At 72.4% G+C, this 57,671-nt stretch carries 49 protein-coding genes, 1 tRNA gene, 1 pseudogene and 2 riboswitches (1 of these 53 running past the window's edge); of the genes and pseudogenes, 26 read left to right on the plus strand and 25 right to left on the minus strand.

From position 1 onward, the window contains the following. The 12 genes from F5972_RS32655 to hutI all read right to left on the minus strand — a co-directional run. A partial coding sequence (locus tag F5972_RS32655) for a DUF742 domain-containing protein (RefSeq protein ID WP_404803096.1) occupies nt 1-337 on the minus strand: 337 nt, incomplete at its 3' end. Nucleotides 338-517: 180 nt separating this feature from the next. After that, nucleotides 518-940 carry a roadblock/LC7 domain-containing protein gene (locus F5972_RS32660; RefSeq protein ID WP_138462164.1) on the minus strand — a complete coding sequence of 141 codons (423 nt, stop codon included), beginning with the start codon at nt 938-940 and terminating at the stop codon, nt 518-520. Then, entirely contained in the window at nt 940-4,269 is a 3,330-nt protein-coding gene (locus F5972_RS32665; protein ID WP_150939300.1) for a sensor histidine kinase, read from the minus strand. Before F5972_RS32665 ends, F5972_RS32660 begins: the two co-directional genes overlap by 1 nt. 378 nt (nt 4,270-4,647) lie before the next feature. Beyond that, nucleotides 4,648-5,184, minus strand: coding sequence for a GTP-binding protein (locus F5972_RS32670; protein WP_204288656.1), 537 nt, complete (start codon nt 5,182-5,184; stop codon nt 4,648-4,650). 28 nt (nt 5,185-5,212) lie between these two features. Next, nucleotides 5,213-5,572 carry a DUF742 domain-containing protein gene (locus F5972_RS32675; protein ID WP_150939304.1) on the minus strand — a complete coding sequence of 120 codons (360 nt, stop codon included), beginning with the start codon at nt 5,570-5,572 and terminating at the stop codon, nt 5,213-5,215. 15 nt (nt 5,573-5,587) lie between these two features. Continuing rightward, complete coding sequence (locus tag F5972_RS32680) at nt 5,588-6,007, minus strand: roadblock/LC7 domain-containing protein (protein ID WP_150939306.1); 420 nt, start codon at nt 6,005-6,007, stop codon at nt 5,588-5,590. Continuing rightward, nucleotides 6,004-9,525 (minus strand): sensor histidine kinase, encoded by a 3,522-nt coding sequence (locus F5972_RS32685; RefSeq protein WP_191910428.1) that lies wholly within the window; start codon nt 9,523-9,525, stop codon nt 6,004-6,006. The genes F5972_RS32680 and F5972_RS32685 overlap by 4 nt, the downstream gene beginning before the upstream one ends. Before the next feature lie 131 nt (nt 9,526-9,656). Continuing rightward, nucleotides 9,657-11,963, minus strand: coding sequence for a [protein-PII] uridylyltransferase (locus tag F5972_RS32690; protein ID WP_225312098.1), 2,307 nt, complete (start codon nt 11,961-11,963; stop codon nt 9,657-9,659). A 4-nt stretch (nt 11,964-11,967) separates the two neighbouring features. After that, a complete protein-coding gene (locus F5972_RS32695) occupies nt 11,968-12,306 on the minus strand; it encodes a P-II family nitrogen regulator (RefSeq protein ID WP_111699519.1) in 339 nt (112 codons plus the stop codon). Further along, complete coding sequence (locus F5972_RS32700) at nt 12,303-13,592, minus strand: ammonium transporter (protein ID WP_204288654.1); 1,290 nt, start codon at nt 13,590-13,592, stop codon at nt 12,303-12,305. Before F5972_RS32700 ends, F5972_RS32695 begins: the two co-directional genes overlap by 4 nt. 286 nt (nt 13,593-13,878) lie before the next feature. After that, nucleotides 13,879-14,811, minus strand: coding sequence for a sigma-70 family RNA polymerase sigma factor (locus tag F5972_RS32705; RefSeq protein ID WP_150939312.1), 933 nt, complete (start codon nt 14,809-14,811; stop codon nt 13,879-13,881). A gap of 225 nt (nt 14,812-15,036) precedes the next feature. After that, a complete protein-coding gene (gene hutI, locus F5972_RS32710) occupies nt 15,037-16,200 on the minus strand; it encodes an imidazolonepropionase (protein ID WP_150939314.1) in 1,164 nt (387 codons plus the stop codon). A gap of 239 nt (nt 16,201-16,439) precedes the next feature. On the opposite strand from hutI, the gene lanL reads away from it, so the two are divergent. The 7 genes from lanL to F5972_RS32735 all read left to right on the plus strand — a co-directional run bounded on the left by lanL (nt 16,440) and on the right by F5972_RS32735 (nt 26,366). Continuing rightward, nucleotides 16,440-19,223 (plus strand): class IV lanthionine synthetase LanL, encoded by a 2,784-nt coding sequence (gene lanL / locus F5972_RS32715; RefSeq protein WP_150939316.1) that lies wholly within the window; start codon nt 16,440-16,442, stop codon nt 19,221-19,223. Next, on the plus strand, nt 19,220-21,013 hold the full coding sequence (locus F5972_RS32720; protein ID WP_150939318.1) for a S9 family peptidase: 1,794 nt from the start codon (nt 19,220-19,222) through the stop codon (nt 21,011-21,013). Before lanL ends, F5972_RS32720 begins: the two co-directional genes overlap by 4 nt. A gap of 137 nt (nt 21,014-21,150) precedes the next feature. After that, nucleotides 21,151-21,279 carry an ALQxL family class IV lanthipeptide gene (locus F5972_RS37610; protein ID WP_191910429.1) on the plus strand — a complete coding sequence of 43 codons (129 nt, stop codon included), beginning with the start codon at nt 21,151-21,153 and terminating at the stop codon, nt 21,277-21,279. A 60-nt stretch (nt 21,280-21,339) separates the two neighbouring features. Further along, on the plus strand, nt 21,340-21,468 hold the full coding sequence (locus F5972_RS37615) for an ALQxL family class IV lanthipeptide (RefSeq protein WP_191910430.1): 129 nt from the start codon (nt 21,340-21,342) through the stop codon (nt 21,466-21,468). A 208-nt stretch (nt 21,469-21,676) separates the two neighbouring features. Then, entirely contained in the window at nt 21,677-23,476 is a 1,800-nt protein-coding gene (locus F5972_RS32725; RefSeq protein ID WP_150939320.1) for an ABC transporter ATP-binding protein, read from the plus strand. Beyond that, nucleotides 23,464-25,278, plus strand: coding sequence for an ATP-binding cassette domain-containing protein (locus F5972_RS32730; RefSeq protein ID WP_225312099.1), 1,815 nt, complete (start codon nt 23,464-23,466; stop codon nt 25,276-25,278). The genes F5972_RS32725 and F5972_RS32730 overlap by 13 nt, the downstream gene beginning before the upstream one ends. Nucleotides 25,279-25,328: 50 nt before the next feature. Beyond that, nucleotides 25,329-26,366 carry a radical SAM protein gene (locus F5972_RS32735; RefSeq protein WP_150939322.1) on the plus strand — a complete coding sequence of 346 codons (1,038 nt, stop codon included), beginning with the start codon at nt 25,329-25,331 and terminating at the stop codon, nt 26,364-26,366. A 30-nt stretch (nt 26,367-26,396) separates the two neighbouring features. On the opposite strand, the gene F5972_RS32740 is transcribed toward F5972_RS32735, so the two are convergent. From F5972_RS32740 to F5972_RS32760, 6 genes are all read right to left on the minus strand, one after another. Continuing rightward, nucleotides 26,397-27,740, minus strand: a complete 1,344-nt coding sequence (locus F5972_RS32740; protein ID WP_150939324.1) for a formimidoylglutamate deiminase — start codon at nt 27,738-27,740, stop codon at nt 26,397-26,399. A gap of 64 nt (nt 27,741-27,804) precedes the next feature. Continuing rightward, on the minus strand, nt 27,805-28,491 hold the full coding sequence (locus F5972_RS32745; RefSeq protein WP_150939326.1) for an SDR family oxidoreductase: 687 nt from the start codon (nt 28,489-28,491) through the stop codon (nt 27,805-27,807). Nucleotides 28,492-28,831: 340 nt separating this feature from the next. Continuing rightward, complete coding sequence (locus F5972_RS32750) at nt 28,832-30,625, minus strand: ABC transporter ATP-binding protein (protein WP_225312100.1); 1,794 nt, start codon at nt 30,623-30,625, stop codon at nt 28,832-28,834. A gap of 143 nt (nt 30,626-30,768) precedes the next feature. Beyond that, the gene (locus F5972_RS37620; RefSeq protein ID WP_191910431.1) at nt 30,769-30,930 is read right to left on the minus strand and encodes a hypothetical protein; all 162 of its coding nucleotides are present in this window, start codon (nt 30,928-30,930) and stop codon (nt 30,769-30,771) included. 191 nt (nt 30,931-31,121) lie between these two features. Then, nucleotides 31,122-32,003 (minus strand): hypothetical protein, encoded by an 882-nt coding sequence (locus F5972_RS32755; protein WP_225312101.1) that lies wholly within the window; start codon nt 32,001-32,003, stop codon nt 31,122-31,124. A 60-nt stretch (nt 32,004-32,063) separates the two neighbouring features. Then, nucleotides 32,064-32,807 carry a FadR/GntR family transcriptional regulator gene (locus F5972_RS32760; protein WP_225312102.1) on the minus strand — a complete coding sequence of 248 codons (744 nt, stop codon included), beginning with the start codon at nt 32,805-32,807 and terminating at the stop codon, nt 32,064-32,066. Between the two features lie 234 nt (nt 32,808-33,041). Here F5972_RS32760 and F5972_RS32765 point away from each other — a divergent pair, with 234 nt between their 5' ends. The 4 genes from F5972_RS32765 to F5972_RS32780 are packed head-to-tail and all read left to right on the plus strand — an operon-like array spanning nt 33,042 to nt 37,233. Next, nucleotides 33,042-34,379 carry a glutamine synthetase family protein gene (locus F5972_RS32765; protein WP_191910437.1) on the plus strand — a complete coding sequence of 446 codons (1,338 nt, stop codon included), beginning with the start codon at nt 33,042-33,044 and terminating at the stop codon, nt 34,377-34,379. Then, nucleotides 34,346-35,731, plus strand: a complete 1,386-nt coding sequence (locus tag F5972_RS32770; RefSeq protein ID WP_449843641.1) for an aldehyde dehydrogenase family protein — start codon at nt 34,346-34,348, stop codon at nt 35,729-35,731. The genes F5972_RS32765 and F5972_RS32770 overlap by 34 nt, the downstream gene beginning before the upstream one ends. A 4-nt stretch (nt 35,732-35,735) precedes the next feature. After that, nucleotides 35,736-36,500 (plus strand): 3-oxoacyl-ACP reductase, encoded by a 765-nt coding sequence (locus tag F5972_RS32775; protein ID WP_150939330.1) that lies wholly within the window; start codon nt 35,736-35,738, stop codon nt 36,498-36,500. Between the two features lie 37 nt (nt 36,501-36,537). Next, nucleotides 36,538-37,233 carry a gamma-glutamyl-gamma-aminobutyrate hydrolase family protein gene (locus F5972_RS32780; protein ID WP_150939333.1) on the plus strand — a complete coding sequence of 232 codons (696 nt, stop codon included), beginning with the start codon at nt 36,538-36,540 and terminating at the stop codon, nt 37,231-37,233. A gap of 283 nt (nt 37,234-37,516) precedes the next feature. On the opposite strand, the gene F5972_RS32785 is transcribed toward F5972_RS32780, so the two are convergent. Together F5972_RS32785 and F5972_RS32790 are read right to left on the minus strand one after the other, a co-directional pair. Continuing rightward, nucleotides 37,517-38,035: a hypothetical protein gene (locus F5972_RS32785; RefSeq protein WP_150939334.1), complete on the minus strand. Its 519-nt coding sequence runs from the start codon at nt 38,033-38,035 to the stop codon at nt 37,517-37,519. 1,012 nt (nt 38,036-39,047) lie between these two features. After that, nucleotides 39,048-39,407 carry a hypothetical protein gene (locus F5972_RS32790; protein ID WP_150939335.1) on the minus strand — a complete coding sequence of 120 codons (360 nt, stop codon included), beginning with the start codon at nt 39,405-39,407 and terminating at the stop codon, nt 39,048-39,050. A gap of 396 nt (nt 39,408-39,803) precedes the next feature. Between F5972_RS32790 and F5972_RS32795 the strand changes: the two genes are divergently transcribed. From F5972_RS32795 to F5972_RS32815, 5 genes are all read left to right on the plus strand, one after another. Further along, nucleotides 39,804-40,580 (plus strand): AfsR/SARP family transcriptional regulator, encoded by a 777-nt coding sequence (locus F5972_RS32795; protein ID WP_150939337.1) that lies wholly within the window; start codon nt 39,804-39,806, stop codon nt 40,578-40,580. A 256-nt stretch (nt 40,581-40,836) separates the two neighbouring features. Further along, nucleotides 40,837-40,934: riboswitch (glycine riboswitch) on the plus strand. Continuing rightward, a riboswitch (glycine riboswitch) is annotated at nt 40,935-41,030 on the plus strand. A gap of 43 nt (nt 41,031-41,073) precedes the next feature. After that, complete coding sequence (gcvT, locus tag F5972_RS32800) at nt 41,074-42,165, plus strand: glycine cleavage system aminomethyltransferase GcvT (RefSeq protein ID WP_150939339.1); 1,092 nt, start codon at nt 41,074-41,076, stop codon at nt 42,163-42,165. Further along, on the plus strand, nt 42,162-42,551 hold the full coding sequence (gene gcvH / locus F5972_RS32805) for a glycine cleavage system protein GcvH (RefSeq protein WP_150939341.1): 390 nt from the start codon (nt 42,162-42,164) through the stop codon (nt 42,549-42,551). Before gcvT ends, gcvH begins: the two co-directional genes overlap by 4 nt. 34 nt (nt 42,552-42,585) lie before the next feature. Next, nucleotides 42,586-43,959 carry an L-serine ammonia-lyase gene (locus tag F5972_RS32810; RefSeq protein ID WP_150939343.1) on the plus strand — a complete coding sequence of 458 codons (1,374 nt, stop codon included), beginning with the start codon at nt 42,586-42,588 and terminating at the stop codon, nt 43,957-43,959. Nucleotides 43,960-44,032: 73 nt separating this feature from the next. Beyond that, the gene (locus F5972_RS32815; RefSeq protein ID WP_150939345.1) at nt 44,033-45,478 is read left to right on the plus strand and encodes a hypothetical protein; all 1,446 of its coding nucleotides are present in this window, start codon (nt 44,033-44,035) and stop codon (nt 45,476-45,478) included. On the opposite strand, the gene F5972_RS32820 is transcribed toward F5972_RS32815, so the two are convergent. Continuing rightward, a complete protein-coding gene (locus F5972_RS32820; RefSeq protein ID WP_150939347.1) occupies nt 45,407-45,880 on the minus strand; it encodes a hypothetical protein in 474 nt (157 codons plus the stop codon). The genes F5972_RS32815 and F5972_RS32820 overlap by 72 nt on opposite strands. A 1-nt stretch (nt 45,881) precedes the next feature. Beyond that, nucleotides 45,882-46,685 carry a DUF6286 domain-containing protein gene (locus F5972_RS32825; RefSeq protein ID WP_150939348.1) on the minus strand — a complete coding sequence of 268 codons (804 nt, stop codon included), beginning with the start codon at nt 46,683-46,685 and terminating at the stop codon, nt 45,882-45,884. A 190-nt stretch (nt 46,686-46,875) separates the two neighbouring features. Here F5972_RS32825 and F5972_RS32830 point away from each other — a divergent pair, with 190 nt between their 5' ends. Next, a complete protein-coding gene (locus tag F5972_RS32830; RefSeq protein ID WP_150939349.1) occupies nt 46,876-48,051 on the plus strand; it encodes an amino acid deaminase/aldolase in 1,176 nt (391 codons plus the stop codon). 38 nt (nt 48,052-48,089) lie between these two features. Here F5972_RS32830 and F5972_RS32835 read toward each other — a convergent pair whose 3' ends face one another. Beyond that, complete coding sequence (locus tag F5972_RS32835) at nt 48,090-48,425, minus strand: DUF3618 domain-containing protein (protein ID WP_150939351.1); 336 nt, start codon at nt 48,423-48,425, stop codon at nt 48,090-48,092. Between the two features lie 134 nt (nt 48,426-48,559). Here F5972_RS32835 and bcp point away from each other — a divergent pair, with 134 nt between their 5' ends. The 5 genes and pseudogenes from bcp to F5972_RS32855 all read left to right on the plus strand — a co-directional run bounded on the left by bcp (nt 48,560) and on the right by F5972_RS32855 (nt 51,134). Continuing rightward, nucleotides 48,560-49,027, plus strand: a complete 468-nt coding sequence (gene bcp, locus F5972_RS32840; protein WP_150939353.1) for a thioredoxin-dependent thiol peroxidase — start codon at nt 48,560-48,562, stop codon at nt 49,025-49,027. Between the two features lie 57 nt (nt 49,028-49,084). Continuing rightward, nucleotides 49,085-49,519: pseudogene (locus tag F5972_RS39540) on the plus strand (HNH endonuclease signature motif containing protein); the annotation flags it as partial. Between the two features lie 36 nt (nt 49,520-49,555). Then, nucleotides 49,556-49,632: transfer RNA gene (locus F5972_RS32850), tRNA-Leu, on the plus strand. An 82-nt stretch (nt 49,633-49,714) separates the two neighbouring features. After that, nucleotides 49,715-49,837: a hypothetical protein gene (locus F5972_RS39070; protein WP_263641880.1), complete on the plus strand. Its 123-nt coding sequence runs from the start codon at nt 49,715-49,717 to the stop codon at nt 49,835-49,837. A 103-nt stretch (nt 49,838-49,940) separates the two neighbouring features. Next, nucleotides 49,941-51,134, plus strand: coding sequence for an esterase-like activity of phytase family protein (locus F5972_RS32855; RefSeq protein WP_150939355.1), 1,194 nt, complete (start codon nt 49,941-49,943; stop codon nt 51,132-51,134). Nucleotides 51,135-51,261: 127 nt separating this feature from the next. Here F5972_RS32855 and F5972_RS32860 read toward each other — a convergent pair whose 3' ends face one another. After that, on the minus strand, nt 51,262-51,477 hold the full coding sequence (locus tag F5972_RS32860) for a hypothetical protein (protein ID WP_150939357.1): 216 nt from the start codon (nt 51,475-51,477) through the stop codon (nt 51,262-51,264). A gap of 699 nt (nt 51,478-52,176) precedes the next feature. Here F5972_RS32860 and F5972_RS32865 point away from each other — a divergent pair. From F5972_RS32865 to F5972_RS32880, 4 genes are all read left to right on the plus strand, one after another. After that, a complete protein-coding gene (locus F5972_RS32865; protein ID WP_225312104.1) occupies nt 52,177-53,361 on the plus strand; it encodes a sensor histidine kinase in 1,185 nt (394 codons plus the stop codon). A 141-nt stretch (nt 53,362-53,502) separates the two neighbouring features. Beyond that, nucleotides 53,503-54,168, plus strand: a complete 666-nt coding sequence (locus F5972_RS32870; protein WP_225312122.1) for a response regulator transcription factor — start codon at nt 53,503-53,505, stop codon at nt 54,166-54,168. Nucleotides 54,169-54,281: 113 nt separating this feature from the next. Next, a complete protein-coding gene (locus F5972_RS32875; RefSeq protein WP_150939359.1) occupies nt 54,282-55,025 on the plus strand; it encodes an ABC transporter ATP-binding protein in 744 nt (247 codons plus the stop codon). A gap of 3 nt (nt 55,026-55,028) precedes the next feature. Then, the gene (locus F5972_RS32880) at nt 55,029-57,527 is read left to right on the plus strand and encodes an ABC transporter permease (protein WP_150939361.1); all 2,499 of its coding nucleotides are present in this window, start codon (nt 55,029-55,031) and stop codon (nt 57,525-57,527) included. 131 nt (nt 57,528-57,658) lie between these two features. Here F5972_RS32880 and F5972_RS38545 read toward each other — a convergent pair whose 3' ends face one another. After that, nucleotides 57,659-57,671 carry the 3' end of a toxin glutamine deamidase domain-containing protein gene (locus tag F5972_RS38545; protein WP_225312105.1) on the minus strand. It continues 1,586 nt past the right edge of the window, so 13 of the gene's 1,599 nt are visible here — the last part of the coding sequence; the start codon falls outside the window, past its right edge; it ends in the stop codon at nt 57,659-57,661.

The following is a 57,671-nucleotide window of genomic DNA, read 5'->3' on the forward strand; positions in this document are numbered from 1 at the left end:
CCAACTGCGGCTGATGCACATGCACCAACCCCTCCGCCGCCATGTCCGCGATCACCACACGAACCACACCCAGCGGAATCCGCAGCAACGCCGACACCTCCGCCACCGACCGCACCTGACGGCACAGCGTGCTGATCGCCTGGCGCTCCGGGGTGAACGTGGAAAGGTCCTGCTGCACCGAGGTGGCGGAGGACACGAGCGCCTCCATCGCCAGCTGGACGCGTGGCGCCGTGCGTCCTCCCGTCACCGCGTAGGGGCGTACGAGGGAGCTCTGCTCCGTCTGCGCCGGCCTCGGGTTGGGGGTCGCACCGCCGTACTGCCGGTGGGCGTCGGCCACCGGCGAGTAGGGCTCGTTGTTCCAGCCGCCGCCTGCCACAACGTCCTCCTGACGTTCTTGTTATCGCTCGGACGCCTGGTGGCCGCGCTCCGGAATCCCGGTGGCCACCCGGTGCGCCCCGCTCCCGGGGCGCGTCTCCCGACCTGTCGTCCCGCGGGTCTCACCTCGCGGAACGGCGGGTCACCTCGGGTGGGAGGACTGCAGCTCGGCCCGGACCGCGGGGGTCAGCACCTGCCCCGCACGCTCCACCAGCAACGTCATCTGATAGGCCACCAGACCGAGATCGGAGTCGGCCGCCGCCAGCACCGCCAGACACGACCCGTCACTGATCGACATGATCAGCAACAACCCCCGCTGCATCTCCACCACGGTCTGCGTGACGGGGCCGCCCTCGAACACCCGGGAGGCCCCCTGCGTCAGACTGATCAACCCCGCGGCCACCGCCGCCAGCTGATCCGCCCGATCCTTGGGAAATCCGTCCGAGAACGCCAGAGGCAACCCGTCGGCCGACACCACCACAGTGTGCGCCACACCGGGCACGTTGTTCACGAAGTCCGTGATCAACCAGTTGATGCCGCGTGCGGCCTGACTCATCTCCCTCATCAGTCCTCCTTCTCACTGTCCTGGGCATCAGGCATGCCCAGGGACGCCGCCCCGGGGTATCCCTGGTCCTCTCCGGCCTCCCCGCGCGCGACCGCACGGCCCTGCCGTACGCCCTGCTGGAAGCTGGAGAGCCTGCTGCGCACCCGCTCGGGCGAGAGCACGGGCGGGGGTGGCGGCGGGGTGACCGCCGCCGCGGGGGCGGGTTCCGCGGAGGGCGCCGGAGCGGTGGCCGAACCCGGCACGAGGTTGGCCTTGGGCACCCGCTTGGGCAGACCCGACGAGGTGACCCCGCCGAGAGCCGGTTCGCTGGCCGCCTGGGCCGCCTGCCAGCCGACGTCGGCCGGGGACGACCAGGCCCTGCTCTCCGCGCCGTCCTCGTCGGAGTCGCTCTTCTCCTCTGGGCCGTCGGCCTTCTTGAACCAGTCCGACTCGACCGCGGCGAAGATGGGGAGGTACTCCTCCTCCGACTCCAGCGGCGAGCTTCGCACCACCGGAAGCGGGCCGGTGTTGTCCTCGCCTTCGAAGGGACCGCGTCCGGCCCACCCGGGCCAGCCCCCGCCGCCGTCCTCCTGCCCTGCCGGCCAGGAGGTGCTCCCCGGCGGCGGCAGGTGGCCGGGCCAGGGCGTGTCGACGGGCGCCTCACCCACGCGGCCGCGGCTGAAGGGATTGGTGTCGAAGGGGCTGGACTCGAACGCGCCAGAATCGAACCCGCCCGATTCGAACGGACGCGAGTCGAAGGGCCCGGAGTCGAAGGTCGTGGTCTCGAACGGGTCCCGCTCGGCCGGCGTCTTCTCGAACGGCGCCCTGTCGGCGAAGTCCCTGTCGACGGACTCCTTGTCGAGGGGCGTCTTGTCGAAGGCCGCCCGGTCGAAGGGGCCGGACTCGAACGGACTGCGGGCGAAAGGATCGGGCTGGCCGAACGCGCCGCTGTCGAAGGGGTTGCGGGCGAAGGGGTCCGGCTCCGCGGGGCTCTCGAAGCCGCCCGATTCGAAGGGATTGCGGGCGAAGGGGTCGTTGCCCGTGTTCCGCTGCGGCGGCTCGAACGGATTGCGCGAGAACGGGTCGGGATCGAAGCCCGTCGTCTCGCGCGGGAAGGTCTCGAACGGCCCGCGCTCGAAGGAGGCGGCGGCCGGGGTGCCGACCCCCGGCGCGTCCGCCCCGAACACGGGGGTGCGCGGCGGGTTCTCGAACGGGGTCGGGCTGGCGAGAGCGGGCGCGCCGAAGGCGGGTTCGCCGAACGCGGGAGCGCCGAACTGCGGCCCGGTCCCGACGGCCGGCATCGGGCTGGTCAGCTCCGGCTGGGGCATGCCCGGCACCCCCGGGAAGGCCGGGCCGGCGTGGGCCAGCAGCGACTCGGGCAGCAGCACCATGGCCGTCAGGCCGCCGGTGTCCTGCTGACGCAACTGCACCCGGATGCCGTGGCGCAGCGCGAGGCGGCCGACCACGAACAGGCCCATGCGGCGGGACACCGACACGTCCACCACCGGCGGGTTCGCCAGGCGGTGGTTCGTCTCGGCCAGTTCCTCTGGCGTCATGCCGATGCCGAGGTCGCTCACGGAGATGATCAGGCCGCCGCCGTCGATGCGGTTGCTCGACACCGTGACCTTGGTGTCGCGGGGCGAGAAGGAGATGGCGTTCTCGACCAGCTCGGCCACCAGGTGGACGACGTCGTTGACCGCCTGGCCGACGATCGACGCGCCGGGCTGCACCTGGATGTCGACGCGCTCGTAGCTCTCGACCTCCGACAGGGAGGCGCGGACGATGTCGACGATGGGCACCGGCTGGCCCCACCGGCGCGCGGCCTCCTGCCCGGCGAGAACCAGCAGGTTCTCACTGTTGCGGCGCATGCGGGTGGCCAGGTGGTCGAGCTTGAACAGGTTGCCCAGCCGGTCTTCGTCCTGCTCGCCCTGCTCCAGCCCCTCGATCAGGGAGAGCTGGCGCTCCACCAGGGTCTGCGTACGCCGCGACAGGTTCACGAACATCGCGTTGACGTTGCTACGCAGGCGCGCCTCGTCGCCCGCGAGGCGGATGGCCTCGCGGTGGACCTCGTCGAAGGCCCGCGCCACCTCGCCGATCTCGTCACGGCCGACCACGCCGATGGGGGCGATGGCCGGCACCTGCGCGGCGTCTCCGGCCTCCCGCAGCTTCTGGACCGTGTCGGGCAGACGGTGCCCGGCGACCTCCAGTGCCTCGCTGCGCAGCCGCCGCAGCGGGCGTACGAGCGAGCGGGCGACGCCGGTGGTGACGAGCAGCACCGCGATCAGCAGGAGGACGACCGCGACGGCGATGACGACCACCCGCTGCTGCTCGTCGTCCTTGAGCGACTGGGCGCGTGCCACGATGGCCGACGTCAGCTTGGCTTCGACGGTGCGCATCCGGTTGATCGGCTGCGAGATCGCGTCGAACCACAGGCGGGTGTCGTCGCGTACGGACTGGTCGAGGCCTCTGAGGTCGAAGCCCGAGTTGGCCCGGTCGAGCACGAGGGTCCGCAGGAACTCCGCCTCGTCGACCCGGCCGCCGGAGACCGTGTTGTCGTAGTCGGTCCGTTCCTCCGGCGTGGCGCTCTTGCGGAACGCGCGCAGCTCGCTCTCCTGCGCGGACATCGCGCCGAGGAAGCTCTGGAGCTGTGCCTGCTCGAACCGGCCGGAGGTCAGCACCGTGGACAGCAGGCCGCGCTGCAGGGAGGCGTTCTCCTTCGCGCGGGCGAGGGCGGCCAGGGTGACCGACATCGCGCCGAGCCGGTCGTCGACCGTGCCCTTGGACAGCTCGTCCTGCAGGGCCAGCAGGTTGCCGATGACGAGGGTGTACTGGTCGAGCACGGCCCGCGGCTGCAGGTTCCCCTCCGCGGTCTGACCGCGCAGCGACTCCACCCCGTCGAGCTTGCCGAGGATGTGCTCGATCTCGGCCGAGCCCCGATCGCCCACACCTGTCCTGACCTCGTTCGCCAGATCGCGTACGGCGGTGGCCGCCTTGTTCGTGAGGATGGTCTGCGCCTTGACGGCGGCGGCCGCCTTGGGCGGGCGGCCGATCGTGGCGCTCCACGCGGACCGGTCCCGCTCGTTCTGCAACTCGTGGGTGAGGTTCGCGACGCGGTCCACCAGCCGGGCCAGGTCGCTCGTCTGCTGGTACTGCGACGCGGTGGTCACCGAGCTGACGATGCGGAACCCGCCGAGCACCAGGGCGGCGAGCGTGGGGATGAGGATCAGGGCCACCAGCCGTGAACGCACCCGCCAGTTACGCAGGAGGAAACGGCTTCCCTCGTCGGGCTCCTGCTCAGCCGGAACCCCGGTCCCGGGGCTCTCGTCGGTCCGGGGGTCTAGTGTCCTCACAGGCTTCGCAACCTCTCGCCGTATGTGCGCACAGGGGGGAATGTCTCGTCACGGATGTGGTTGGCGTGACACGGGAGACGTCCTGCAGGCGAGGGTAATTGCAGCACACCGACACCAGGGAGGCCAACCGAACACCCGTGCACAAACAACCTATACAGGCACGGAGATGATGTTATTTGATTAAATATCGGGTCGTCTTCATTACCGGATTCTGCCCTTCCGGCTAGGTCACCATCTCACGAAACCACAGGCAGGAGGCTCGGGATCCGGTGAAGCGGGCAGCCCGGACGGGGGCGCCCGCGCCCGGACGCCACGAAGGGCGGCACCCCGGGGGTACCGCCCTCGCCTCCCTCGCGCCGAGGGCTCACGGGACAGCGCTCAGTAGGTCCTGCCGTACGCGGCGCGGACCGTGAGCACGTACTCGACCAGGCTGATGAGCGTGGACTTGACGGCGTCCCGCGACCTGGCGTCCGTACGGACGACCGGAACGTGCGGGGGCAGCGACAGCGCCTCGCGGACCTCCTCCTCCGAGTGGAGGAACTGTCCCTCCCAGCCGTTCATCGCGACGAGGAACGGAAGCTGGGCCTCCTCGAAGTAGTCGATGGCCGGGAAGCAGTCGGCGAGCCTGCGGCTGTCCACCAGCACGACCGCCCCGATGGCTCCGCGGACGAGGTCGTCCCACATGAACCAGAAGCGGTGCTGGCCCGGCGTCCCGAACAGGTAGAGGATGAGGTCCTGGTCGAGCGACAGCCGGCCGAAGTCCATCGCGACCGTCGTGGTCGTCTTGTTCGGCGTGAGCCCCAGGTCGTCGATGCCGGCGCTGGCGTCGGTCATCACGGCCTCGGTCGTCAGCGGAAGGATCTCGGAGACGGCACCGACGAAGGTCGTCTTCCCGACGCCGAACCCACCCGCCACGACGATCTTCGTCGAGGTAAGACCACGACTAGAGCCTGCGTAGTCCACTGAGCACCCTTTCGAGCAGGTTGAGGTCTGGCTGTCCCTGGTTGAGCTGCGGCATGTGCAGGCGGACCAGACCCTCGTCGGCCATGTCGGCGATGAGCACACGGGCCACGCCGAGCGGGACCCGGAGCAGCGCCGAGATCTCCGCGACCGATCGTACGGTACGACACAGCATCATGATCGATTCCTGCTCCGGACTGAGCAGGGAATAGTCATTGCTCTTCAAGGCCACCGATGATACGAGCGTTTCCATCGCCAGGTGATAACGCGGCTCTGCTCGCCCGCCGGTGACGGCGTACGGACGGAACAGAGGCTCGTCCTCTGTCCCGTCACGATCCCGCATGCCCCACTCCCATGATCATCGCCGCGATGTCTGCAGCTCGGCGCGCAGCGCCGGGGTGAGCACCTGTCCGGCCCGTTCCACGAGCAGGGTCATCTGGTAGGCCACCAGACCCATGTCGCAGTCCGGGGAGGCCAGCACGGCCAGGCAGGAGCCGTCGCTGATCGCCATGACCAGCAGCAGGCCGCGCTGCATCTCGACCACGGTCTGGGTGACCGAGCCTCCCTCGAACACCCGCGAGGCGCCGACGGTGAGGCTGAGCAGGCCGGCGGCGACCGCCGCGAGCTGGTCGGCCCGGTCATGGGGGAAGCCGTCCGATTGGGCCAGCCGCAGGCCGTCCGACGAGACCACCACCGCGTGCGCCACCCCGGGGGTGGTGCCGACGAAGTCGGTGATCAGCCAGTCGAACCTGCGTGCTTCCACGCTCAGCTCAGTCACGAGCCCTCCTCCTCTTTACCCGACCCTTCGGTGAGGCCGCCGGCCGCTTGGGCCCGGCCCCGCCGCACACCCTGCTGGAAGCTGGAGAGGCGGTTGCGGACCGCCTCGGCCGAGACCGGCGGACGCGGGGGCGCCGCGGCGCTCTCCGAACCGACCGAGCCGGGCACCAGGTTGGCCTTCGGCATGCGCTTGGGCAGTCCGGCCGCGGTGACGCCGCCGAGCGACGGGTCCCGCACGCTCGCCGCGGCCTGGAAACCGCTGTCGGCCCGCGACCGCCACACGCCGGTGTCGCCGGACTGCTCCGCGGGGGTCGCCCGCCTGTCCGCCGGCGCGTCCCCCCGCCCGTCCCCCGGTCCGTTCGCCGGTCCATTTGCCGGTGCGGGGGCCGCGGCGGCCCTGGGGGTTCTCGCGATCTCCCCGGTGCTCTCCGCGGCGCTCTCCCCGTCCGTACGCGGAACCGCGGTGGGACCGGTGTCGGAAGGACGGCGGAACCAGGCCGACTCGACCGAGGCGAAGATCGGCAGGAACTCGTCGCCGCGCTCCAGCGGCGAGTCCTCCACCGCCGGCAGCGGACCGGTCGCCGACGCGAGGCCCCCGGAGCCGTCGGCTCGCCCCATCGCGGGCGGCGGCGGGAAGGCGGTCGGCCCCGTGTTTCCCGGCGACCCCGCGCTCCCCGGCGCCGGAGCGAAGACGTTCGGTCCCGTGTCTCCCCGCGCCGGGGTGAACGCGCTGGGTCCCGTGCTCTGGGGAGACGGCGGGAACGCGTTCGGACCGGTGCTCGCCGGGGAACCCGCGCTCTGCGGCGGCGGGAAGGCGTTCGGACCCGTGCCCTGCGAGGACGACGGGAACGCGTTCGGCCCGGTGCCGTGAACGGAGGGGGTGAACGCGTTCTCACCCGTGCTCTGCGCCGACGGCGGGAAGGCGTTCGGCCCGGTGCCCTGCGGGGACGGCGGAAAGGCGTTCGGCCCGGTCGTGCCGGCCGGCGTGGCCGTGTCCCGGCGCGGGAGCGGGGTCGGCCCGGTGGGCAGCGACGGCCAGGAGGATTCGGACCGGCCTGGCGCGGGCTCCTCACCCGTCGGCGTGCCGAACGCCGGAGGCCACGACGCGCCCGGCTGCTCGCCGAAGGCCGGGCGGGGGAGATCCGCGTCCGGAGACCCTCCCGGTGCTCCGGGCATCGGCTGCGGTCCCGAGTTCCCCGTGTACGTGTTTCCTGTATACGCGCTTTCGGTCGGCGGCGCCTCGGCGGGGCCCGGCGGGCCGTACGGGTGCTCGGCCGGCGCGGGCGGCGCCTCCCTGACCGGAGCGCCGAAGGCGGAGAAGCCGCCCGAGCCGTTCCCGCCGGACCCGGCGCCGCTCGGCGCCGGGGGCCGGCGCGATCCCACGCCGCCGGCCGCGCCGTTGCCGGGGTTCCACGGCTCGAACGGACCCGCTCCCGGCGCCTGGCCGGCCGGGTTGGGCTCGGCGAACGCCTGCCGGGCCGGCAGGCCGGCCGCGGTCTGCCCGACCGGGACGGACGGACGCGGCATGAGGGGCTGGTCGGCGTTGGAGATGAGCTGCGCGGGGAACAGCACCATCGCGATGATGCCCGCGCCGTCACCCCGGCGCAGTTGCACCCGGATGCCGTGGCGCAGCGCGAGGCGGCCGACCACGAAGAGGCCCATCCGGCGGGAGACCGACACGTCGATCGTGGGCGGCTCGGCGAGGCGGCGGTTGATCTCCGCCAGTTCCTCGGCGGACATGCCGATCCCGGCGTCGGTGACCCCGAGCATCACGGCCCCGCCCTCGACCGGGCTACTGGAGACCACGACCTTGGTGTTGCGCGGCGAGAAGGCGATGGCGTTCTCGACGAGCTCGGCCAGGAGGTGGACGACGTCGTTGGCGGCGTGCCCGGCCAGGGCGATGCTGCGCGGGATCCGGACGACGACCCGCTCGTAGTCCTCGACCTCCGACAGCGAGGCGCGGACCACGTCGACCAGCCGGGCGGGCTGGCTGCGCTTGCGCGGCGGCTCGTGCCCGGCGAGCACCAGGAGGTTCTCACTGTTGCGGCGCATGCGGGTGGCGAGGTGGTCCAGCTTGAACAGGTCGGCGAGGCGCCGGCCGTCCTCCTCACCCCGCTCCAGGCCGTCGATCAGCGAGATCTGCCGCTCCACCAGCGTCTGGGTGCGGCGCGACAGGTTCACGAACATCGAGTTGACGTTGGCGCGCAGGCGCGACTCCTCGGCGGCCAGCCGTACGGCCTGCAGGTGGACCTCGTCGAAGGCCTGGGCGACCTCGCCGATCTCGTCGGTGCTGCCGACCGCGATCGGCTGCACCTGCGACTCCCGGTCGGGGTCGTCCGACTCGCGCATCCGCCGCACGATCTCGGGCAGCCGGCGCCCGGCGATGTCGAGCGCCTCCACCCGCAGGCGGCGCAGCGGCCGGACCATCGACCGCGCGATGAGTGCGGTGGTGGCCAGCACGAGCACCAGGAGGGCGAGGATCAGCGCCCCGGCGATGAGGGCGTTGCGCTGTTCGGCCGACTGCAGGTCACGGGTCCGGCCCTGCACCAGCGACGACACCCGGCCCTCGACGGCCGACATCTGCTCGATGGTCTTGGTGCTGTCCTGGAACCACCGCTGAGCCGTGGTGTCCCTGCTGCGGTAACGGCTGAGTGACTGGTTCTGCAGGCCCAGCCTGAGCGCCCACGACTTGGTCAGCTCGCCGTTCACGACGCTCGGGTCGGCGAAGAGGGTCACCAGGCGGGCCGCCTCGGCCTGCGGGGCCTCCGAGTAGAACGTCGCGAGGTAGCTCGCCTGGCGCGACTGGGCGGCCAGGAAGTCCTGCAGCTCGAAGGTGGTGAAGGTCTGGTTGCGTTCCATGAACTCGCGGGTGAGGGCGGCCCGCTGCAGGGCCACCTCCTCCTTGGCGTGGGCGAGACCGCCCAGGGCGCGGACGTTGCCCACGATCTCGGGCGCGCCGTCGCTCGCGCCCAGTTCGTCGTGCAGGCGCAGGATGTTGGCGATCAGCGCGCTGTAGTCCTCCGGCGCGCCGTTGGCGCGGATGCCGGCGAGGCTGGCGAAACGGCTGGTGAGCTGCTGGGCCTGCTCCCCCGCCCGCGCGCCGTAGTCCGCGTCGACGTTCTTGAGGTCGGCCCTCACCTGTTGCACCAGGGGGTCGACCACCGCGCGCTGCTGGGCGCGGGTGAGCTCGGTCTGGCCGTCGATGTCGAACTTGCGCCTGGTGTTGCCTCCCCAGACGAACAGGTCACGTTCGAGGGCGAGCTGCTCGGCCAGGTCCCGCAGGTGCACCGAGTACTCCGCCGCCGACCTGGTCCGCTGGTAGCCGGTCAGGCTGTCCATCGAGCTGACGACGCGGAGACCGGCGAGGAGCACGGCCACGAGCGTCGGGGCGAGGATCAGCGCCGTCAGGCGTGTGGGAACCCTCCAGTTGCGCGGTGAGAACGGGCTCCTCCGCCTGCGGTTATCGGTATTCGACTGCTCCATGCTCACCGGCCCCGCCATCGTTCGGCCTGCCTTCACGCGTCTGGACAGCATGAAGTGACATAGCTCTATAAGCGGGGACAATTCGACCACAAGGTCATCAAGGTGAGCGGCCCTACCCCTGCCGCAGCACCCCAATTGTTACCAAGAGGTGAGGATCGTGACCCTTATCACCTGAGGGCCGCGAGGACGTGCTCCCGTACCTGGATCCGCTGCTGTTCGTCCACAATGGGGCGGCCCGTACGATCCGCCACATAGAAGACATCCACCGCTTCTGCGCCCAGAGTCTCCACACGCGCGGCCCGTACGTCAAGTCCGCACTCGCCGAAGGCGCGGCCGATTCGCCACAGCAGACCGGGCCTGTCGTGCGCTCTCACCTCCACCACACTCGCCGTGTTGGACGCGTCGTCAAGCAGGGTGACGCGTGGCGGCGCCACCGGCACCCGGGAAGGCCGCATGGACCTCGCCCGCCGGGCCAGGCGCTGCTCGATGTCGAGCCGTCCGGCCAGGACGAGGCGCAGGTCGGCCTCCAGCGTCGCCGGATCCGGCGGCGAGCCGTACTCGGGGACGACGACGAACTCGATGACGGCGGTCGACCCGGCGGACGCGGCGGAGGCGGCGCGCACCGCCATCCGGTGCGCCGCGAGCACCCCGGCCGCCCGCCACAACAGGCCCGGCCGGTCCGGCGCGACCACGGTGACCGCGCTGCCGTTCACCCGCACCGCTCCGCCGCCGTGCCGGGCGAGCGCCGCCTGCTCGGGCGACAACGCGGGCGCGGGCGCCGGCGGCGCGCCGGACAGCACCGACCTCACCCGCCGGACCAGGTCGGAGACCAGGGACGCCTTCCAGGAGTTCCACGCGGCCGGGCCGGTCGCGGAGCCGTCGGCCACGGCGAGCGCGGCCAGCAGTTCGAGGACCTCCCGGGAACCGATCGCCTCGGCCACCCGGGAGATGGTCACCGGGTCGTCGAGGTCCCGCCGGGTGGCGGTCTCGGGCAGCAGCAGGTGATGCCGCACCACCGTGGCGAGGATCTCCACGTCGGCCTGCGGCAGGCCCATCCGGGCGCCGATGTCCCGGGCGACGATCTCACCGGTGGTGGAGTGGTCACCCGGCCAGCCCTTGCCGATGTCGTGCAGGAGCGCCGAGATGAGCAGCAGGTCGGGGCGGGACACCTCGCGGGTGAAGGCGGCGGCCCCGGCCGCGGTCTCGATGAGGTGCCGGTCCACGGTGTACCGGTGGACCGGGTTGCGCTGGGGACGGTGCCGCACGCGCTCCCAGTCGGGGATCAGCTTGACCAGCACGCCGGCCTGGTCGAGCTCCTCCCAGACCGGTACGGCGGCGCGGCCCGCGCCGAGCAGCGCCACCAGTGCGCCGCGGGCCTCCGGGGGCCACGGCACGGGCAGCGGAGGCGACTGGGCGGCGAGCGCGCTGACCGTCGCCGGCGCCAGCGGCAGCCCCGCCTCGGCGGCGGCCGCCGCCGCCCGCAGCACGAGCGTGGGGTCGGAGCGCGGGGTGACGCCGCGGGCCAGCACTACCTCGCCGCCGTGTTCGACGACGCCGTCCGCGAGCGGCCGCCGTCCGCGCGGCGCGGGACCGGTCAGCAGCCGGTCGACGGTGCGCCAGGTGGCGTCGAAGGCGTGGGAGATGGTGCGGCCGGCCTCCGCCAGGCGGCGCATCAGCGCCTCGGCGTCGAGCATGCCGAGCGTCCCGGCGACCGCGTCCTGCTCCTGGAGGACCAGGCGGTCGGTTCCCCGGGCGGTGACCAGGTGCAGCCCGTGCCTGATGTCCAGCAGCAGTTCGTACGCCTCGCGGACGCGGGGGCCGGGGGCCGAGGCCACCCAGGCGGCGGCCACGGCCTGCATCGCCTGCACGTCGCGCAGGCCGCCCCTGGCGTCCTTGAGGTCGGGTTCGAGGAGGAAGGCCAGCTCGCCGCCGGTCTCGGCGCGTTTGTCCGCCGACGCCCGCAGCTCGGCCAGCCGGCGCCGGGAGTCGGCCCGCCACTCCACGAGCACCGCCTCCCGGGCGGACCGGGTCAGTTCCGGGTCGCCCACCACGTGCCGCGCCTGGATCAGCCCGAGCACGGCCTTGAGGTCCTCCCTGGCGACCTTCACCGCCTCGTCCACGGTGCGGACGGAGTGGTCGAGACCGATCCCGGAGTCCCAGATGGGGTACCAGATGCGGTCGGCGATCCTCGCCACGTCCTCGCGCCCGTTGTGGAGCAGGACGAGGTCCAGGTCGCTGCCGGGGGCGAGTTCGCCCCGGCCCAGGCTGCCGACCGCGACCAGGGCCACGCCGCTGATCCCGATGGGAGCGGCGTGGCCTCGCTCGTCGGGGAGGCCGCCCTTCCCTCCCGATCCCTCCTCCCGCGCGTACGGCCGGGTGGCCGCCGTGCGGAACAGATCGGTGAGCCATCTGTCGATGTCCGCGGCCCGGTCCTTGCGGGTCGCGGCGAACGAGCGCGCCTCCCCTCTCATCATCCGGTTACAGCGCCTCCGGTCCGCGCTCCCCGGTGCGGACCCGGATGACCGTGTCCACGGGAACCGACCAGACCTTGCCGTCGCCGATCTTCCCTGTCTGCGCCGCCTTGACGATGACGTCGATGACGTCCTCCGCGTCGTCCTCCTCGGCCAGGACCTCGACCCGGACCTTGGGCACCAGGTCGACCTGGTACTCGGCGCCCCGGTAGACCTCGGTGTGGCCGCGCTGACGGCCGTAGCCGCTGGCCTCCGAGACCGTCATGCCCTTGATGCCGAACTGCTCCAGGGCGGCCTTCACGTCGTCCAGTTTGAACGGCTTGATGACTGCGGTGATGAGTTTCATGCGTCGACCTTCTTCGTCTGTGCCGCGGAAACGGGCCCGTTGACGGAGGTCACTCCCGAGGAGTGAACGGTGCCGAGGTCGTACCCGGTCTCGGCGTGGGTGGTGATGTCGATGCCGGTGACCTCGTCCTCCTGCTCGATCCGGAAGCCCATCGTCTTGTCGATGATCTTCCCGATCACGTAGGCCATGATGAAGGAGTAGAGGCCCACCGCGACAGGGCCGAGCGCCTGGACGCCGAGCTGCGAGATCGGGCCGCCGTAGATGAGGCCCTCGTTCTGGCCGTCGGCGAAGGGGTAGCGGGCGATGAGACCGAGGGAGACCGCGCCGATCGCGCCGCCGACCAGGTGGACGCCGACCACGTCGAGCGAGTCGTCGAAGCCGAAGCGGTACTTCAGGCCCACGGCGTAGGCGCAGACCGCGCCGGCCACGAGGCCGAGCACGAGCGCCGCCCACGGGTCCACGAAACCACAGGCAGGGGTGATGGCGACCAGACCGGCCACCGCGCCGGAGGCGACGCCGAGGGTGGTGGAGTGGCCGTCGCGCAGCTTCTCCACGAGGATCCAGGCGCCGGCGGCGGCGGCCGTGGCGACCTGGGTGTTCATGAACGCGAGACCGGCGGTGCCGTCGACGGCGAGCTCGGAGCCCGCGTTGAAGCCGAACCAGCCGAACCACAGCAGGCCCACGCCGAGCAGGACCAGGGTGAGGTTGTGCGGGCGCATGGGGTCCTTGCGCCAGCCGGTCCGCTTGCCGAGCACGAACGCGAGCGCGAGGCCCGCGGCTCCGGCGTTCACGTGGACGACCGTGCCGCCGGCGAAGTCCTCGATACCGAGGTTGGCCAGCCAGCCGCCGCCCCAGACCCAGTGCGCGACCGGGAAGTAGACCAGCGTCGCCCAGGCGATGCCGAAGACCACCCAGGCGCCGAACTTGGCGCGGTCGGCGATGGCGCCGCTGATGAGGGCGACGGTGATGATCGCGAAAGTGAGCTGGAAAGCGGAGAACACCAGGTTCGGCATGCCGGTGCCGTCGTCCTTGGTGGCCGTGTCGATGAGGCTCTGCAGACCCATGGCGTCGCCGCCGCCGATGAGCTTGTTGATGAAGTTGTCCCCGTCACCGAAGGCGTCAAAGGCCAGTGAGTGGCCGTACAGAACCCAGGTGAGGGTAACGGTGATGATGCTGACGAACGACATCATCATCATGTTCAGGACGCTCTTGGCCCTGGTCATGCCCCCGTAGAAGAACGCGAGCCCGGGCGTCATCAACAGCACCAGCGCGGTCGCTGTGATCATCCAGGCGGTGGTACCGGTATCGATCTTCACCGACGCGGCCCTCCTTACATTTGGCGTGTGGCCGGTTATCACTCCCTCAGTGGCGTGGTCCCGGGCTTCCTCGGCCGGCTGGCTCACTGACGTTGGCGAAAGCGTGTTCTTCCGCCGTTTCAGCTCATGACCATGCGTGTTTCACTGGCGTGAAACTCGCCGATCCCGTGTTTCGGCCAGGTTTCGGACGTGCTGGTAACGACAAAACGCGCACCCCTGGGGGGTGCGCGTCGTCGTGATACCGGTAGGCCGGCCGTCAGGCGGCGCTGGCCATCTTCCGCAGCCGCGTCAGCGCGTCGCGCTCGATGCGCCGGGCGCGGTCACGGCCGATGCCGTAACGCTCGCCCACCTCGGTGAGGGTGTGCTCCCGGCCGTCCACCAGGCCGTACCGCCAGCGGAGCATGTCGCGGATCTGGCCCTCCAGGCCGGTCAGCCACTGCTCCAGGCGCTCCTTCTCCAGCGTGGCCATGGCCTGCTGCTCCGGGTCCGCCCAGGTCTCGTCGGCGATCATGTCGCCCAGCTCGGTCTCGTCCTCGTCGCCCACCCCGAGCTGGAGCGAGACGGGGTCGGACGCCCAGCGGCGCAGCTCCTGCACACGCTCGATCGGCAGGTCGAGCACCGCGGCGAGGTCGGCGTCGGTCGGCTCGGCGTCGAACTCGGCCAGCATGTCCCGGCGGACCCGCATGAGCCGGGTCATCTGCTCTCCCGCGTGGGTGGGCAGCCGCACCGGCCGCGCCTGCTCGTGGATGGAGCGGCCGACCGACTGCCGGATCCACCAGGTGGCGTAGGTCGAGAACTTGTATCCCCGGCGGTAGTCGAACTTCTCCACCGCCCGGACCAGCCCGAGGTTGCCCTCCTGCACCAGGTCGATCAGGGGCATCCCCCGCCCCGAGTACTTCCTCGCCACGGCGACCACGAGACGCAGGTTGGCCTGGATGAACTCGTCCTTCGCCCGCCGCCCCGAAACGGCGATGCGCTCGAGCTCCTCGTCGGTCGCGTCCGCGGCCTTGGGCTCCGCCCGCCCGCTGTCGAGCAACTGCTCGGCGAACAACCCCGCCTCGATCCGCTTGGCGAGCTCGACCTCCTGATCGGCGGTCAGCAACGGAACGCGGCCGATCTCGGCCAGATACGTCCCCAGCAGATCCCGGTCAGAGACCTGCTGCTCATGCGTCCGATTCCCCGTCGCCATACGATGGCACCTCGTTCCGCCGCCCGCGATATGCAATAAGTGAGCCGGCGAACCGGACACGTCCGCCCCGCTCGGCGTGGCCTCCGGCTTCCTGCTCCTGACCCGGTCAACGGCCGGTCCATGGCAAAGATTCCCCAAATGAATACGACCGGGGAATGGTTTACAGTTCCTCCCCAAGGAGGATGCGGGGCCGGGAAAAAAGCCGATTACCCAGATCTCGCAGGTCTAAACAAGGCGGCGTCCCCCGCGCCACACCTGTGCCACCAGTGGCACGCCGGGCCGGTACGCCAGGTGGACGTACGACGGCGCCTCCAGGATGACGAGGTCCGCGCGGGAGCCGACGCACAGGGCGCCGACGTCGGTGCGCCGCAGCGCCCGCGCGCCGCCGCGCGTGGCCGCGCGTACGGCCTCCAGCGGCGTCATGCCCATCTCCCGTACGGCCAAGGCGACGCAGAACGGCATCGACGTGGTGAACGACGACCCGGGGTTGCAGTCGGTCGCGAGGGCCACGGCGACCCCGGCGTCGAGCAGCCGCCGCGCGTCCGGGTACGGCGACCTGGTGGAGAACTCGGCCCCCGGCAGCAGCGTGGCGACCACCCCGGAGGACGCGAGCGCGTCCACGTCGGCGTCGGCGAGATAGGTGCAGTGGTCGGCCGACGCCGCCCCCATCTCGCAGGCCAGCCGCACGCCCGGCCCCTCCCCCAGCTGGTTCGCGTGCACCCTGACCTGGAGCCCGGCCGCGCGGCCCGCCGCGAGCACCCGCCTCGCGTGCTCCTCGCCGAACGCGCCGCGCTCGCAGAACACGTCCACCCATCGGGCGAACGGCGCGCACGCCTCCAGCATCGGGCCGGTCACCAGCTCGACGTACTCGTCGGCGGTGGTCTCCGGCGGGACGACGTGCGCGCCCAGGAAGGTGGTCTCCTCGGTGAACTGCCGGGCGATCTCCAGGCTGCGGCGCTCGTGCTCGACGGTGAGGCCGTACCCGCTCTTGATCTCGAAGGTCGTGGTGCCCTGGGTCGTCATCTCCGCGACCAGCAGCGCGGTCGTGGAGACGAGCTCGGGGATGGTCGCCGCCCGGGTCGCGGCGACGGTCGCGCGGATGCCGCCCGCCGTGTAGGGCCGGCCGGCCATCCGCGCGGCGAACTCCTCGGTGCGGTCGCCCGCGAACACGAGATGGGCGTGGCTGTCGACGAACCCCGGGATGACGGCGCGTCCCTCGACGCCGACCCGCTCGTCGGCGGCCGGGGCGTCGGCCGAGGGCCCGATCCAGCGGACCACCCCGTTCTCCGCGACCAGCGCGGCGTCCCGGATCTCCTCCCGCTCGGGGTCCGCCGTGAACAGCAGTCCGATCTCGGTGAAAACCGTGGAATTCGCGTCGCTCGGCCACACGTCTCCTGATCCTCGCCAGGCCCCGCGCCGCGCAAACCCGCCGGGCCCACCTGGGATCCCCTATTAGGGGCCGACCAGTGCCACCAAGTCGTTCTCAGACCGCGGCAGACAAGTCGTCACTAGCCGCCGACAAGGGCCGTTGCCGACTCTGCGTTCAGGCGGAGCGCGGCGCCGGCCGGGACGACCGGACGATATCCGACGCCGAGCCTCGTGGACGAGACGACAGGAGTGACGGCGGCGTGAACACAGGCAGCGCGGGCGTGGCCGAAGGCACCGGCGCGGACTCTCACCTGCTCGCGGACATCGTCATGGCCGCCGTGCGCCGGGGGACGGGGTCCCGCTCGGCGGGTGAGGAGACGCGGAACGGCCGGGACTGGGAGATCCACACCGGCACGCCGTGGACGTACGTGACGCCGGCCGGGTGCGCGATGCCGGCGCAGGGGTGGAAACTGCACGTCTCGGCGACGCAGCTGTCGGCGGCGGTCGTGCTGGCGCGGACGGCCGAAGTGCTGGTGCGGCGCCGGGTGCCCTTCAAGTTCGCCGCGACGTTCGAGGAGCTGAGCGGCCTGCTGTCGAGGGACGTCGACCGCGGAACGCTCGGCAAGTTCATCACGGTGTATCCGCCCGACGACGCCGCGGCCGTGTCGATCGCCGAGGAGCTGCACTCCGCCACCTACGGCCTGCCCGGCCCGCCGATCCTGTCCGACCGGCCCTATCGGCCCGGGAGCCTGGTCCACTACCGCTACGGCGTGTTCTCGGCCACGAGCGTGCTCGACAACGACGGGACCTACGCCTCCCTTCTGGTCGCCCCCGACGGCACGACCGTGAAGGACAGCCGCAACGCCTGGTACTCGCCGCCGGCCTGGGCGGTCAGCCCGTTCCCTTCGGGCCGGGCGCCGGCGCGCACCACCGCGCCCGAGGCGGTGCTGCTGGCGGACCGGTTCGTGGTGCGGCAGGCGATCCGGCACAGCGCGAAAGGCGGCGTGTTCCTCGCCGAGGACCGGCTCTCGGGGGCCAGGGTCGTCGTCAAGCAGGCGCGCCCGCACCTCGGTTCCACCCTGCAGGGCCGTGACGAGTGCGACCAGCTCCGTCACGAGGCCGCCATGCTCGACCTGTTCGGCCCGCCGGGGATCACGGCACGCAAGGTGGACCTGTTCGAGCAGAGCGACAACCTGTTCCTCGTACAGGAGCATCTCGACGGGACCATGCTCACCGCCTGGGCCGGCGAGCGAACCGGCCCGGACCGGCGGGGGCACGACGAGGTGCTCACCGTGGTGCGCGGGCTGACCGCCCTGGTCGCGGCCGTGCACGAGCAGGGCTACGTGCTGCGGGACCTCACGCCCAACAACGTCCTCGTCACCGCCGACGGCGGCTGCCGCCTCGTCGACCTGGAGATGGCCGCCATCCCCGGCACGCCCGTGGCGAGAGCCTTCACTCCGGGCTTCGCGCCGCCCGAGCAGATGAACGCGCCCAGGCACGCTCCGGCTCCCGGCGTCGAGGCCGACCTGTACGCGCTCGGGGCCACCGTGTTCTTCCTGACCACGGGCTGCCCGCCCATGCTGGCGGACGACGGGCCGGACGAGGAACGGTCCTGGGGCGACCGGGTGCGGACGCTCGTGAGCGTGGCGACGGCGGGCGATCCGGTGGCCGAGGCGTTCGCTCCGATGATCTCGGGACTGATGCGCGAGGAACGGTCGGAACGCTGGGATCTGCGGCGCGTCGAGGAGTTCCTCGCCAAACTGGACGCCGAGCCCCGGCCGTTCGTCTCCGTGCGGCCGGTGCGCCATCTTGGTGCGGACGAAGGGGACCGCCTGCTGCGGGACGGGGTCGCCCACCTGGTACGGACCATGGCCCGGCCGGCGCCCGGCGGGCCGGACCCGCTGCGCCTGTGGCCCGTCACCGGGTTCGGGGCCGACGCGGACCCCTGCGCGGTGCAGTACGGCTCGGCGGGGGTCCTGACGGTGCTGGCGTCCCTGCTCGACGGTCCTTTCGCCCGCGACCCCGGTCTTCCGGCGACATGGCGGTCCGACGTGACCGGCGCGCTCGCGGACGCGGCGGGGTGGACGCTGCGGCGCCTCGACCGCGAGCCACGGCCCTCCCCCGGGCTCTACTTCGGGCGGGCGGGCGTCGCCTGGGGGCTGCACGAGGCGGGCCGGGTGCTCGGTGACGACGACATGTGCGCCGCCGGCGTCGAACTGGCGTCCGGACTGCCGGACAGCTGGCCGAACCCCGACGTGTGCCACGGCCTGTCGGGGACGGGGCTGACGCTGCTGCACTTCTGGCGGGCCACCGGGGACGGCCGCTTCCGCGACAAGGCCGGCCGCTGCGCCGACAGTCTGCTCGCCGCGGCCGAGCACACGGCCGGGACGGTGCTGTGGCCGATCCCCGCGACCTTCGCGTCGTCGCTGGCCGGAGTCGTGCACTACGGCTTCGCCCACGGCGTCGCCGGCGTGGGGGCCTTCCTGCTCGCCGCCGGCCTGGCTCTCGGCCGCGACGACTGCCTGGAGACGGCCACGGCCGGTGGGCGCACGCTGGTGGAGGCGGCCGAGATCACGGACGGCGCCGCGTGGTGGGACCAGGGTCCGGCCGGCGGCGCCAGGATGCCGCACTGGTGCAACGGCTCCTCGGGCGTCGGCACCTTCCTGATCCGGCTGCACCGCGCCACCGGCGACCGGCGGTTCCTCGACGCCGCCCGGGGGGCGGCGCGCACCGTCCACCTGAGCCGGGTCTCCTCGGGAAGCTCCCAGTGTCACGGCCTGGCCGGCGACGGGCAGTTCCTGCTCGACATGGCCGACCTGCTCGGTGAACCGGCCTACCACGACCAGGCCGGGGAACTGGCCGCGTACCTGTGGGCGCGGGCGGTGTCGCGCGACGGGTTGCTGCTGGTGCCCGACGAGAACGGGTTCGAGCTGAGCGCCGGCTGGAACACCGGCCTGGCAGGGGTGCTCGACTTCCTCCACCGGCTGCGCCACGGCGGGCCCCGCTCCTGGATGGCCGACGCCGGCGACGGGGCGGCCCGATGACCGCCCCCGTCATCACCGGCACGGCCGGCGAGGAGACCGCGCACCGCTCCTCCGAGACGCGGCGGATCAACTTCCGGTTCTCCCGGCGCGGGCGGTACGCCGCCTGCCTGTCCGCCCGCGGTCGTGGTCCCCTCGTCCCGGAGCTGTGGGATCTCGGCGGCGGGACTCCGGTGCCCATGACGCTGGGCCGGCCGGCCGGCGAGAGCTCCTGGAGCACGGTCGTCCCGACCGACGGCGGCAGGATCCTGCTGGGCCGCGCCCAGGCGGGAGGCGTACACCGCCTGCTCCTCATCACCCCCGGCGAGGCGCCGGCGCCGATGCCGGCCACCTTCCACGGCGGCGGATTCCGGCTGGTGGCCGGCGGGCCGGAGGGAGCCGCCGCCCTGGCCTTCCACGGCGCCGGGGAGGGCCGGACGACGGTGTGGCGCGTGCCCGCGGAGCCCGGCCCTCTCGAAGCGGTCGCCACCGTCCCGGCCGTCCTCGGAGGGGGCGTCTGGCTCGACGCGTCCGGCCGGCGCCTGGCCCTGTCCCGCCACGGGGACGAACCGGGCACCGTGGTACTGGATCTGCCGGACGGCTCGCTGTCGCCGCTGCCGGGCCTGGCCGGCGGTGAGCACCTCCTGCTCGCGGCCCCGCGGGGCGGTGTCCTGCTCACGACGCTCCGCCACGAGGGCGCCTATCGCCTGGGCGTGCGCGGCACCGACGACGGCCCCACGGTCTTCCCCCGCCCGTTGAACGAGATCGACGGCGCGGTCACACCGCTGGCGTTCGATCCGGAGGGAAGGCGGTTGGCGCTTCTGGCCACCCGCGGAGTCCGCTCCCACCTGCTCGTGTACGACCTGACGACGGAGGAGATCCGGGAGGCCGCCCTTCCGGCCGGGGCGCTGTATCCGAGTGCCCACTGGAGCACGGCCGGCCTGCACGTGATCCACACGACGCCGGACCGGCCCTACGCCCCGCTGACCGTGCTGAACGCGTCCGGTGCGCCCGCCACCCGGCGAGGCGGTGAGCGGGCGACCGCCCGGGCGCAGAGCTACGACGGTCCCGGCGGCCGCATCGAGGCCGTGGTCTACGGTGACCCGGCCCGGAGCCGGCAGGTGGTGCTGGCTCTGCACGGTGGGCCGGAGGCCGCCTGGCAGCTCTCCTTCGATCCTCTCTTCCGGCAGATGTCCGCGCGAGGCATCGCCGTCGTCGCACCCAACCAGCGCGGAAGCACCGGCTATGGGGCCGCGCACCGCGACGCGATCCGCGGGGCGTGGGGCGGGCCCGACCTGGCGGACATCCTTCACCTGGGCCGCGTCGTCGGCGCCGGACGCGGGCCCGGCGCCTGCCGCCCGATGCTGTACGGCGCCAGCTACGGGGCGTACCTCGCGCTCCTGGCGGTCGCCGCGGACCCGCACCTGTGGTCGCGGGCCGCCGTGGTCGCGCCGTTCCTGTCGGGACGGGAGCTCTACACCGACGGCCCGGCCACGGTCCGGGCGATGCTCGACCGCCTGGGCGGCCTGGAGGAGATCACGGACGACGAACTCGGCCCCCGCGACCTGCTGCGGCTGGCCGGCCGTCTGCGGCTCCCGCTTCTCGTGGTCCACGGAGAACACGACGACGTGATTCCCGTGAGCCACTCCCGGCGGCTGCGCGACCGGCTCGCCGAGGTCGCCCCGCCAGGCGCCGAACTCACCTACCTGGAGGTCACCGGCGCGGGGCACGACCCGTTGACCGGCCACGGCGCCCATCTCGTCCGTGACCGCCTCGTCCACTTCCTGGACACCGGCTCCGCTCAGTTGAGCTGACGCCGGGAGCACCGCCGTACGCCAGGCCGCGTACGGCCCCGAGACCCCGCAGGCTCGCCCTTCGCATCCGCGGCGAGCCTGCGGCACCAGGAGCCGCCGCATGACAGAGCGGAGGCCCGGTACGAAAGGAGAACCGCATGGAACTCGACGTCAAGGCCCTGGACATGCTCCCCGCCTCCGAGGAGAGCGAGCTGTACCCGTGCCAGATCACCTGCGCCGGAGGCAGGACCTGCGGCGGCTGGACCTGCTGGAGCACCGACTACTGACCCGTCAGAGGAACCGGAAACAAGCGCCGCGAAGCGCGAAAGACGAATCAAGGAGGAACTGTGGAACTCGACGTCAACGCCCTGGACATGCTTCCCGCCCCCGAGGAGAGCCGGCTGATGGCGTGCACCGTCACCTGCGGCAGGTCCTGCTACGGGGCCACCGGCACCTGTGGCATCACCCAGATCTGAGCACCTGCTGAGCAGGCGCTCCGCTCCTGTCCGCTCACCTGCCTCGGCAGGACCCGCGGCGTGACGGAGCCGTCCACGTGACGGAGCCGCCGCGAGCGCCCAGGGACGGCCGTCCTCGGCCGGACGTCCCTGGGCGCGACATCCCTCCCAGCTCGCCCCGCCGTGCCCGACGGTGTTCGCGGCGGCCGACCGGAAAGAGAGTGAGACGATGCCCGGCCCCGCCCCGAGATCATCCGAAGAGCAGGTGAGCCACGGGCACGGCGACCGTCTCATCGCCGCTCTGAGCCGGGAGACCTGGATGCCGCTGGCCGCGACCGCGACCGGCTCGATCGCCACGACCGCCGTCGCGCTGGCCCTGCCCGCGGCGCTCGCCGCCGCCGTGAACGCCGTCGTCACCGGCCGGGGGGCGCTGACGGCGACCGCGTACCTCGCGCTCCTGCTCGCCGGCGCCGCGCTGGCCGAGGTCGCCACCGGAATCACGAGCACCACCGCGACAGCCTCGGCGATCGGTACGCTGCGCCTGCGTGTCGCCGGTCACCTCCTGTCGGCCGACGTCTCCGGCGCCACCCGCTTCTCCACCGGTGAGCTCGTCAACCGTCTCGTGAGCAACACGGCGACGGCCGGGTCCGCGCCGGTGACCCTGCTGGGGACGATCACGGGCGTGGCCGCCTCCGCCGGCGCCGTCGTCGCGCTGTTCGCCGTCGACCCGCGCGCGGGCCTCGCCTTCCTCGCCGGGACGCCCGTCCTGATCGTCGTGCTGCGCGTGTTCGTCTCCCGCGTGTCGGGGCTGTACGACGAGTACCAGAGCGCGCAGGGCCGCCTGGCCGCCCGCCTCACCGAGACCCTGGCCGGCATCCGCACGGTCAGGGCCGCGGGCACCGCGAACCGCGAGATCGACCGTGTGCTCCGGCCGCTGGCGGACCTCTCCTCCACCGGGCACGCCCTCTGGAGGGCGCAGTCGCGCACCGTGTGGCAGATCATGCTGCTGATGCCGCTCGTGGAGATCCTCGTGCTGGCGGTCGCCGGGCTCGGCGTCGCCGAGGGCAGGCTCACTCCGGGAGCACTCGTGGCCGTGGCCGGATACGCCGCGCTCGGGCTGACCTTCGTCGAGCAGATCGACCCGCTGCTGGGCCTGGCCTACGGCCGGTCCGCGGCCGTCCGGGTGCTGGAGGTGCTCGCGCTGCCGGTCCTGCCCGCGGGCCGCCGCCGGTTGCCGGACGGCCCGGGGGCGCTGTCCTTCCGCGGCGTGACCGTCACGCGGGGAGACACCCGGGTGCTCGACGACATCGACCTGGAGATTCCCGCCGGGGCGCTGACCGCGGTCGTCGGCCGCTCCGGCGCCGGCAAGACCACTCTCGCCATGCTCGCCGGGCGGCTGACGGAGCCCGACCACGGCCGGGTGCTGCTCGACGGGCGGCGCCTGAGCGACCTCGATCCGGGGTGCCTGCGCGACGCCGTGGCCTACGCGTTCGAACGACCCGCCCTCCTCGGCGGGGACATCGCCTCGGCCATCGCGTACGGCACGGCTCGGACGACGCGCGAGGCCGTCCGCGCGGCGGCGAGGGCCGCGGAGGTCGACGACGTGGTCTCCCGTCTCCCCCTCGGGTACGACACCCCGGCGGCCGGGGCGCCGCTGTCCGGCGGCGAGATCCAGCGGCTCGGGCTCGCCCGCGCGTTGCTGCGGCGGGCCCGCCTGACCATCCTCGACGACGCCACCAGCGGCCTCGACACCGTGACCGAGGCGCAGGTGACCCGCACCCTCGTGGAGGGGATGCGCGGCAGGACGCGCCTGGTCGTCGCCCATCGTCCGGCCACGGCGGCCAGGGCGGACCTGGTGATCTGGCTGGAGGCGGGGCGGGTACGCGGCCGCGGCACGCACCGGGAGCTGTGGCGGCACCGGGACTACCGCGACCTCTTCGCCCCGGATGCGCTGGATTCCCGCGGGGAACCGCACCGCGGCGAGCCCGCCGGGGTCGCCTCGCGGCAGGAGTCGTCGTGTCCGCGGTGACCACCGCCCGGCGGCAGTCCCCGCCGGCCTCTCCCCCGCCCGCCGGCGATCGCGCTCAGGGGCCGTGGCGGCTGCTGGCGGCCCTGCTGCGCCGGCGCCCGCGCCCCCTCGCCCTGGTCATGGCCTGGTCGGTCGTCGAGGCGGCTCCGGCTCTGCTGTCCGGCCTGCTGGTCGCGATGGCGGTCGACCGCGGCTTCCGCGCCGGGCGCCCCGGGCTGGGCCTCGTCCTGCTCGGCCTGCTGGCCGCGGCGATGCTGGTGGGAGCGATCGCGACCCGGCTGATGTTCCCGCACCTCGCCGCGGTGGTCGAGCCTCTCCGCGACGACCTCGTACGCGCCGTGGTCGAGGCGACCGTGACCCACGCGTCGGCCGGTGAGCAGGCGCCCGACGGCGCCGCCGTCAACCGTCTGACCGAGCAGATCGAGACGGTCCGCGCCCTGTTGTCGGCGGTGCTGAGAAACACCCGGCAGGTCGGGGTCGCCGTGGTCGCCGCCGTCGCGGGGCTCCTGCTGCTGTCTCCGCTCGCCGCGGCCGTCGTCGCCGGGCCCGTGCTGATCGCCGTGTTCGCGTTCGTCCGGCTGCTGCGCCTGCTCGCCGCGCGTCAGCGCGACCTCCTCCTCGCCGGGGAGAGGCTGACGGCCGAGGTCACTCCCACCCTCGGGGGGCTGCGGGACATCGCGGCCTGCGGGGCGAGGGACCAGGCGAGGGAGTCGGTCCGGTCGCTCGTGACCGCGCAGGCCGCGGCGATGCGCGCGCTCGCGTGGGCGGGCGCCAGGCGACGGCTGGTCGTCACGATCGGCGCGCACGTGCCCATGGTCGCGCTGCTGCTCGCGGCCGGGCCGCTGACGGCGAGCGGCCGGCTGACCGCCGGGGAGATCGTGGGGGCGCTGACCTATCTGTCGACCGGCCTCGAGCCCGCCGTGCGCACCCTCCTCGGCACCGTCGGCTCCTGGGGGATCACCCTGGCGGTGACCGCCCAGCGGCTCGGCGACGTCGTGACGCCGCCCCCGCCGCGGGAGGAGCCCGCGTGCGTCCCGGAGACGCCGGTCGCCCACGACCTCCGGACGGACCGCCTGACCTTCGCCTACTCGCCCCGGGCGGAACCGGTCGTACGGGAACTCGACCTCACGGTCGGCGAAGGCGAGCACCTGGTCGTGGTCGGCCCGAGCGGCATCGGCAAGTCCACCCTGGCCATGCTGCTCTCCGGGCTCCGCCGGCCCACCGGGGGCGTGGTCCGGCTCGGCGGGCTCGCGCTGGACGCGGTGCCCCGGCAGCACCTGCACGAGGCCGTGGCGCTGGTGCCCCAGGAGGCGTACGTCTTCGCCGGGACGGTCCGCGAGAACCTGGGCTATCTCCGCCCCGCCGGGGAGGCGGCCGCCGACGAGCGGCTCCTCGCGGCGGCGGACGCCGTCGGCGCCGGGCCGCTGCTCACGCGGCTGGGCGGGCTCGACGGCGCGATCGACGAACCGTCCACCCTGTCCGCGGGGGAACGGCAGCTCGTCACCCTCGCGCGCGCGTATGCCTCCCCGGCGCGGATCGTGATCCTCGACGAGGCCACCTGCCACCTCGACCCCGCAGGCGAAGCACGGGCCGAGGCCGCCTTCGCGGCCAGGCGGGGGACGCTCATCGTCATCGCCCACCGCGTCAGCTCGGCCGCCCGGGCCGACCGCGTCCTGCTCCTGGACGGCGCGCGCGCGATCACCGGCACGCACCGCGACCTCGTGACGCGCTCGCCTCTCTACGCCGACCTGGTCGGTCACTGGAACCACGACGCCCCGGGACCGGACCGCCTGCCGGAGTGATCCCGGAGTGATCTTCGCGCCCCCTCAGGACAGCACGGAAGGACCTGCACATGCGACACCCCGGACCTACCGACATCATCTGGGACATCACGTACGCGTGCCCCCTGCGCTGCACCCACTGCTATTCGGAGTCGGGCCGGCGGCCCGCGCGGCAGCTGGGCCACGAGGACATGCTCAGGGTGGCCGACGCGATCGTCTCCCTGGGCCCGCGGGCGGTCGAGTTCGCGGGTGGCGAGCCCCTGCTCGTCAGGGGCGTTCACGAGGTGGCCGAGCGCATCTCCCGGGCCGGTGTCGAGGTCAATCTCTACACCAGCGGGTGGACGGTGACACCGGCGGCGGCCGAGGAGGCGGCCCGGGTGTTCACGAGGATCACGGTGAGCGTCGACGGAGCCGACGCCGCCACCCACGACCGGATCAGGGGCAGGGCCGGCTCCTTCGACCGCGCGATGAACGCGCTGGCCCTCCTCGACGACGTCTCGCGCCGCCGGACGGCCCGCGGCGACGCCCCCGTGATGTTCGGAGTCGACTGCGCGGTGATGCGCGGCAACTTCGACCAGATGGGCGACCTCTGCACGACCGTCACCTCCCGGTTCGGGCGGATCCGGTTCCTCACGTTCGGGGCCGCGGTGCCGTCGGGGCTGGCCAGCAGGCCCGGCTTCGGCGACCTGGAGCTCCTCACCGGCGAGCAGGTCCGGACGCTCACCAGCCCCGAGCACCACGACACGCTGCGGGCCCGGGTTCCCTCCTCGGTCGTGGTGAACACCAACGACAACGCGATGCTGCTGATGCGGCCCGAACTCGTGGAGCGCTACGGATTCCCCCTGCTGCAGATCGAGCCCGACGGTGAGGTGCGCGCCATGCCCATCTACGAGGGCACCGTCGGCAGCCTGCTGAGCGAGGATCCGGCGGTGCTGTGGGAACGCGCGGTCGCGCGGTGGAGCGACCCCTTCGTCGTCGAGACCCTTTCCGCGGTGCGCACCTGGGCGGACTGGGCGGAGGCGACCCGCCGCATCGACTACCGCTTCGGATCCGACGCGGTCAGGCGGCGCATCGACCGGCGGCCCGACTACGAGGCCACGCCGGTCTGACGTCCGCCGCCCGCCGGCCGTACCGCCGGGTCAGGGGATCAGCGGGGCGAGCGCCTCGCGGAGCAGCGCGCCCGCGTCGCCGAGGACGTGCCGCCCGTCCGTCACGACGCGCCGCCCGCCGGACACCACCGAGTGCACGTCGGCGGCCGTCGCCGCGAAGACCACCGAGGCGACCGCCGACGCCCGCGTCGCCCCCGCCGTGCGGACCGAGTCGAGCCGTACGGAGACGAGGTCGGCCCACGCGCCGGGCACCAGGCACCCCGCGTCGGGGAAGCCCAGGGACGCCTGCCCGGCGGCGGTGGCGGCGTGCAGGAGGTCGGCGGCCGGCCAGTGGCCGCGCTCCCCCGTGACCAGCCGCTCGTCCAGCTCGACCGCCCGGGCCTCCTCGAACAGGTCGATGACGGCCTGGCTGTCGCTGCCCAGCGTGACGGGCGAGCCGGCGTCCAGGAGCCGGCGGGCGGGGCCGACGCCGTCGGCGAGGTCCCGCTCGGTGGTGGGGCACATGCACACGTGGCTGGTCGACCCGCCCAGCAGCGCCACGTCCACGTCGGACAGGTGCGTGGCGTGCACCGCGGTGGAGCGCGGCCCGAGCGCGCCGTGGTCGTGCAGCACCTGCACCGGCGTCGCGGCGTACGCCTCCACGCACGCCTCGTTCTCGGCCCGCTGCTCGGACACGTGGGCGTGCAGCGGGCCGGTGTGCCGGTGGGCGAAGTCGACGACGACGTGCATCTGCTCGGGGGGCACCGCGCGCACGGAGTGGATGGCCGCGCCGATCTCCACATCCCGCGCGCCCTCGTGGGCCCGCGCCAGCGCGTCGGCCCTGGCCGCCCAGCGCTCGGCGTCCCCGTCGCCGAACCGCACCTGGGGGCCGGCGAGGGCGTCGCCGATGCCGCCGGTCAGGTAACAGGTGTCCAGCAGGGCGATGCGCAGCCCGGCCCGCCTGGCCGCCTCGACCAGCGCCTCGCCCATCGCGTTCGGGTCCGCGTACGGCGTGCCCCCGGGGCCGTGATGCAGGTAGTGGAACTCGGCCACTGCGGTGATCCCGGCGAGCGCCATCTCCGCGTACGTCGCGGTGGCCAGCGCGAGGTAGCGGTCCGGGTCGAGCGCCTCGGCGACCGCGTACATCCGCTCCCGCCAGCTCCAGAAGTCGCCCCGGCCCGTCTGGGTGTGGCCGCGCAGCGCGCGGTGGAAGGCGTGCGAGTGGCAGTTGGCCAGGCCGGGCAGGGTCAGCCCGGCCAGCCGCTCGGCTCCCGGCGGAGGCGGCACGCCCGGCCGGACGTCCCCGATGCGGGAGCCCTCGATCGCCACCGCCACGCTCTCCACGACCTCGCCGGGCGGCAGCCACGCCATCTCGCACCAGTAAGTCACGTGCACCGGTCCTCCAGGTGGGCGGCATGACGGGTGGCGTGGCGGGCGCCACGGCCGGTCCGGCGGGCCGTCAGCGGGTGGGCCCCGCCGCCGGCCGCACGGTGATCTCGGTGACGTGCGCGTCCGGGGTCGCCGTCACTGCGGCCAGTACGGCGCGCGCCACCGACTCCGCCTCCAGATACCTTCCCGGCTCGTACGGCTCACCCTCCTGCTCGCGCACGTCCCTTTGCATGTCCGTGCCCACCCGCCCGGGGAAGATCGAGGTGACCCGTACGCCGTTCGGCTGCTCCTCCTCGCGCAGCACGTCGCCGTAGGCGCGGAGGGCGAACTTGCTGGCGGCGTAGGAGCCCCAGTTGGGGTTGGCCCGCTGCCCCGCGCCGGAGTTGATCAGCACGACGTGCCCCCGGGCCGCCCGGAGGGCGGGCAGCAGCAACCGGGTCAGCTCGGCGACCGCGACGACGTTGACCTCCAGCGTCCGGCGCCACACCTCGGCCGGGGTGTCGGCGAGGTGGCCGAGCCTGGCGATCCCCGCGCTGTGCACCAGCAGGTCGAGCCGTTCGATCCCCTCCACCTCGGCGGGGGTCAGGTCGGTGAGCTCCACCGCCCAGGGCCGGGACCCGGGCAGCTCGTGGCACAACGCGTCGAGCGCCGTGCCGTCCCGGCCGCCGAGCAGCAGGTCGTGCGTGGGGGCGAGGGCGCGGGCGATCGCCGCGCCGATACCGCGCGAAGCGCCGGTGATCAAAGCCGTGGGTCGCATGAAGCACTACCTTAGGTCGCCACGTCAGTCGCCGCCGTCCCGCCCCGCGCGGGGGCCGGCGTCTGTGCGGACGGCGCTGGAACGCGGCGGGGCGCCCCGGCCCACTGACCGGAGCGCCCCGCCTCCGGCCCGGCCACCGGGCGCGCCCGCACGCGCGTAGCCCCCGGCGTCCGGGTCGGTGGTGAAGGAGAGGTAACGCACCTCCTGCCTTCCCGGCTCCCGGTCGAAAGAAGCTGTGGTCAGGTGTAAGGGCTGCTCACGGTTCCCCATCACCCGCCCGCATGCCTGCCCGACTCGACCGCCCGCCTCGCCTGCCCTCGCGGGCCCGCCGGTCGTCCGGTCAGGTCGCGACGAGGAACTGCGTGGCGGCGAGCTCCCGGTAGAGCGCGTCGGCCGCGACGAGCTCGTCGTGGGTGCCCCAGGCCCGCACGCGCCCGGCCTCCATCACCACGATCCGGTCGGCCCCGGTCACGGTGGACAGGCGGTGCGCGATCACCAGGACCGTCGTCTCCCGCGCAACCTCCGCCACGACCTCCCGCAGGCGCAGCTCGTTGACGGCGTCGAGCTGGGACGTCGCCTCGTCGAGCAGCAGCAGCCTCGGCCGGCGCAGCAGCGCCCTGGCGATGGCCACCCGCTGCCGCTCCCCTCCCGACAGCAGGACCCCGCGGTGCCCGACCGGCGTCTCCAGCCCCTCAGGCAGCCGCTCGACCAGGTCGTCGAGGCGGGTGCGGGCCAGGGCGCGGGCGATCTCCTCATCGGTCGCCTCCGGCGCGCCGAAGACCAGGTTCTCCCGCAGCGTCCCGGCGAGCACGGGGGCGTCCTGCTCGACGTACCCGAGCATGGACCGCAGCTCGCCGAGCGGCCAGTCGCGGATGTCGCGCCCGCCGATCGCGATGGTGCCCTCGTCCGCCTCGTAGAACCGCTCGATCAGGCCGAACACCGTCGACTTGCCCGCGCCGGAAGGGCCGACCAGCGCGGTCATGCCACCCGCGGGCACCTCGAAGGTCACGCCGTGGTGCACGACCGGCCGGTCCTCGTCGTACCGGAAGACGACGTCCGTGAACGTCACCCCGACGGGGTCGCCGCCCGCCGCCCGGGTGGGCGCGGGCGCGGCGACCGGTTCCGCGGGCAGCAGGGCGATCTCCTGGATGCGGGTGACCGCGGCGAGGCCGTTCTGCATCTGGGTGAGGCTCTGGATGATCTGCCCGATCGGGGAGACCAGGTAGAACAGGTACATCAGGAACGCGATCAGGGCGGAGATCTCCATCTCCCCCGACGCGACCCGCGCGCCGCCCACTCCCAGCACCGCGAGGAACGCGAGCTGGATCGACGTCCACGCGCCGACCCCGGCCAGCGACGTCCATCCGGCGGCGGCCACCCCGCGGTCGCGCGCCTCGGCGGCCGCGGCGGTCACCACCGCGGTCTCGCGGATCTCCGCGCCGCTGGCCTTGACCGTACGGAACGCCTGAAGCGCCCGGTCGAGCATCGAGCCCATCTCGCCCAGGGCCTCCTGGGCCCGCAGCGAGGCCCGCCGGATACGCGGGGCGATCACCACGCCCATGACCGCGACCAGGGCGACGACGGCCAGGGTGACCCCGAGCAGCAGGCCGTCCATGATCGCCATCATCACGGCCGCGCCGAGGAACGTGAACGCGCCTCCGACCAGCGACGCCAGCGCGTCCGTGCAGACGGCCCGCAGCAGGGTCGTGTCGGAGCCGACGCGCGACAGCAGGTCGCCGGGGCTGAGCCGGTCCACCTCGGGGACCCTGAGCCGCAGGATGCGGTCCACCAGCGTCCGGCGCGAGTCGAGCACGATGGTCTCGCCCATGCGTTCGAGCAGGAAGCGCCCCGCCGCCGCGACCAGCGCGCCGGCCATGACCGCGGCCGAGAGGCCGAGCACCGGCCCGGTCATCGTGCCGCCCGCGCCGAACGCGTCGATCACCTGCTTGGCCATCAGCGGCATCGCGAGCCCGGCGAGGCTGCCGGCGAGGCTGAGCAGGCCGCCCAGCAGGAGCGTCCGCCGGTGAGGACGGACCTGGTCGAGCAGCACCCGCCAGGCGGCCCGGTCCCCCAGGGACGCCTTGCGCTGCCGGGCGGGTGAACCGTCGCCGGGGTCGTCGCCGTCCGTCGCCACCGCAACCCCCTCCGCGAGAGCCCACCCTGCGATCTTCTGTGGACCCTAACGCAACGGAAAGGCCGGTGCGCGCGGGGATTTCGCACCTCCGGGCGACGGCCTCGACCGGCCGATGACCTTGTGCGACAGCGGCGGGCGACCCCTCAGCCTCGTACGCCGTACAGCAGCCGGATGTCCCTGATGGTGTCCATGATCTCGTACCACGTGAGGCACAGGGAGGCCTCGGCCTCCTCGGTGCGCGCCTCGGCCGCCATCAGGCGGTCGCCGGTGAGGAAGGCCGCCTCCTGTTTGAGTTGCGCCGCCATTTTCCGGAACACGAATCGCCCGCGAGACTCCATGCCGACCCTCCCGCCCCCCGACAGCATTTACCTAGGCTGAAATACCCACATAATCCGACGAAATTCTTTTCGCCCGATCAGCGGACCCCGTGGTTCACGCCTGTTCCCCGCATTTCCGGCGCTCCGCCCGGTCAGCGCACCGGTTGCCCGCCGAAGACTCAGCGGGCGCGGGGGCGTCCCGACCGCCAGTGCCGCCCGGCCCGCTCGGCGCCCCGCTCCGCGCCCCGCCGGGGACGCGGAGTCATCGCCCGCCGCCGGTGACGCCGTACGGGCGACACGGGCGACACGGGCGCGGGCAGGTCGTGACGGCCGGAGACGAACTCCTGCACGGCGATCTTCACCCGGATGACCGGCCTGCGCCAGCGCTCCTCGCGATGGACCGCCTTGGCCATGAGGCGGGGCCGGGGCCGCCGCGCCCGCTCCGAGTAGAACCAGCGGGCCCACGGCGAGCCGGGGCGGGCCACCCGCACCGCTCCCACGTACAGCGACGGCGGCACGAACAGTCCCAGCAGGCCGCTCCAGATCTTCCCCTTGAGCAGGGTGATCACGGCGAAGACGAGGTTGACCACGAGGAAGGCGGGGGCGGTCCAGTCGCCGGCGGCGGTGCCGCCGTCCCAGCCGAGCGGGTGCAGCCCGAACAGGAGCAGTCCGGTGGCCGCGATCGCCACGAAGACCGCGTCGACCGAGGTGCGGCCCTCCTCCTGCCAGTAGACGTCGCGCAGGTGCAGGATCAGCGCGAACTCGTCGAGCACGAGGGCCGCGCCCACGCCGAAGACGGCCGAACTGAACGAGTACCACCCCTGGGAGACGCCCGACAGGACCAGCCCGGCCACCCCGCCGAGCAGGGTGAGCACCACCCCGAAGACGACGTGGTGGATGTGCATCTCGCCGACGCTGACGTTGCCGAACCACCGCGTCCTGGCCCTGATCAGCCGCACGTTCACCCGCGTGCAGAGGAACGCCGTGATCAGCGCCACGAAGAAGCAGAACAACGGCAGGCGGTGCGCGTCGACGACGCGTTCGCGAAACCAGTCGGCCATACGGATATCAGTCCCCTGCTCTCCGATGCTACGGCTCGCCTCGGAGTGGTCAGGCAACGGTCATGCGAGGAAGCCGCGCAGCAGCGCGGCCGTCCCCTCCAGGTGCTCGGCCACCGCCCGGCCCGCCGCCTCGGGGTCGCCGTCCAGGATCGCGGCGGCGATGGCGGCGTGCTGCACCGCCGCGTGCTCGATGTTGGGACCCAGCACCGGGATCGCGTTGAGCAGGTCGGTGACCCGCAGCCGGGCGTCCGCGCACGCGGCGGCCAGCAGCGGTGAGCCGGTCAGCTCCGCGATGGCGAGGTGGAAGGCGATGTCCCTGCGGCGGTAGTCGGCCGGGGCGGCGTCGTTCACCTCGGCCAGCCGGGCCTTCAGCGTCTCCCGCCGACCCGGGGTCAGCTCGGTCGTCGCGAGGACCCGGGCCGCCCCGCACTCCACGGCCATCCGGAACGTCAGGGCGTCTTCGAGCTCGTCCTCACCCATCCGGGTGAGCGCTCTGCGCAGGTCGCCCTTGCGGGGGCTCGGCGGGCGGTAGACGACGAACGCGCCGCCGTACCTGCCCCGCCGTACGTCGAGGTAGCCGGCTTCCTGCAGGGCGCGGATCGCCTCGCGCAGGGTGACCCGGCTGATGCCGAGCCGGGCCGCGAGCTCCCGCTCGGGCGGCAGCTTCTCCCCGTGCGCGACGACTCCCAGCTTGACGGCCTGGAGCAGGCGCTCGACCGTCTCCTCGAACGCGTTGCCCGCCCGCACCGGCCGCAGCAGCGACATGGGCGCGGGAGCGGGCGCCCGCGCCGGGGTGCTGTCCATGCCTCGCCGTCCCTCCGCCCCTTCGCACCCTGAGCACCGTGTGCCGGCACGTCCCGCCACACCCCCGTACGCCCCGCGTGACCAGCGGCGGGGCCGCCGGGTCCGTCGCGCGGCGGCGCCCCGCTACGCGATGGAGGTTGGTCCCGGCTGTTGTTGACGACGAGGGGAGCAGGGTGCTTGCATGCCTTCAATGGTCTGATTCTAGACAATTGGACGGGAGGCGTCGTGCTCGGCGTGGAACGACTTCGCGACGATGTCGAGGCGGGCCGGGTCGACACGGTCCTGCTCGCCGTCACCGACATGCAGGGACGGCTGCAGGGCAAGCGGCTGTCGGCGCGGTACTTCCTGGAGGAGGTGCTGGACCACGCCGCGGAGGGCTGCAACTACCTGCTCGCCGTGGACGTCGACATGAACACCGTGGACGGCTACGCCATGTCGTCCTGGGAGCGCGGTTACGGCGACTTCGTGATGCGGCCCGACCTGTCGACGCTGCGCCGGGTGCCCTGGCACGAGGGCACCGTGCTGCTGCTGGCCGACCTGGTGTGGGAGGACGGCTCTGACGTCGTGGCCTCTCCCCGGCAGATCCTGCGCCGCCAGCTCGCCCGGCTCGCCGAGCGCGGCTGGACCGCCCAGGTCGGCACCGAGCTGGAGTTCGTCGTCTACGACGACAGCTACGAGCAGGCGTGGCAGCGGGGCTACCGCGATCTCACCCCGGCCAACCTCTACAACGTCGACTACTCGCTGCTCGGCACCTCGCGCATCGAGCCGCTGCTGCGGAAGATCAGGCTCGGCATGGAGGGCGCCGGGCTGTACGTCGAGTCCGCCAAGGGCGAGTGCAACCTGGGCCAGCACGAGATCGCCTTCCGTTACACCGACGCGCTGACCACCTGCGACAACCACGTCTTCTACAAGAACGGCGCCAAGGAGATCGCCGCCCAGGAGGGCAGGTCGATCACCTTCATGGCCAAGCCGAACCAGCGCGAGGGCAACTCCTGCCACATCCACCTCTCGCTGCGGGACGCCGACGGCGGGCCGGTCATGGCGGGCGACGGGCCGTACGGGCTGTCGGAGACCGGGCGGCGGTTCGTGGCCGGTCAGCTCGCGGGGTTGCGCGAGCTGACGCTCTCCTACGCCCCCAACATCAACTCCTACAAGCGGTTCGTGCCCGGCAGCTTCGCCCCCACGGCCGTGAAGTGGGGGGTGGACAACCGCACCTGCTCGATGCGGCTGGTCGGCCACGGGTCCTCGTTGCGGGTGGAGAACCGGGTGCCGGGCGGCGACGTGAACCCGTACCTCGCGGTCGCGGCGATGATCGCGGCCGGGTTGCGCGGCGTGGACGCGGAGCTCGATCTGGAGGAGCCGTTCGGCGGGAACGCCTACGACTCCCCGGCCGAGCGGGTGCCGGCCACGCTGCGCGACGCCCTGGCCCTGTGGGAGGGATCGAGCATCGCCGAGGAGGCGTTCGGCAAGGACGTGGTCGACCACTACGCCAACAACGCGAGGGTCGAACTGGCCGCCTTCGACGCGGCGGTCACCGATTGGGAGCTCTATCGGGGGTTCGAACGGCTGTGAAGATAATCAATCCGGCGACCGAGGAAGTGATCGCCGAGGTGGAGATGGCGGACGCCGCCGAGGTGGACCGCGCCGTCGAGCGGGCCGTACGGGCCTTCCCCGCCTGGCGGGCGGTCGCGCCGGGCGACCGGGCCCGGCTGCTGCGCCGCTTCGCGCGGCTCGTGGAGGAGCACGCGGAGGAACTGGCGCGCCTGGAGATCACCGGCGCCGGGCACACCGTGGGCAACGCGCGCTGGGAGGCGGGCAACGTCCGCGACGTGCTCGACTTCTACGCGGGCGCGCCCGAACGCGACCACGGCAGGCAGATCCCGGTGGCGGGCGGGGTGGACGTCACCTTCGCCGAGCCGCTGGGCGTGGTCGGGATCATCGTGCCGTGGAACTTCCCGATGGTCATCATGACCTGGGGGGTCGCCCCGGCCCTGGCCGCCGGCAACACCGTGATCGTGAAGCCCGCCGAGTGGACGCCGCTGACCGCGCTGCGACTGGCCGAGCTCGCCCTGGAGGCCGGGCTGCCGGAAGGAGTGCTCCAGGTCGTCCCCGGCGAGGGGGAGGTCGCTGGAGCCCGCCTCGTCGAGCACCCGGACGTACGGAAGATCGTGTTCACCGGCTCGACCGAGGTCGGGAAGCTGATCGCCGCGAAGGCCGCCGAGCAGGTCAAGCGGGTCACGCTGGAGCTGGGCGGCAAGAGCGCCAACATCGTCTTCGCCGACTCCGACCTGGAAAAGGCGGCCGCCTCGGCCCCGATGGCGGTCTTCGACAACTCCGGCCAGGACTGCTGCGCCCGCTCGCGCATCCTGGTGGAGCGTTCCGTCCACGACGACTTCCTCGCGCGGCTCATCGAGGCCGTACGCGACGTGAAGGTCGGGGACCCGAACGACCCGGCGTCGCAGATGGGCCCGCTGATCAGCGCCGAGCACCGGGAGCGGGTCGCCTCGTTCGTCGCCGAGGCGGACGTGTACGCGCGGGGGTCGTGCCCGGGCGGGCCGGGCTACTGGTTCCCGCCCACGGTGCTCGCCGGGTCGTCCTCGGAGTCCTTCCGGAGGGCGTTCACCGAGGAGATCTTCGGGCCGGTCGTCGCCGTCGTGCCGTTCGAGGACGAGGCCGACGCGGTGCGGATCGCCAACGACACGGCGTACGGCCTGTCGGGGTCGATCTGGACCCGCGACGTCGGCCGGGCGCTGCGCGTGGCACGGGCCGTCGAGGCGGGCAACCTGTCGGTCAACTCGCACTCCAGCGTCCGCTACTGGACCCCCTTCGGCGGCTTCAAGCAGTCGGGCCTGGGCCGTGAACTCGGCCCCGACGCCCTGTCCGCCTTCACCGAGACCAAGAACGTCTTCATCTCCACGGAGTAGATCAATGCAGCGTTTGCAGGACCGCGTCGCCGTCATCACCGGAGCGGGCAGCGGCATCGGGCTGGCCACCGCCCGCCGGTTCGCCGAGGAGGGCGCGAAGGTCGTGGTCGCCGACCTCGACGAGACCGCCGGGGCAAAGGCCGCCGACGAGGTGGGCGGCCTGTTCCTCCGGGTGGACGTGGCGAACGAGGACGACGTGGCCCGGATGTACCGGACCGCGTCCGAGGAGTTCGGCAGCGTGGACATCGCGTTCAACAACGCGGGCATCTCCCCGCCCGACGACGACTCGATCCTGGAGACCGGGATCGACGCGTGGCGCCGGGTGCAGGAGGTCAACCTCACCAGCGTGTACCTGTGCTGCAAGCACGTGATCCCGTACATGCGGCGGCAGGGCAAGGGGTCGATCATCAACACCGCGTCGTTCGTCGCGGTGATGGGCTCGGCCACCTCGCAGATCTCCTACACCGCGTCCAAGGGCGGGGTGCTCGCGATGAGCCGGGAACTGGGCGTCCAGTTCGCCCGCGAGGGCATCCGGGTCAACGCGCTGTGCCCCGGGCCGGTGGACACCCCGCTGCTGCGGGAACTGTTCGCCAAGGACCCCGAGCGCGCCCAGCGCCGCCTGGTCCACGTGCCGATCGGCCGCTTCGCCCGGGCCGAGGAGATCGCCGCGGCGGTCGCGTTCCTCGCCTCCGACGACGCGTCGTTCATCACCGCCTCGGAGTTCCTGGTCGACGGCGGCATCTCCGGCGCGTACGTCACCCCGCTGTAGGCGGAAGCGTTCTGTCAGACGAGGGGGGAGGCAGGGCATGTCCCGTCCGGTCATCGGCGTGACCTGCTATGTGGAGCCGGCGCGGTTCACCGTGTGGGACATGCCGGCGGCGCTGCTGCCGTACATGTACGTCGACCACGTCGTGCGGGCGGGCGGGCAGCCGGTCATCCTGCCGCCCGCCGGGGAGCCCGCCGCGCTGGCCGGCCGTCTCGACGGACTGATCATCGCGGGCGGGGGCGACATCGACCCCGCGCGGTACGGGGCCGCCCCCGCCGAGCAGACCGGCTACATTCGGAAATTTCGGGATGACGCCGAGTTCGGGCTGATGAGCGCCGCGCTGGCGGCCGGGCTGCCGTTCCTGGGCATCTGCCGTGGCCTGCAGGTGCTCAACGTGGCGCTCGGCGGCACCCTCCACCAGCACCTTCCCGCGGTCGTGGACCACACCGGCCACTCCCCCGCCCCCGGAGTCTTCGGCCGTCTCCCCGTACGGCTGTCGCCGTCGCTGGCCAAGGTCTACGGAGACGAGGAGCTGGCCCCGGCGCACTACCACCACCAGGCGATCGACCGCCTGGCCGAGGGCCTGGAGGTCACCGCCCGCTCTTACGACGGCACCATCGAGGCCGTCGAGGTCACCGGGGCGGCGTTCGCCCTCGCCGTCCAGTGGCACCCCGAGGCCGACGAGGACGGCCCCCTCTTCCGCGCCTTGGTCGAGGCCGCCGGAACTCGCTCCTGATCCACGCGTAGCGGTCAGTCCGTCATCCAGAGGTACCAACAGCAGAAGCCAGCCGAGCATGATCGGCTCACGAAGCATCCACCTGACGCCGGGGGCGGCCGCCGCCGTCATGGTCACCGTCGACAACAGCGTGGTCGCGACCGGCACCGCGATCCATACCGCCCGGGCAGTCCGCGGAACCGTCCGCATCGAATCCCCTCCCGAAACGGCACCGCGACTGAGAGCCGGCATGGCAGTCATCCGGGAAGACCATCTCGCCTGTACGGAAACCGAGGCGGGGCTCTCAGCGCCTGCGGCTGCCTTCTGTTTTGCCTATTCGTGCGACCTCATGAGGTCCGGAACCGCACATCCACACACCGACACCGTTTCGCATGTCCGGCTTCAAACCGAGTCGATGACCAGAACATAATGGCCAGACCCGCCAAAACTCATCGATGTAGTCTGCTTGAATGCCCGCCGCGATCTCTACCAAAGTGTCCTGAAACCCGATGCCGAACACTTCCCACCCGTGCACGACCACTCCCCCCCGAGCGGGTTCACCCATCGAGACGGTGGGAGCGATATGCCAGTCGACGGCATGAGGAAAGTCCGAAAGCACCAGCCGAAGAGCACGTCCGGCATGAGCGAACCGCAGGGCGAGCAGGCGCCTTCGAAGGTCATCCCCGAAGAGCAGGCCGTCTTCGGCGTAGATTCTCCGCAGCTCTGCGACGGCTTCCTTACCGAGGCGATCCACCTCGGCATCGAACGCCTCGTCCTCGCACAGAAGCGAGATCCACTGGGCAAATTCCTCACCAGAAGTCAAGAGCACTCCACCCCCGAAGAAACCGCCGGGTCACCGCTCCTCTGAACGGCCCGCCTTTCTCGCGCGTACCAGACCGAACACGATAACGGCAAGAGCGGCCACCAATCCGCACGACGCCGAGGTCCACAGATCTTCCTCGCTGACTCCGTCCCCGGACAGGTCCAGCAGCACGGCACCGAATGCGCCACCCCCGAACCACAGGACACCAAGTCCTATCCTGAGCCACATTCCTTGTCCTTTGAGGACACGCGCACTGCGCCTTCGACTACACCGTGATTTCTTCTCCGACGCGACTGAAAACTGTAGACGGCGGAGACTATATAGCCGATCAGCGCCGCCACGACCGCGGTTACGCGCCTGCCGACGGCCGCACCGAAAAGGCACTTAACGGCATTCCTGATTGACCCAGTATCCGACCCCAGTGCCGACTGCGGCAGCCGCCGCATGACACGGAGAACGACGAGAAGGGTCGCCCCGGCCTCGCGGGACGGGATCGACTTGCAGGAATCGGCCGGTGGCGGGGGTGTAGAGGCGGACTCCCATGAGGACGATGATCGGCCCTTCCGGCGGCGTCGGTGCCGTCGTAGGTGTAGGCGCCCTGGCCGTCGTTCACCGAGGCCCCCGGCCCACCGGGTCGAACGTCGCGACGGCGATGCTGCCGTCCGCGTCGGTGACCGAGTACGCCCGGCCCAGGGCGTCGTACGAAGTCGTGACCGAGACCCCGCCCACGGTGACCCAGTCTGCAGACCGGTGGCGTTGTCGTAGGCGTAGGTACGGTCCGGGTAGTGCCGTACTTCCGGCGCCGGTCTCGGGGATGCTCGTCGTGGCCGTACGGCCCGCCTCGTCGACCTGTGCGGGTCGCCGGCCCCGACGTCGCGACGCTCTGGGCGGTCTGCCCCCACTAGAGACGACGGTCTTCTGGCTGGCCGGCTGGAAGAGGTTCCACCCGGAGGGGGTCGTCGAAGGCGATCGGCGCGTAGCCGGTCTTCTCGATATGAGTGTCGCCGGGCGGTCACGCCTGCGCCGTTGACGACCAGGGCTGCACCGTCGTCGTGGTCACGAGGTGGTAGTCGGTATCCGGGTCGGGCTTGCCTTCGTCGTAGGTGTAGTCGTTGTGCCGGCGGGCGGAGACGCGCGTGCCGTCGGCAAGCATCGCCTGAGAGGCGAGGCCGTCGCCGCTGACAACGTCCTCGCCGTCGTTGTAGGCCGTGACGTCCGCCAGCAGGTCGGCGCGCTCGGCGGCGCCGGCGCGTCCGGCCACGTACGCCCCCGTGTTCACGGCGCGGCCGTTGACGTCCATGTAGGTCAGGGACGCGTACGGGTAGCCGGCCGCCGCCGGTGTGCAGGAGCCGCCCCCGGCCTGCGGCGGCACGCGCCAGGCCGGGAAGACCCCGGCACCCGGGCGCCGGTTCGTGGACGGATCGCACCGTCCAGAGGACGGCCGCCAGCGCGTCCAACCGCCCGAAGGCGAAGACGGGGAACAGGGATCCCACATGCCGGCGTTTGCACCGGCCGATGGCCAATCACGGCGATGTAACCGCTTTCATAACATGCACGTGCATGTTCGCTGGGCATTCATGACTTTACGGAACGCAATGCCGAGTGCCGAACAACGCATCTGCGGGCGGCCGGAAAACGCGCAATTTTGACGAGTGAAGCCGGAGAGAGATATCGTCAAACGCCGATCAAAGCCGCCGTCGTCGGCGCGTTCACGCTGCCTTGCGCGAGGGGAACCGTGTTATACGCCGTGCTCGGACCGTTTTCGGCCATGAACGACCGAGGAGACGCCATCGCCGGCCTCGCCGCGAGACATCGGCAGCTCCTGGCGCTGCTCGTCCTCAATGCGAATATCGCGCTGCACCGGGACCAGCTCACCGGACTGTTGTGGAATGGCCGCCCCACCATTTCAGCGCCGCGCAATCTTACCACCTACGTCGCACAGGTGCGGCGGCGGCTCTCCCCCCGCGACCCCGGCCTTTCTCCGGTCCACACCGTGAAGGGCGGATACCTTCTTTCCGTCCGGCCCGGATCCGTGGACGTTGCAGAATTCAACCAATGGGCGGCGCAGGGCAGAATCGCTCGCGAGAATGGCGATTACCACAATGCGGTGCGGTTGTTCGAGAAGGCGCTGAGCCTGTGGCGGGGCGACGCCCTCCTCGATGTGCGGCAGATCGACAGGCTCCGCACGTGGGCCGAACGGCTCGACGAGGACCGGCGCGCGGTGACCGAGGACCTCTTCGACGTACGGCTGGCGCTCGGGCACCACCGCGAGATCGTCGGCGGCCTGGCCCAGTGGGCGACCCGGCACCCGCTGCGCGAACGCCCCCACCGGCAGCTCATGCTCGCCCTGCACCGGTCGGGCCGGACCCACGACGCCTCCGCCTCCTACCAGCGGCTGCGCCGCACCCTGGTCGACCGCCTCGGCACCGAGCCGTCCCCCGACACCCAGGCCCTCCACCAGCGGATCCTCACCGGCGACGCCTTGAACGCCTTTCCTGCCCGAGGCCACACGCCCCCGAGGGGGATCACCCCAAGCGCGAATTAGGCCAGGCTCGCCGACCTCCTCCGCTGGCTGGAGCAGGCCCGCGCGGACGCGGAGAGGCGTGGCAAGGACCCGGACGACCTCGCCGAGGTCCGCGCGATCCGCCAGGAGGTTGGGCATGCGGATGCGTGGTGACGTCTAACGGCTGCGCGCCCCTCGGGGCGCCGTCGGCCCAGAACGGGCACCGTGAGTGTGACAAAGCGGGCGGCCCGGCAGGTTACGGGGGCGGCGGCGAACCACTAGGCTGGCAGCTCACCGATCATCCCGTGCGGGAGAGCGTCCTGGCAGCCGGTCAGGGCCCCTGAAGGAGCAAGCCCTCCCCGCGAACCTCTCAAGGCAAAGGACCGCGCGGGCCAGGTGACCTCTGGAAAGAAGGCCGTGAGGCCTCGCCGAAGGTGAAAGTCCGGCAAAGATCGGACGAAGCTCTCAGGCGCCGATGACAGAGGGGGAGGATGCCCGATAGTTCAGTGCAGCATCCGTCCTTTCCGAGGTCCGCATGTCCCGATCCACCCCGCTTCGCGGGGTACACGAACGCCTTGGCGCGACCCTGACCGACTTCGCCGGATGGCAGATGCCGTTGAGGTACGGCAGCGAGTCGGCCGAGCACAACGCGGTGCGCACGGCCGCGGGGCTGTTCGACCTGTCCCACATGGGGGAGATCTTCGTCACCGGCCCGCAGGCGGGCGAGGCGCTCGACCACGCCCTGGTGGGTCACCTCAGTATCCTCGGCCCCGGCCGCGCCCGTTACACGATGATCGTGAACGAGGACGGCGGCATCCTCGACGACCTCATCGTCTACCGCCTCGACGAGGACCGGTACATGGTCGTCGCCAACGCCTCCAACTACGCCGTCGTGGCGCGCGAACTGATCGCCCGGTCCGAGGGGTACGACGCGCGGGTGACCGACAGGTCCGACGAGTACGCGCTGGTGGCCGTGCAGGGGCCGCGCGCCGCTGAAATCCTGCGCGGGCTGACCGACGCGGACGTCGACGGCCTGAAGTACTACGCCATCCTCCCCGGTGTCGTCGCCGGGGCGCCCGCCCTGATCGCGCGGACCGGCTACACCGGCGAGGACGGCTTCGAGCTGTTCGTCCTCAACGAGCACGCCGTACCCCTGTGGGACGCGCTCACCGAGGCCGGCCGTGACCTCGGGCTCGTCCCCGCCGGGCTGTCGGCCCGCGACACGCTGCGCCTGGAGGCCGGCATGCCGCTCTACGGCAACGAGCTGACCTCCTCGGCCACCCCGTTCGACGCCGGCCTCGGCCGGGTCGTCCGCTTCGACAAGCCGGGCGACTTCGTGGGCCGGTCGGCCCTGGAGCGGGCCGCGCAGGACGGCGCCACGCGGCGGCTGGTCGGGCTGGTGGCCCGCGGCCGCCGGGTGCCCCGCCACGGCTATCCCGTCACCCGGGAGGGCGCCGTCGTCGGCGAGGTGACGAGCGGCGCACCGTCGCAGTCCCTCGGCAAGCCGATCGCCATGGCGTACGTGAGTGAGGACGCCCTCCGCGAGGGCGGCCTGACGGTCGACATCCGGGGCAGCCATGAACCGGTCGACGTCGTCGATCTGCCTTTCTACAGGAGGAGCAAGTGAGCAGCATTCCCGAGGACCTGAGCTACACCAAGGAGCACGAGTGGGTGGCCGGGATCGATGACGGCCTCACCGTGACGGTGGGCATCACGGCGTACGCCGCCGAGCAGCTCGGCGACGTGGTCTACGTGCAGGTGCCGGAGGCGGGCACGACGGTGGCGGCCGGTGACGCGGTCGGCGAGGTCGAGTCGACCAAGTCCGTGAGCGACATCTTCGCTCCGGTCGCCGGCGAGATCGTCGAGACCAACTCCGCCGTCGTGGACGACCCCTCCCTGGTCAACACCGACCCGTACGGCGACGGCTGGCTGTTCCGCGTGCGGGTGGAGGGGGAGCCGGAGGACCTGCTGTCCGCCGCCGAGTACGGCACGCTCACCTCCGGCGAGTCCTGACGGTCCCGGCCGCACAAGCGAAAGGCGACGATCAATGGCGATCAGCGTCTTCGACCTGTTCAAGGTGGGGATCGGGCCGTCCAGCTCGCACACGGGCGGCCCGATGGCCGCGGCGCACAGGTTCGCCCGCGGGCTGCACGAGGACGGGCTGCTGGAGAAGGTCACCCGGGTCGAGGCCGTCCTGTACGGCTCGCTCGGCCTGACCGGCAAGGGCCACGGCAGCGACAAGGCGGTGCTGCTCGGCCTGTCCGGCGACAAGCCCGAACTGGTCGACGTCGACACCGCCGACGAACGGCTGGCCGCGATGCGGGCGAGCGGCACCGTGACGTTGTACGGCCTCCGGGAGATCCCGTTCGTCGTCGGCGAGCACCTCGTCTTCGAGCGCAAGGTGTCGCTCCCCCACCACCCGAACGGCATGCGGTTCACGGCGTACGCCGACGACGCCGTGCTGCGCGAGAAGGTGTACTACTCGGTCGGCGGCGGCTTCGTGGTGGACGAGAACGCCACCGGCGCCGACCGGATCAAGCCCGACGACACGGCGCTGCCGTACCCCTTCACGACCGGGCGGGAACTGCTCGCGCACTGCGCGGAGACCGGCCTGTCGATCTCCGGGCTGATGATGGAGAACGAGCAGGCCTTCGGCCGTACGCCGGAGGAGATCCGGGCCCGCCTGCTGCACCTGTGGGAGGTCATGGCCGAGTGCGTGCGGCGCGGCACCACCCGTGAGGGCGTCCTGCCCGGCGGGCTCAAGGTGCGGCGCCGGGCGCACCAGCTCCACCGCAAGCTGCAGGGCGAGGCCGAGGGGGCCGACCCGCTGCGGGCGATGGACTGGATCACGCTGTTCGCGCTGGCCGTGAACGAGGAGAACGCGGCGGGCGGCCGGGTCGTCACCGCCCCCACCAACGGCGCCGCCGGGATCATCCCGGCCGTCCTCTCCTACTACCTGCGGTTCCTGCCGGGCGCCGGCGAGGACGGCGTCGTCCGCTTCCTGCTCACCGCGGGCGCGATCGGCGTGCTGTTCAAGGAGAACGCCTCCATCTCCGGCGCGGAGGTCGGCTGTCAGGGCGAGGTCGGCTCCGCCTGCTCGATGGCCGCGGCGGGCCTCACCGAGGCCCTCGGCGGCACCCCCGAGCAGGTGGAGAACGCGGCGGAGATCGGCATCGAGCACAACCTCGGCCTGACCTGCGACCCGATCGGCGGCCTGGTCCAGATCCCGTGCATCGAGCGCAACGCCGTCGCCTCGATCAAGGCGGTCACCGCCGCGCGCATCGCGCTGCGCGGCGACGGCCGGCACTTCGTGCCGCTCGACAAGGCCATCAAGACGATGCGCGACACGGGCCGGGACATGCTCGACAAATACAAGGAGACCTCGCGCGGCGGCCTCGCCGTCAACGTGATCGAGTGCTGACCGCGCTCGCCTCATGCGTACGAGGGACGCCCACTAGGGTGGTGCCCTCGCCGACGAGGAGGAGGGCCGTCACGTGAGGTGGCGCGAGGCGCTGCGCCCGCATCGGGCGTTCCTGGTCCTGCTGGCGGCGGGCGCCGCCCTGCGGGCGCTCGCCGTGCTCGGCTACCGGCCCGCGCTGTGGTTCTGGGCCGACTCGTTCGCCTATCTCAGCTCCGCCCTCGACCTGCGGCCCCTGCCCTCCCGGCCGTCCGGCTACTCGCTGTTCCTGTGGGCGCTGAGCCCCCTGCACAGCGTCACCGCGGTCGTGGTCGTCCAGCACCTGCTCGGCCTCGGCATGGCGGTCTGCGTCTACGCCCTGCTGCGCCGCCGTACGCGGCTGCCGGGCTGGGGCGCGGCCCTCGCCGCCGCGCCGGTGCTGCTCGACGTCCACCAGATCCAGCTCGAACACCTGGTCATGGCGGACCTGCTGTTCACCGCCCTGGTCGTGGCCGCCGTGACGATCCTGCTGTGGCGGCCCCGGCCGGGCGGGTGGTCCGTCGTCGCGGCGCTGCTGCTGCTCGGGCTGGCGACGGTCACCCGGACCCTCGGGCTGCCGCTGATCGCGCTCGCGCTGCTCCCCGTGCTGTTCGCCCGGCGCTGGCGGGCCGCGTTCGCCGGGCTCGCCGCCGCCTCGGCCGTCCTCGGCGGGTACGCCGTCTGGTTCCACGACGCCCACGGGTCGTACGGGATGGGCGGCAGCAGCACCTGGCTGTGGTCGCGCACGATGACCTTCGCCGACTGCGCGGTGATGAAGCCGCCGCGCGACCTCGCGGTGCTGTGCCCGTCCGGGCCCCGGCTCGCCGCTCCCGCCTACATCTGGGACGCCCGCTCCCCCATCCAGCGGGTCAAGAAGGACCGGGAGCGGCTGGGGGGCGAGTTCGCCTCGCTGGCGATCCGCAGCCAGCCCCTCGACTTCCTGGCGACCGGCCTGCACGACGCCCTGTGGGCGTTCGAGTGGGACCGCAGGCCCTACCCCTCCGCCGGGCCGCAGAGCGCGTACGTCTTCCCCGCCTCGGTCAAGCCGTTCACCTCCAAGATCGCCTCCGGCGGCCGTACGGCGGCCGAGCTCACCACCGCCTACCAGGGCGCCTCGGGGGACACGCGGGTGGCCGAGCCGTTCGCGGGATGGCTGCGCGCCTACCAGGAGCAGGGCTTCCTGCGGGGACCGCTGCTCGCGGTCGTGCTGCTGGCCGGGCTCGCCGGGCTGCTCGTGCGGCGGTGGGCCGCGCTGCTGCCGTGGACGGCCGCGATGGTCCTGCTCCTGCTGCCGCCGCTGATCGCCGCCTTCGACCACCGTTATGTGGTGCCCGTCGTGCCGCTCGCCTGCCTGGCCGCCGGGCTGGCCCTCGGCACCCCCGCGACCCCGCCCGACGCCAGAGCCGGCGCCGCGACCGGAGGCCGCAGGCGGTCAGCGTCCGCGAACGTGCAGGCGGACGACCGCGGGCGCGTCGTCCCGGCCGACCGTGCGGCGAAGGCGTGAGACCGCCGACTCGTCCAGCCGTCTGATCACCTGCCGCAGGTCGGCCGACCGCTGCAGCGACACCGCCACCCGCAGCCTGCCGTCCCCGGCCACTCTGACCGACAGGCGGCCGATCCCCTCGATGCCCTTGAGCGCCACGCCGAGCATCGCGATGCCCGCGCCGGTGCGCCTGCCGAGCCGTCCCCAGCCGAGGGCCAGGACGAGCCAGCGGCTCGCGACCAGGGCGACCAGCATCGCCGTCCCCGCCAGGAGGGGGAGCGCCCACGGCCGGCCGCCGAGCGCGTCCAGGCCGACCGGCGCCGACCCGGGCCGCCGTGCGACGGCCAGCAGGCCGAGCCCCCCAGCGACCAGCACCAGGCCCACCAGGAGCAGTCCGACGCGGTTCCCCAGACGCGGCCGCATGTCAGTTTCCCCTCCCCCGGAGCCGTACGACCACCTCGTGGCGGGCCTGGACGCCGAGGCCGGCCAGCCGGTCGCCCACGGCCGCGCCGACCTCGCGCAGCACCGCCCCGGTCCGCGCCGTACCGGTGACCACGGTGACCTCGATCCGGCCGCGGAGGATGTGCACGTTGGCGCGCCGGACGTCCTCGACCTCCCGCGCCGCGGAGATGAGCGTGCGGCGCAGCCCGACGCGGGTCAGGCCCATCGCGAGCAGCGGGTCCTCGCACCGCAGGGGCACGAGACGGGGACGGCCGGGCACGACGGCGAGGGCCACCAGGCCCGCACCGCAGACGATCATGCCGACCGCGGCGAGCGGGACGGCGGGGTCGGCCAGGGTGAGGTGCAGCAGGCGGGGCGGCAGCCGCCAGGGCAGCGGCACCCTGAGCATGACGGCGACGGCCTGGACGGTGAGCCCCCAGCCGAGCAGGGCGAGCACGGCGGCGACGACGATCGCGGCGGGGGTGCGCCCCGGCCGCAGGACGCGTGCGACGGTACGACGGCCGGCCGTGCCTTCCCCGGGGAGGGTCGTGTCGTCTCCTCCGGCGCCCTCGTCGCTCCGGGCCCAGCCGGAGGTCCCGGAACGGATGACGGCTCCGCCTCCCGTGGCGCGTAGGGCGTCCTCCGCGTACTCGGCGTACTCCGCGCGCACGTCGCCGGAATCCCCGGCGCCGTTGGCGCCGCCTGGGCCGCCGGAGCCGCCTGTGCTCCTGGCGCTCCTGGTGCTCCTGGCCGACGAACCCGTCAGGATCTCCTGCAGGATGCTCATCAGCCGTTCACCCCTCCCGCGCACCGCGCAGGGCCCGCTCGGTAGTCACGCCCTCATGGGTATATCGGCGCCGCGCCGGGGCGGGCGGGACACCCGCCCGCATGCGCGATCATGGCGGCCTCCCGGCCGAGATTTTGCCCGGAGCCGATTAACGTGAACTAGGCTCATGTATTCGGGTTAAGCTGCCCTCATGGACGACCGGCAGCGCCTCGACCGGGCGACGGCCCACCTGGAGCCCCCCTTCGCGGTCCTCGACATGGACGCACTGCGGTCGAACGCGGCCGCCATGGTGCGCCGGGCCCGGGGCAAGCCGATCCGCGTCGCGAGCAAGTCGATCCGCTGCCGGCCCGTGCTGGAGCGGGTCCTGGCCGTGGACGGCTTCTCGGGAGTCATGGCGTTCACGCTCCCCGAGGCGTTGTGGCTCGTCTCCACCGGCCTGCGGGACGTGCTCGTGGCGTACCCGACGGCCGACCGGACGGCCCTGCGCGCCCTGGGCTCCGACGAGGCCGCGGCCCGGGAGATCACGGTCACGGTCGACTCACCCGAGCACCTCGACCTGATCGAGAGCCTCCGCACGCCTCACCCGATCCGCGTCTGCCTCGACATCGACGCGGGCTTCGTGGCCTTCGGCGGCAGGTTCCGGGCGGGCGCGCTGCGGTCGCCGGTCCGGGAGCCGGAGCAGGCCGCCGCCGTCGCCGCCGACGTCGCCGGGCGCCCCGGGCTGCGCCTGGCCGGGCTCATGGCGTACGAGGCGCAGATCGCCGGGGTGGGCGACGACGTCCCCGGGCCGTACGGCCGGGCGGTGCGCTGGATGCAGCAGCGGTCGCGCCGCGAACTGGCCGTACGGCGCGGCCGGATCGTCCGGGCCGTCCGGCAGGTCGCCGACCTGGAGTTCGTCAACGGCGGCGGCACGGGAAGCATCGAGAAGACCATCGCCGAGCGGGCGATCACCGAGGTCGCGGCGGGCTCGGGGTTCTTCCACCCCCGGTTGTTCGACTTCTATCGCGGCTTCACCGGCCGGCCCGCGGCGCTGTTCGCCCTGCCGGTGGTGCGCCGGCCCGCCCCGGGAGTCGTGACCGTGCTCGGCGGGGGTTATCCCGCCTCCGGAGCGGCGGGGCCCACCCGGCTGCCCCAGCCGTACCTGCCGGAGGGGCTCCGCTACCACCCGGACGAGGGAGCGGGCGAGGTGCAGACCCCCCTGCTCGGGGAGGCCGCGACAGGGCTGCGCCTCGGCGATCGCGTCTGGTTCCGCCACGCCAAGGCCGGAGAGCTGTGCGAGCGTTTCCCCGTGCTGCACCTCGTCGAGGGAGACCGGGTGGCCGAGGAGGTTCCGACATACCGGGGCGAGGGCATGACGTTCCTCTGACGCCCTCCCCCTCGATGTCGCCGATCAGCGCGGACCGGTCAGCGGGACCGGCGGCGCAGCAGCACGATCGTCGCGCCGACGGCCACCACGATCCCCACACCGATGAGCACCGGGGCGAGGTCCCGCGCCGGATACTCGCCGGGCTCGGCCTCGGCGCCCTCCGGACCGTACGTGGTGATCCCGCGCGGCGGGCCCAGCACCAGGTCCTCCACGGACGCGACGAAGTCCATCGCGTTCGCCTTGGCCTTCGCCACGCCGCGCTCGGCGACGCGCTTCGGGCTCACCCGGTCCGCGATGGCGTCGACCGTGCGAGCGAGCTCCGCCCGCGTGCGCTCGATCCTCTTTTCCAGCGCATCGGGATCGGTGTCCGCCATGCGATCCCCCTCCTGTGGTATTCGTGTGTGATCAGTCTGCCAGGTCCGGCAGTCGCCCCGTACAGGGGCCGAGCCGGTAGTTTGGTTGTCGCTTGCCCGCCGATCGCCGCGGGTCACCTTTTCCGGAGGACGTGATGAGCAAGCTCCAGCCCGGCGACGCCGCGCCGGACTTCACCCTTACCGACGCCGACGACAAGGAGGTCTCGCTGGAGTCCTTCCGTGGCCGCCGGGTCATCCTGTACTTCTACCCGGCGGCGATGACCCCCGGGTGCACCAAGCAGGCCTGCGACTTCCGCGACAACCTCGGCGCCCTGACCGAGCAGGGTTTCGTGGTGCTCGGCGTGTCCAAGGACAAGCCGGCCAAGCTACGGCAGTTCCGCGAGCGCGACGCGCTCACGTTCCCGCTGCTGTCGGACACCGGTCTCGAGGTGCACAAGGCCTACGGCGCGTACGGCGAGAAGACGAACTACGGCAGGACCGTGATGGGCGTCATCCGGTCCACGTTCGTCGTCGGCCCCGACGGAAAGGTCGAGAAGGCCCTCTACAACGTGAAAGCCACCGGCCACGTCGCCCGCCTCGTGAAAGAGCTGGGAATTTCCTGATCCACCCCTTTCGCGAAGCTCCCGGAATTGTCGGCGGCGGCCGATACATTCCGGGGCATGGCACAGTACAAGTACACCCCGGAGTTGCTGGCCGACGCAGCGGCAACCGCGAGCAGCATCGCAGATGTACTGCGTTATCTCGGCATCCCGTGGTCGGGTGGCGCCCACGCCCACATCAGCCGCCGCCTCAAGCACTTCGGCATCGACACATCCCACTTCGGCAGGCCCTCGCCGAACAAGAGCGCCCCGACGCCCCGGCGATACCTACCTGTGGAGATCCTGGTGCTGTTGCCTCCGGGATCTGGTCGCGAGAAGCCTCGCAAGCTCAGGCGGGCGCTGCGGGAAGTAGGAGTTCCGTACTCCTGCGCAGACTGTAAGATAGGCGGCGCCTGGCAGGACCGGCCGCTGACATTGCATATCGACCACATCAATGGCAATTGGCTGGACAACAGAAAAGAGAATCTCCGTTTTCTTTGCCCCAACTGCCATTCTCAGACAGAGAATTTCGCAGGAAAGGGAAGAGGAAAAGGGGTCGTAGCCCAATCGGCAGAGGCAACGGTTTTAGGTACCGTACAGCGCGAGTTCGAATCTCGTCGACCCCACCAAAATTCAGACAACAATGGCAAGTATTCAAAGAATCGAAATTCGCCGAATCCTGAGCGGCCCGCGCTCGCGAAATTGAACCTGATGCTCGGGGCTGACGATCTGTCTTTCCTGGAGCGGTTCGTGTCCGACGGAGGGGCGGGCTCGCGGACCGCCGCCATCCGTACGGCGATCGCTCTGCTCCGTGCTCGAAGCGAGCGGGAGTGACGTCATGCGGAGGCTTCTACCGTGGCGGCCGAAGAGCCAGTTGTCCGTCCATGGCCGCCTGTTGTTGGGGCGTCTGTCACGCGGCGTCCCTAACGTGCCCGCCATGAGAAAGCTTTCGATCACGTTGGGCGCCGCCGCCCTCGCCCTCGGACTGGCGTCCCCCGCGTCGGCCGTTCCCCGGCCCGCGGACTTCGGCCAGGCGACGCTCACGGGATTCGCCGTCCTGCCCGCCGAGACCTTCGTCCCCGGCAGCGAGCCCTCGGGGTCGGCCATCGGCGCCGGGCCGTTCAACGGCATCGCCGCGCCCTTCTCCGGGCAGCCCGTCCAGGGCTTCAGCGGCGTCGTCAGAAGAGGTGACGGCACCTACGACGTGCTGTCCGACAACGGTTACGGCAACAAGGCCAACAGCGCGGACTTCCTGCTGCGGGTCCATCGGATCAGCCCCGATCTCAGGAACGGGAAGGTGAAGGTGCTCGGCGGGTTCAACCTGAGCGATCCGGACAGGCGCGTGCCGTTCGCCCTGATCCGGGCGGACCGCGTGCTCACCGGCGCCGACTTCGACGTGGAGTCGATCGTGCGGTCGGCCGACGGCACCTACTGGATCGGCGACGAGTTCGGCCCGTTCCTGCTGCACTTCTCGTCCTCCGGGCGGCTCCTGCGGGCTCCGATCCCGCTGCCCGGGGTCAGGGCCCCGGAGAACCCCGACCTGAACGGCGGGCAGCCGAACATCCGCAGCAGCAAGGGGTTCGAGGGCATGGCGCGCTCGGTGGACGGCCGCCACCTCTACCCGTTGCTGGAGGGGACGGTGGATGGTGACACGCCCGGCGACCTGCGGATGTACGACTTCGACCTGCGCACGGGCCGGTACGGCTCCACATGGCGGACCTATCGGCTGGAGTCGCCCTCGAACGCCATCGGAGACGCGATCTCCGTGGACGACCACCGCTTCCTGGTCATCGAGCGGGACAACGAGCAGGGCGACGCCGCGGCCTTCAAGCGCGTCTACCTGGCGGACGCCGCCGACCGCGACCACGACGGGCGCATGGACAAGACCCTCGTCGCCGACCTGCTGAACCTGGCCAACCCCAGAGGGCTCGGCGGCTTCGGGCGGACGTTCCGCTTCCCGTTCCAGACGATCGAGGACGTGGCACTGCTCGACGACCACACGCTCGCGCTGCTGAACGACAACAACTTCCCGTTCTCGTCCGGCCGCACGGCGGGCAAGGCCGACAACGACGAGTTCATCACCGTACGGCTCGCGCGGCCCCTGCACGCGGACCGGCGCGCGCTCCAGTAAGGCGCGGAACCTTCCGTAGATCCGATGCGCATCGGGTCTGCCGGAAAGACGCGTAGGCGCGTGCCGACCACCCTGTCGGCCAACCTGTTGGCCAATCTGCCGGCACGCGCCTGCCGGAAACGACGTCTCAGCCGTTCGGCCGGCAGATGATGCCGTTCTCGGTGCGCTGGCACCACTGGGGCAGGCGGCCGTCCTCCCCGCCCGGGAGGCTCCGGCCGCGAGGAAGCAGGCCGTCCTGGTCTCCGCCGGCCACCCGGCTCGCCCCGGCGTGCGTCTGATCCCAGATCAGACCGGTGGCGGCCACGACGCCGCCGCCGAGGAGCGCTCCGACGAGTGCCGACACGAGGCCAACGGTGATCAACCGCCCGGTCTGGCCCTGCGGCAGGCGGCCCGCCAGGCGTCCGCGCAGGCCCCCCGGCGGCCGGAGGGACGGGCTTTGAGGGGCGCCCGCGAAGTGCGGCGCCGCTTCCCGCCAGCCGGGGGCGCGCCACCCGGCCCCTCCGGGGCCGAACGCGGACCCGCCGCCCAGCGGAGGGATCGAGGTGGTGCCCGGTGGAAGGATCGCGGGCCTGCCCGGGGGAAGGGCGCGGCGCGCGTTCGCGGAGCCGGCCGGGGGTGGTCCTGGGGTCCCCGGCGACATGCCCGCGGGACCGACGAAAGAGGGTGGTCCGGGAGGGCTCGCGGGACCGTGTGGAGACGACGTCGCCTGCGGAACAGTACCCGCCTGCGGAACAGTGCCCGGCTGCGTGACGGCACTCCCCTGCGGCACGATGCTCACCTCCGTGACAGCGCTCCCCTGCGGCAGGGTGCCCGGATCTGGGCGCGGGCCGCGCGACTCGTCCTCAGCGCCGCGCGGCACCGCGTCCTGACCCGCCATTCAGATCTCCCTTACCCGCTTCCAAGAAGCGTTCCCGGTAACCAGGATGCGCTGTGATCCGTAAGAATCGCGTAAGCGCCGCCGCCGGCTGCGACCTGAGTCGTACGGCGGTATCCGCCGCAAGGGTGAGACCTTTCTGAACAGCCGATACGTATCGTGGGGTACGTGTTCGGCAGTATGCGCGCCTGGACCCGGCGCCACAGCAGGATCGTGGACACGCTGGCGATCTCCCCGCTGGCGCTGTTGTGCGTGTCGACGGTCGAGGCCTTCAGTCGTACCAGCGGAATGATGAACGCGCGGCACGTCGGCGTGCCCGTGCTTCTCCTGCTGTCCGCCGCGCTCGTCGTGCCGCTGCTGTGGCGGCGCAACCACCCGCGCGAGGTGTTCGCGGTGGTGTCGGTGGTCAGCTTCGCGCAGTGGCTGCTGAACATCGCCGTCCTGCCCGCGAACCTGGCGGTGCTCGTCGCGATGTACGGCGTCGCCGCCCGCTGCACGCGGCGGTGGGCGCTGGCCGCCGGCGTGGTCGCCGAGGGAGGGCTGCTGCTCGCCATGCTGAGCTGGTCTCCCGATCCCATGCGGGCGTGGCCCTCGGCCTCGGTCTTCGTCGTCGCTGTGTGGATCGGCGGCATGTACGCCAACACCCGCCGCCGATACGTGGAAAGCCTGGTGGAACGCGCCGAGCGGGCCGAGCGGGAACGCGACCAACAGGCCCGTATCGCGGCCGCCGCCGAGCGCGCCCGCATCGCCCGCGAGCTGCACGACGTGGTGGCGCACAACGTCAGCGTGATGGTCGTCCAGGCCGACGGCGCGGCGTACGCGATCGACAGCGACCCGGAGCAGGCGCGGCGTGCCATGCAGGCGATCTCGGGGACCGGACGGCAGGCGCTGGCGGAGATGCGCAGGCTGGTGGGCGTGCTGCGGCAGGACGCGGGCAGCCCGGCCGAGGAGTACGCGCCGCAGCCCGGCGTCGCGCAGCTGGACGAGCTGGTCAGACAGGTCAGGGACTCGGGGCTGCCGACCGAGTTCACGGTGTCCGGCACGCCCCGCGCGCTGCCGGAGGGCGAGCAGCTCGCCGTCTACCGGATCGTGCAGGAGGCGCTGACCAACGCGATCAAACACGGCGGCCCGGGCACGCGGGCGCGGGTGGAGATGACGTACGGCCCGGGGCTGATCGAGCTGCGGGTCAGCGACGACGGCAGGGGCGCGGCGGCGCCGCGGGTGGTCGGCGGCCACGGCCTGATCGGGATGCGGGAGAGGGCGGCGATGTACGGCGGGAGCGTCGAGGCGGCGCCCCGCTCGGGCGGGGGCTTCCAGGTGGTCGCCCGCATCCCCGCCGGAATGGCCGCCTGAGTCCGTGCGCCCCCGCCTGAAGGACTCGCCCGCGCCGCGCCGGCCTCGCGGGCCGGTCCGGGAGAAGACTCGGAGCCCGTCCGCCGGCGGGCTCGCGTACGGTGTCGGAAGCGCGACGGTGACGAGCGGAGCGAAGTGGCAGTGATACGCGTCATGCTGGTCGACGACCAGGAGCTGGTGCGGACGGGGTTCCGGATGGTCCTCGGGGCGCAGCCGGACATCGAGGTCGTGGGTGAGGCGGCGGACGGGCAGGCCGCCGTCGAGGCGCTGCGTACGATCGAGGCCGACGTCGTCCTGATGGACGTCCGGATGCCCCGGATGGACGGCGTGGAGGCGGCCCGCGTGATCTGCGCCGCGCCTGACGGCCCCAGGGTGCTGATCCTGACGACGTTCGACCTGGACGAGTACGCGTTCGCGGCGATCAAGGCGGGCGCGGCGGGGTTCCTGCTCAAGGACGTGCCCCCGGCCGAGCTGATCAGCGCGATCCGGTCGGTGCATTCGGGGGACGCGGTGGTCGCACCGAGCACGACCCGCCGGCTGCTCGACCGGTTCGCCGTGCTCCTGCCGGAGGGGGACCGGCGGCGGCAGGACACCGGCGCGCTGACGGCGCGGGAGCGGGAGGTGCTCTTCCACGTGGCCCGCGGCCTGTCGAACACCGAGATCGCGACGCGGCTGCACCTGGCGGAGGCGACCGTGAAGACCCATCTCGGCCGGGTGCTGGCCAAGCTCGGGCTGCGGGACCGGGCCCAGGCGGTCGTGTACGCGTACGAGACCGGGGTGGTCTCCCCCGATCATCCGAGGGGCTGAGCCGGGACTACCCCGAAAGTCGCACCCGCGCCTCGCCACCCGTCCCGGGGCCGCACGCCGAGAACGTCCGCGAGGCCGAGGAAACGCCCTGATCACGCCCATAGCGTGGGCTTATGACCACAACAACCCAGACCCGCACCGCCGTGGTCGCGCGGGGCCTGACCAAGGTGTACGGCACGGGCGACGCCGCGGTGCACGCCCTGCGCGGCGTCGACGTCGACTTCGCCGCCGAGGCCTTCACCGCGATCATGGGGCCGTCCGGCTCCGGCAAGTCGACGCTGATGCACTGCCTGGCCGGGCTCGACACCGTGACGGACGGGCGGGTGGCCATCGGTGACGCCGAGCTCACCCGGCTGGGCGACAAGCAGCTCACGCTGCTGCGGCGCGAGCGCGTGGGTTTCATCTTCCAGGCGTTCAACCTGCTGCCGACGCTGACGGCCGAGCAGAACATCCGGCTCCCGCTGGAGATCGCGGGCCGCCAGGCCGACCAGGCGCTGTTCGACCGGGTGATCGAGACGGTCGGCCTGCGGGACCGGCTCGGGCACCGGCCGAGTGAGCTGTCGGGCGGCCAGCAGCAGCGGGTCGCCGTGGCGCGGGCGCTGATCAGCAAGCCTCAGGTGATCTTCGCCGACGAGCCGACCGGCAACCTCGACTCGCGCAGCGGCGCGGAGGTGCTGGCGTTCCTGCGCAGGTCGGTACGCGAGCTCGGGCAGACGATCGTGATGGTGACCCACGACCCGGTGGCGGCGTCGTACGCCGACCGGGTGATCTTCCTGCGGGACGGGCTGCTGGTGAGCGAGCTGGAGCGGCCGACGCCGCAGACCGTGCTCGACGCGCTGATGGCGCTGGAGGCCTGAGCCGTGTTCCGGACCACTCTCGCCGGGCTTCTGGCGCACCGGCTCCGCCTGATGCTCACCTCCCTGGCGATCGTGCTCGGGGTCGGGTTCATCGCGGGCACCTTCGTGCTCACCGACACGATCGACGCCGGGTTCTCCCGGTCGTTCGCCGCGGACGCCGACAAGGTGGACGTGGTGGTGACGCCCGCGGACGACGCGGACGCCGAGGACGACGGCATCCTGCCGGATCGCGCGCTCGCCGCGGTCAGAGCGGTGCGGGGCGTCCGGGACGCCCAGCCCGTGCTGTCCGGCGACGCGCCGCTGATCGGCAGGGACGGCAAGGTCGTGGGCGACTACCCCACCGCCGGCGTCTCCATCCCGGCGAGCCGCATCAAGATCACTTCCGGTAGGACGGCTTCCGCCGCCGGCGAGGCGGTGCTCGACAAGAACACCGCCAAGGCCCAGGGGTTCGCACCCGGGGCCACCGTCGCCGTGCTCGACAAGGCGGGCAAGCGGCACGAGTTCCGGCTCGTCGGGATCTTCGACGTGGGTCTCGACCAGAACCTCGCGTACCGGGGAGCGGTCGCGTTCACCCCGGAGACGGCCCGGCTCGTCACCGGCGCGAAGGGCTTCACCGAGATCGACGTCGTCTCCTCCGGTCCCGCCCCGGAGACCCTGCGTACGGCCGTCGCGGCGGCCGTGGGAAGCGGCGCGAAGGTCATGACCGGGCGGGAACGCGGCGACGAGCTGGCCCGGAGCAACCACGTGGACACGGCGTTCCTTCGGACGGGGCTGCTGCTGTTCGCCGCGGTCGCGCTGCTCGTCGCCGCGCTCGTGATCTACAACACCTTCGGCATCCTGGTCGCCCAGCGGACCCGCGAGATGGCGCTGCTGCGCTGCATCGGCGCGACGAGGCGCCAGGTCTTCGCCTCGATCGTGCTGGAGTCGGCCGTGGTGGGCCTGCTGTCGTCGGTGCTCGGCCTGCTGACCGGCCTCGGCCTGGGCGCCGCCGCCGTCGCCACGCTGAAGGCGTTCGGCGCGGACGTCCCCACGGGCACGGTGAGCCTCTCCCCGCAGACGATCGCCATCGGGCTGTGCACCGGCGTCGTCGTGACGATGGCCGCCGCGCTGCTCCCCGCGCGCCAGGCCACCCGCGTGCCGCCCGTCGCGGCGCTGGGCACGCAGGCCGAGGAGCACACGTTCCGCACCGGGGTCGTCCGGGTGGTCTTCGCCGCGCTGTTCACGGTGGCGGGGGCCGGCCTCACCGCGGCGGGCGTGCTCCAGAGCCCGGGCCAGGTGGCGCTGCTGACGGTCATGGCGGGCGGCGTGCTCGTCTTCTTCGCGGTGCTGGTCCTCGGGCCGGTGATCGTACGGCCGCTGAGCGGGCTGGCGGGCTGGATCCCGGCGCGGCTGTTCGGCGTGCCGGGGCGGCTCGCGGTGGACAACTCCCGGCGCAATCCCAGGCGCGCGGCGACCACCACCGTGGCGCTGACCGTCGGCGTGACGCTGATGACGTTCATGTCGGTCCTGACCGCGACGGTGCGGAGCACCGTGGGCGACCAACTCGACCGGCAGTTCCCGGCCGACTACATCCTGACGGCGCAGACGGGCGGCATCCCCCGCTCGATCGCCGACAGCCTGCGCGCGAGCCGCGACCTGTCCGCGGTGACCGAGTTCCGGGGGAAGAAGGCCAAGGTGAACGGTCACGACTACGAGGTGGGCACCGTCACCCGATCGGCCCTCGGCACCTCCGTCAGACCGGAGGCGTCGGCCGGCACGCTGGACCGCCTCGGCGTGGGCAATGTCGCCGTGGCCGACTATGTGGCTCAGGACCTCGGCGTCAAGGTCGGTGACCACGTGACCGTCACGTCGGGCGGGCGGAGCGTCCCGCTCACGGTGGTGGCGGTGTTGAAGGCCGGCGTGTCCCTGCTGCCGCCGTTCACCATGGCGGAGCAGACCTTCGAGCAGCGCTTCGGCAGGGTGGACGACGCGCAGATCCTGGTGAACGCCGCCTCCGGCGTGCCCGCCGAGCGGGCGCGCGCGGTCGTGGAAGACGCGACCGCGGCCTACCCGGCGGTGAAGGTCGGCAGCACGACCGAGATCCGCGGCCAGTTCGACGATGCGATCGACACCGTGCTCATGGTGGTCACCGGCCTGCTGGCCCTCGCGATCGTGATCTCGCTGCTCGGCATCGCGAACACGCTGTCGCTGTCGGTCCACGAGCGCACCCGCGAGTCGGCGCTGCTGCGCGCGCTCGGCCTGACCCGGCCGCAGCTTCGGGGGATGCTGTCGGTCGAGGCGCTGGTCCTCGGCCTGGTGGGCGCGATCGTCGGCGTCGTGCTCGGCGTGGTGTACGGGTGGGCGGCCACGGCGACGCTGACCAAGGACGTCTCCTTCCGGCTCCCGGTCACGCAGATCCTGGTCTTCATCGCCGCCTCGGGCCTGGCGGGAGTGCTCGCCGCCGTGCTGCCCGCCCGGCGCGCGGCCCGCGCCTCGGTCGTCGGCGCACTGGCGGCCTCCTGACCGGTCGGCGGCCCCCTGACAGGCCGGGCGCCGCGTCCGCCGGATCCGGCGGACGCGGCGCCCACGCGCTCGGCGCGCACCGCGCAGGCCCTGGCACAGGCGCCGTCTGCGGCGGCCTCCGGTTCAGGCCGTCACAGACCGCGG

This window comes from Microbispora cellulosiformans (genome assembly GCF_008728085.1).
GTDB classification, from domain to species: domain Bacteria; phylum Actinomycetota; class Actinomycetes; order Streptosporangiales; family Streptosporangiaceae; genus Microbispora; species Microbispora amethystogenes.

Excerpts from the sequence above, each read along its gene's own strand:
- F5972_RS32675 (WP_150939304.1), bottom strand. The coding sequence starts at position 5,572 with ATGCGGGATCGTGACGGGACAGAGGACGAGCCTCTGTTCCGTCCGTAC.
- F5972_RS32855 (WP_150939355.1), top strand. The coding sequence starts at position 49,941 with ATGAGAAAGCTTTCGATCACGTTGGGCGCCGCCGCCCTCGCCCTCGGA.
- F5972_RS32810 (WP_150939343.1), top strand. The coding sequence starts at position 42,586 with ATGGCGATCAGCGTCTTCGACCTGTTCAAGGTGGGGATCGGGCCGTCC.
- F5972_RS32875 (WP_150939359.1), top strand. The coding sequence starts at position 54,282 with ATGACCACAACAACCCAGACCCGCACCGCCGTGGTCGCGCGGGGCCTG.
- F5972_RS32735 (WP_150939322.1), top strand. The coding sequence starts at position 25,329 with ATGCGACACCCCGGACCTACCGACATCATCTGGGACATCACGTACGCG.
- F5972_RS32825 (WP_150939348.1), bottom strand. The coding sequence starts at position 46,685 with ATGAGCATCCTGCAGGAGATCCTGACGGGTTCGTCGGCCAGGAGCACC.
- F5972_RS39070 (WP_263641880.1), top strand. The coding sequence starts at position 49,715 with ATGCTCGGGGCTGACGATCTGTCTTTCCTGGAGCGGTTCGTGTCCGAC.
- F5972_RS37620 (WP_191910431.1), bottom strand. The coding sequence starts at position 30,930 with ATGGCGGCGCAACTCAAACAGGAGGCGGCCTTCCTCACCGGCGACCGC.
- F5972_RS32690 (WP_225312098.1), bottom strand. The coding sequence starts at position 11,963 with ATGATGAGAGGGGAGGCGCGCTCGTTCGCCGCGACCCGCAAGGACCGG.
- F5972_RS32705 (WP_150939312.1), bottom strand. The coding sequence starts at position 14,811 with ATGGCGACGGGGAATCGGACGCATGAGCAGCAGGTCTCTGACCGGGAT.
- F5972_RS32775 (WP_150939330.1), top strand. The coding sequence starts at position 35,736 with ATGCAGCGTTTGCAGGACCGCGTCGCCGTCATCACCGGAGCGGGCAGC.
- F5972_RS32820 (WP_150939347.1), bottom strand. The coding sequence starts at position 45,880 with ATGCGGCCGCGTCTGGGGAACCGCGTCGGACTGCTCCTGGTGGGCCTG.
- F5972_RS32695 (WP_111699519.1), bottom strand. The coding sequence starts at position 12,306 with ATGAAACTCATCACCGCAGTCATCAAGCCGTTCAAACTGGACGACGTG.
- F5972_RS32760 (WP_225312102.1), bottom strand. The coding sequence starts at position 32,807 with ATGGACAGCACCCCGGCGCGGGCGCCCGCTCCCGCGCCCATGTCGCTG.
- F5972_RS32830 (WP_150939349.1), top strand. The coding sequence starts at position 46,876 with ATGGACGACCGGCAGCGCCTCGACCGGGCGACGGCCCACCTGGAGCCC.
- F5972_RS37610 (WP_191910429.1), top strand. The coding sequence starts at position 21,151 with ATGGAACTCGACGTCAAGGCCCTGGACATGCTCCCCGCCTCCGAGGAG.
- F5972_RS32755 (WP_225312101.1), bottom strand. The coding sequence starts at position 32,003 with ATGGCCGACTGGTTTCGCGAACGCGTCGTCGACGCGCACCGCCTGCCG.
- F5972_RS32720 (WP_150939318.1), top strand. The coding sequence starts at position 19,220 with ATGACCGCCCCCGTCATCACCGGCACGGCCGGCGAGGAGACCGCGCAC.
- F5972_RS32660 (WP_138462164.1), bottom strand. The coding sequence starts at position 940 with ATGAGGGAGATGAGTCAGGCCGCACGCGGCATCAACTGGTTGATCACG.
- F5972_RS32795 (WP_150939337.1), top strand. The coding sequence starts at position 39,804 with ATGAACGACCGAGGAGACGCCATCGCCGGCCTCGCCGCGAGACATCGG.
- F5972_RS32835 (WP_150939351.1), bottom strand. The coding sequence starts at position 48,425 with ATGGCGGACACCGATCCCGATGCGCTGGAAAAGAGGATCGAGCGCACG.
- gcvT (WP_150939339.1), top strand. The coding sequence starts at position 41,074 with ATGTCCCGATCCACCCCGCTTCGCGGGGTACACGAACGCCTTGGCGCG.
- F5972_RS32780 (WP_150939333.1), top strand. The coding sequence starts at position 36,538 with ATGTCCCGTCCGGTCATCGGCGTGACCTGCTATGTGGAGCCGGCGCGG.
- F5972_RS32700 (WP_204288654.1), bottom strand. The coding sequence starts at position 13,592 with ATGATCACAGCGACCGCGCTGGTGCTGTTGATGACGCCCGGGCTCGCG.
- bcp (WP_150939353.1), top strand. The coding sequence starts at position 48,560 with ATGAGCAAGCTCCAGCCCGGCGACGCCGCGCCGGACTTCACCCTTACC.
- F5972_RS32745 (WP_150939326.1), bottom strand. The coding sequence starts at position 28,491 with ATGCGACCCACGGCTTTGATCACCGGCGCTTCGCGCGGTATCGGCGCG.
- F5972_RS32725 (WP_150939320.1), top strand. The coding sequence starts at position 21,677 with ATGCCCGGCCCCGCCCCGAGATCATCCGAAGAGCAGGTGAGCCACGGG.